Genomic DNA, 57,671 nt, shown 5'->3' on the forward strand with positions numbered 1-57,671 from the left:
ACCGAAGTACGGATGAACGGCAGGCCCAATGTAATATTCACTGCTCTGCCAAAACCTTGGTATTTTAACACGGGTAATCCCTGGTCGTGATACATTGAGAGCACGGCGTCCGCATGTTGAAGATATTTAGGTTGAAACAGGGTATCTGCTGGTAAAGGGCCTTCCAGCACGATACCTTCTGCTCTCAGACTGGCTAACGCAGGAATAATGACATCGATCTCTTCCCGTCCCATATGGCCGCCTTCTCCTGCATGGGGATTCAGACCGCAAACATAAATACGGGGTTTTGCCAGGCCAAACTTTGTTTTTAAATCATGGTTAAGAATAGTAATCACTTCCCGCAGACTATCGAAAGTGATGGACTTTGGTACATCAACAATGGGTAGATGCGTCGTTGCTAGGGCAACCCGAAGTTCTTCTGTCGCAAGCATCATGACGACTCGCTGGCATCCACTGCGATCGGCAAAGAATTCGGTATGGCCGATAAAAGGCACGCCGGCATCATTGATATTCCCTTTATGAACTGGCCCTGTGACTAATGCTGAAAATTCCCCGTTTAAACAACCGTCACAAGCTTGTGCCAGTGTTTCGGTGACATATCTACCGTTTTCTTGATTCAATTCGCCAGCGATTGCGGGCACATGAAGAGGAACTGGCAGTATTGTCAATGTCCCGGCAGCCTGTGGCTCGGGGGTTTTGTCAGCAGAATATTCTTGTAGTTGCAAAGGTAAATTAAGTTGTCTGGCTCTGTCGAGAAGCAGGTTGGGGTCTGCGCAAGCGACCAATTGCATTGGCCAACTTTGTTGAGCAAGAGCCACTGTTAAATCAGGCCCAACCCCGGCAGGCTCGCCGGGGGTAATAACAATTGGTTTATTGATAATAATCGGTTTATTGTTGTGCATCGTTGCCATCTAAAATTTTCACATAAGCTGAGGCGCGTTGTTCCTGCATCCAGCTTTGTGCTTCTTCGGTGAATTTACGGTTGAACAACATACGGTAAGCACGATCTTTCTGAGCGACATCTGTTTTATCAACTTTGCGAGTGTCCAGTAGTTGGATCAGATGCCAACCAAAAGATGAGTGAACTGGCTGACTGATTTCACCTTTGTTCAGTCGCATTAATGCGTCACGGAAAGCAGGATCGTAGATATCAGGAGCCGTCCAGCCGAGATCACCACCACGCAGGGCGGAGCCTGGATCGTCTGAAAACTCTTTGGCGGCATCGGCAAAATCAGTTTTTCCACTGCGAATGTCACTGGCGATTTGCTGCAACTTGGTGCGCGCTTGATCATCGGTCATGACAGGAGAAGTTCTCAATAGAATATGGCGGGCATGAACTTCAGTGACGGCGATGGTTGGATTACCGCCACGGATATCATTAACTTTGAGAATATGGAAACCAACACCAGAACGGATTGGGCCAACAACGGCACCTTTCTGAGCTAATTGCAGTTGTTCAGCAAACAGAGTTGGTAACTCCTGAAGCCTACTCCAACCCATATTACCGCCTTTCAGCGCTTGTGGATCGGCAGAATAGGCGATAGCCAATTTACCGAAATCAACACCATGTTTAAGTTCAGACATAATTTTCTGCACTACCGTCATGGCTTTTTCCATCTGCGCCTGATCAGGATTTTCTGGCAATGGGATCAGAATGTGGCTGATATTCAGTTCAGTATCGTTAGTATTCTGGTTGCTAATTTGTTTAACTAAGGCGTCGATCTCTTGAGGCAAAATGGTGACACGACGGCGGACTTCATTATTGCGCACTTCTGCTATCAGCATCTCTTTACGGATTTGATCACGGTAAGTATCGAAATTCATTCCGTCAGCAGCAATGCGATGTTTCATTTGATCCACAGTGATGTGGTTCTGGGCTGCAATATTGGCAATTGTAGAATCCAATGCTTGATCAGGAATGGTGATCCCCATCTGTTTTGCCATTTGTAGCAGGATATTATCTATAATCAGACGCTCAAGGATCTGATGACGTAGCGTTTGCTCATCCGGTATTTGCTGGCCGGCATGTTGCGCATCCCGTTTGACAGATTGTAAGCGGTTATTGATGTCGCTCTCCAGTACCACCCCGTTATTAACAACCGCAGCAATTTTATCCATTTGCTGAGGTGCAGCGAAGGCAGTACTCACTGAAAACATCAATCCAAAAATGAGAGTTCTCCAGTTCTTCATACTTTTCCCATCATATGTAGGTTCCGCAATAGCGGGTTTATCGTGTTTAATATCAAACCTTTATTGGCATCAGAATGCACGTTGGTATGGCATGATGCCAGACTGCAACATTTTTCTGCTACCCAGACTATGATTGTTACTTAAGCCACGAAGTTCAAAGTTAAATGACCATTTGTTGTCATATTCGCTATTGTTGTCTTTCCAACCAACAATCTTACGTTCATAGCCAACATTAATTGCCCAGCAACAAGTGTTGTACTGTAGCCCTACTAACTGACTTGCCGGTTGCTGTTCTTTGGTATCGTAATAGTAAGCACCTACTAAACCCCAGCGCTCACTTAACGGCCAACTTGCAACCAGACCGACTTGAGAGATCCCTTGCTGGAAAGCCGGAGCACTCTTAGCTGTAGCTTGGATATAATCTCTGTCAACAAAACGATAGTTCAACTGCACCAGTCGGTCTTCATCACGGCGATATTCTAGTACTGCATTCCCCATCGTTACGTTGCCCAGGCGAGTATCGTACTGCATACCACCTTTCAAGCCCCAAGAATCATTAATTTTCCAGTAAGTATCACCTGCCCAGGTCATCATGCCGGTACTATCTTTACTGTTGATGATGGTTTCTTTACCAGTGCGTGGACGTTCAAAGTAATAGATTTGACCTAATGACAGGTTAAAACGTTCAACCAAACTTTCATCATAAATACGGGTAGTGAGACCGGTAGTCACTTGATTGGCCGATGAAATACGGTCCAGGCCACCATAAAAGCGGTCACGGAACAGGCCGTTGTAATCAGTTTGCAGTAAAGATGAGTCGAAATTATTGATATTATCTTGGTCTTTGTATGGCACATACAGATACTGAACCTGCGGTTCTAGCGTTTGGGTGTAATTGTTGTTCAGGTACGTTGAACGCTCAAATACCATTTTGGCTTCGCTTTTGAACTGTGGCAGAACCCGGTTAACAGATTCTTTATATTCAGCATTCTCGGTAGCTTTGGGAATATCCTGCTGATAGTGAGTCGCCATCAGCTTAACTTCATTATTCATACTGGCCCAACCATTGGAGAGTGGCAGGTTAATGGAGGGCTCCAGATGCCAGCGGGTTGCTTCCGGGTTATTTTTACCTACACTGGTAAATTTTGCCGCCTGACCATAAACTTTAAGGTCAAATGGACCCAGATCGTTTTTGTAATAATTCAAATCTAACTGTGGTTCTGCTCTGTAAGCTTTTCTACTGGTATCTTTAGAAAAAATCTGGAACTGTTTAGTTGATAGCGTGGCATTCCAGTTTTGTTGAGCATAGCCCAGACTAAATTTTTGTGTGGCATAGCCATCGGTGGTGGAACCATATTGAGAGCTGAAATCAGAAAAATATTCGGGATCACTGACTTTGGTATAGTCGATATTAAAACGCCATACCCTATCCATCACACCACTGTGTCTCCAATAAAATAACCAGCGATTATCACTTTCTCTGGCGGTACGTGTGTTTGTCTTTTTGTCTTTGACATACTGTTCGTCGTTATTCAGCCAGTCGAGAGCAAGGGTACCTGTGCCTGCTTTGGTTAAGTAACGGAATTCATTATCCAGTTTTAAACCACGTTTACTGATATAGTGCGGTGTAATTGTGGCATCATAATTTGGTGCAATATTCCAATAATAAGGCAGCAGAAATTCAAAGCCGTCATTTTTGGAATAGCTGGCGTTAGGAATAAGAAAACCGGAACGGCGTTTATTACCGATCGGTAATTGAAGATACGGACTGTAAAATATGGGAACGTTAGCCACCCTGAAACGGGCATTCCATATTTCAGCCACTTCTTCTTCGCGATCGAGAATGACTTCGGAGCCGACAACGCTCCAGCTATCATTACCCGGCAGGCAGGAAGTAAAAGTACCGTTATCCAGAATGGCATAACGGTTTTCACCACGCAGTTTCATTTTGTCTGCGGTGCCGCGTCCTTGACGCCCGACCATCTGATAATCACTTTGATACATATCGGTATCTTTATTATTTAAATTAGACCAAGCGCGTGGACCTTTCAGAATAATCAGGGGATCATCATAATGGACATTGCCCGTTGCAGTTACGGTTCTTAACGGAACTTTATCTTCTGTTTGATCAAGTTGTACCTGATCGGCAGTCAGGGTTTTATTACCCTGTTTAATATTAACATTACCGATAAATTTAGCGGAACGCGGATAATCTGCGCGTGAATCATCTGCCAGAATATTGATAGGAAGTTGATTTAAATCGCCATTAATGATTGGCTGATCATAAACAGGTATACCCAGCATACACTGCGCTGCGAGATCAGCATGTGCATACTGACCATAAAGTGCGGCCCATACCGTTGTGGCCAGCAAAGTTGGATAACATTTCTTCATAGATATTTATGCGGTTCCGTCATCAGTGGCATTATGCCGGGCAAACCTCAAGAGACTAGCGTACTCAATGAATATACGCCAGTGTAAAGTCATACCTTTACTTATACCCGTCATCTTTCAAGTTGCTTCTTTGTTGGCTGTACTCACTCACCCCGGTCACATAGTTAGCTATGCTCCCGGGGATTCGCTCCTTTGCCGTCGCGATGCAGCTTGAAATCCATAGGGTATATCTTGTCGTTAGGCACAGAGCTGAATGAATAGTATGATAATGCAAAACTACACTCAGAGCATTGGTGAATTGAGGAGTATATGCATTATTGGGGAAAATTGCTTGGGCTGATCTTTGGTGTTGTGTCTGGAGCAGGCTTCTGGGGTATTGTCATTGGTCTATTTATTGGCCATATGCTTGATAGGGCTAGTGTACGGGGAAACCAAGGTTTTTTTGCAAATAATCAGTCTCGCCAACTGCTATTTTTCAGCAGTACTTTTCAGGTGATGGGCCATATTACTAAATCAAAAGGGCGGGTGACTGAAACGGATATCCGGCTTGCGAGCCAGTTAATGGAACGAATGCAACTTCACGGGCAAGCTAGGATTGCGGCACAGCAGGCTTTTCGTGAAGGTAAAGAGCCCAATTTTCCTTTGCGTGAGACACTAAGACAATTGCGTCGAGCCTGTTTTGGCCGGTCTGACTTAATTCGCATGTTTTTGGAGATCCAGTTACAGGCGGCATTTTCTGATGGTCAATTGCATCCGAACGAGAGGACGGTGTTGTTTATTATTGCTGATGAACTTGGGATCTCTCGTAACCAATTCGAACAATTCCTTGCCATGATGGAAGGTGGCCGCAATTTCGGTGATGGAGGCGAGTGGCAGCAACGGCAGTATGGCGGTTATCAGAAGGCTGCGCAGGGGCCAACACTCGCGGACGCCTGTAAGGTGTTGGGGGTGCGTGAAAAGGATGATGCGACGACAATTAAGCGTGCCTATCGTAGATTGATGAGTGAACATCATCCAGATAAGCTGGTAGCAAAAGGTTTACCACCGGAAATGATGGAGATTGCTAAACAAAAGGCCCAGTCAATTCAGGCTGCCTATGATCTCATTAAAAAAGAGAAGGGTTTTAAATAGCCCATTTTTTATTTTTAAAAACATGCCACTAAATGTATAGGGGAATAACATCCCCTACGGCTGTTGAGTTTATTTTTTATTCCTCTAAAATATTAGAATATTTTATGTTTTATTTTGTTTTAACTTAGGAGGAATGCAAAAAATGGCAAATATCCGTGTTCTTTTGGCTTGTTGTGGCTTGGCCTTGTGTCTGATATTGGCTTCATTGGATTCGGTTACTGTATTTGTCTATTAATTAAAAATCGGCTTTACACTGAAAATGCATTGGCGTTCCATAGACCGGATGTGTGATATATAACTCTTGTGCATGTAATTGCAGGCGAGGTGCCATTGCTCTTGCCTGCTGATGAGCGTAAAACTGGTCTCCCAAAATTGGGTGCTCAAGTGCTAGCATATGTACTCTGAGCTGATGTGAACGACCAGTGATCGGTGAGAGTTTTATTCGAGTTGCCTCATCTTCGTAAGCGAGTACTTCGTACTCAGTCTGGGCTGATTTCCCGGTTTCAAAACACACTTTCTGCTTTGGCCGATTCGGCCAGTCACAAATCAGCGGTAAATCGACAAGACCCGTTTCTGGTTCCAGACGTCCCCAAACCCGAGCAATATAGGTTTTTTCCGGCTCTCGTTCACGGAACTGACGTTTCAATTCACGCTCTGCATCTTTGGTCAGTGCAACTACCATTACGCCGCTGGTTGCCATATCCAGCCGGTGAACAGATTCTGCGGCTGGAAACTGTTGTTGTATCCGCGTCATAATGCTGTCTTTATGCTCTGCTGCCCGACCGGGAACAGAAAGTAGCCCACTGGGTTTATTGACCACAATGATATATTGATCCTGATAGAGCACATGTAACCAAGGATCGGTAGGAGGATTATAAGCTTCCATTGAGGCTCCGGTAGCTGAATATTAGGGGAGGCGCGGGAATAGGGTTCTTAGTAAAGGTTACCCTATCCCGGTCCAGCCTCCGGGTATTACTAATATTTACTGATGTGTAACGACAACAAGGCGAATAGCATCCAGACGCCAACTTGCCTGATTTAAGTTAAGCAGTAACTGTTGGCGATTGGCTTCAATGGCTTCCAATTCATCATCACGAATATTTGGATTGACCGTCTTCAATGCTTCCAAACGGGAAAGTTCAGCAGCAAGATTTTCATCTGCTTCCTGTTCTGCTTGTTCAATCAATGATTTTGCCTGAGTTTCGACTAAACCTTCGGCTTGTTGCAAAATAGCGTGAACTTCCTTTTGTACCGCATTGACCAGTTTACTTGCAGTATGACGATTCACTGCATTAAGCTGGCGGTTAAAGCTTTCAAACTCCACTTGATCAGCTAGATTATTGCCTTTCAGGTCCATCAGTATCCGCAATGGCGTTGGTGGAAGGAAGCGGGTCAATTGCAGGCGTTTAGGGGCTTGTGCTTCAACGACATAGATCAGCTCTACCAGCAGGGTTCCAACAGGTAATGCTTTATTTTTCAAAAGGGATACTGCACAGCTACCCGTATCACCGGAAAGGATCAGATCTAACCCATTACGGATAATTGGGTGCTCCCAACTGATAAACTGGGCATCTTCACGGGACAGTGACTGTTCACGATCAAAAGTGATAGTACAACCATCTTTTGGTAATCCAGGGAAATCTGGGACCAGCATATGATCGGATGGTGTCAGCACTATCATATTGTCATTGCGATCTTCCTGATTGATACCAACGATATCAAATAAGTTGAGAGAGAAGTTCACCAATTCAGTATCATTATCATACTCTGAAATTTTTTCTGCCAGTCGCAAACCATGCTCGCCGCCATTGGAGTTCATTTCCAGCAGCCGGTCACGGCCTTGCTCCAGTTGCTGTTTGAGTTGCTCATGTTGCTGACGGCACTGATCAATAAATTCACCAAATTTTTCTTGGTCCTGATTATTGGGTTTGGCAAGATAGTTCAGCAGAGCTTCATAATAGTGATCGTAAATAGTACGACCGGTTGGGCAGGTATGCTCGAATGCATCCAAACCTTCGTGATACCAACGAATCAGGACTGCTTGGGCGGTATTCTCCAGATAAGGCACACTAATTTGGATATCACGGCTTTGGCCGATACGATCCAGACGTCCGATACGCTGTTCCAGTAAATCTGGATTGAATGGTAAATCGAACATCACTAATTGGTTGGCGAACTGGAAGTTGCGGCCTTCTGAGCCAATTTCGGAGCATAGTAATACCTGAGCTCCTTCTTCTTCGGAAGCAAAATAGGCTGCGGCGCGATCACGTTCAATCAGTGATAGACCTTCATGGAAAACAGCACCACGAATCCCTTCTCGCTCACGTAGTACCTGTTCCAATTGCAGAGCGGTGGTTGCTTTCGCACAAATTACCAGCACTTTTTCATGGCGATTTGCCATCAGAAAACCGAGTAGCCATTCTACGCGAGGATCAAAGTTCCACCAGGTAGCGTTTTCGCCTTCAAACTCTTGATAAATTTGTTCTGGATAGAGCATATCCCATGCGCGTGCTTCCAGCGATTTTTTAGCGCCCATAATATCGGAGACTTTAATGGCGGTCTGATATTGGGATGGCAGAGGCAACTTTATCTGGTGCAATTCCCGATGGGGGAAGCCTTTCACACCATTACGGGTATTACGGAACAGAATACGACTGGTGCCGTGGCGATCCATCAGCATGGAAATCAGTTCACGCCGTGCAGTTTCACTTTCACCACTATTACTATTGGCAGCTTTCAGCAGAGGCTCAATATTCTGCTCACTAATCAACTCACCCATTAGGTTTAATTGATTATTATTAAGTTGTTCACCTGATAACAGCAGTGTGACAGCATCGGCAACTGGACGATATTTTTGTTGTTCGTCAATAAAAGTCTGATAATCGTGGAAACGGTTTGGGTCAAGTAGGCGTAGACGGGCAAAATGACTTTCCTGTCCTAGCTGCTCTGGTGTTGCAGTCAATAGCAGCACACTTGGGATCTGTTCAGCTAATTGTTCGACAACCTGATATTCACGGCTAGGTGCATCCTCGCTCCAGACCAGATGGTGAGCTTCGTCCACCACCATCAAATCCCAGCTGGCTTCAAGCATATGCTCAAAACGCTGTTTATTACGGCGGGCAAAATCCAGTGAACAGAGTACCAATTGTTCTGTTTCAAATGGATTATCGCTATCGTGCCGTGCTTCGATATAGCGGCTATCGTCAAACAGGGCAAAGCGCAAATTGAAACGGCGCAGCATTTCTACCAACCATTGATGTTGAAGACTATCCGGCACAATCACCAGAACACGTTCAGCACGACCGGCCAGCAATTGCTGGTGGATGATCATCCCGGCTTCGATGGTTTTACCCAAACCGACTTCATCGGCTAACAGAACTCTTGGTGCGTAGCGCTTGCCGACTTCATTTGCGATGTGAAGTTGATGAGGGATCAAGCTTGCGCGGATACCCCGCAAACCACTTTCAGCCAGTTTAAATTGTTCGCTTTGGTATTTACGGGCGCGAAAACGTAAGGCAAAGCGGTCCATACGGTCAATCTGACCAGCAAACAGGCGATCCTGTGGTTTGTTGAAGGTAAGTTTACTGTCAAGGAACACTTCGCGCAGACTGATATTTTCTTCCAGAGTATCAAGTCGTGTGCCCGTATAAATCAGCAGGCCATTTTCTTGTTGGATTTCATCTACTTTGAGTTGCCAGCCTTCATGGCTGGTGACAACATCTCCCGAGTTAAACATAACACGGGTAATAGGAGAATCATTGCGTGCATAGAGGCGGTTTTCACCGCTGGCAGGAAAGAGCAAAGTGACCATTCGTGCGTCCAGTGCAACAACGGTTCCTAATCCAAGTTCGCTTTCTGTATCGCTGATCCAGCGTTGACCGAGGGTAAATGGCATAAATTTTAACTCAGTTTCTGTTAGATAATGTTATTCATGGGTGGAGGACGACAGCTTTTTATTTGATTTAACGGAGATAATGGGCAGACAGCAAGACACCCCGTTATTTCCCTTATCACTCGTCAAAGGGGCGATATGTTAATGGAAGCAAAGCCAGTCGTCACCTGCAAAAAATAGTCATCAGCCAAAAGGCGTTACTATCTGTCCGGTGAGCGAAATTGTAAAGTCATCCTGTAAAGCGGCAGGATAGCATCAGCGATAGGCTGAATTTGCTGGTTAATATCGTGATCATAGTCCGGTGATAAATGCAGATTTTCCAGTAGTTCTGGCTCGAAGAGTGTCATGACATAGCTTATCCTGCCACTATTTTGATACGGCAAAGACCGGTGATATTACAGATTTTACTTATCTGCCAGCGTTGCTGTTCTCTCATGTGGCGGTACATTGTGCTGATAGTCAGACAGTTTACGGCCTAATCTTTTACAGTAGGTTAGTTTATCATCAAATTTTCCTTCCAGGGTACTGATAATATGGTGAAAATAAATTTATGGTAAGGATTTCGGTTAAAAACCAGTGAATACAGTTGTTTCTGGAAAATTAGCGTTAGACTGGCACAGCCAGTACGTACTGCTTCCAGATTTTTAGTATTAACCATGCCTATATAGCATCGGTTTTCATGCCTAGAATAGCTGCTTCAGGAACAGTGCCGGCAACCAGCGTATTTGTTAAGCCGTCATAATGGATATTGCCATCAACGATTAATAAAGCGCGATCAGCTATACGAGCGGCATCATCCAGATTATGGGAAACCATCAGTAATGTAAGTTGGCGTTCATGGCAAACTTGTTCCAGCAATACCAGCATTTCATTACGCAGTGCCGGATCTAGGGCAGAAAAGGGCTCGTCAAGTAATAAAATTGGCTGTTGGCGTACTAGACAACGGGCTAATGCTGCCCGCTGCCGTTGTCCACCAGAAAGTTGAGCTGGCAGACGGGGCAGACAATCTTCCAATGAAACTTGTGAGACTATTTGCTGTAATGTCTGTTTCTGCGTGCTATTGAGACGTAATCCGGGATGTAAACCTAGCCCGATATTCTGCTCAATTGTCAAATGAGAGAAGAGATTATTTTCTTGAAACAACATGGAAACCGGGCGTTGAGCAGGTGATGTGCTGGTATGATTTTCTCCGTTCAGCCATAGGGAGCCTTTTTCTGCTGTTTGAAAGCCGGCGATTAAGTTCAGGAGTGTACTTTTACCCGCCCCACTAGGGCCTAGGATTGCGATACGTTCTCCGGCCTGAATGTGTAAGTCAAAGCGCATCATCAGATGTTCATAGCGGTAAGTCAGATTTTCAAGTTTGAGCATTACGTGGTCTCGGTAAGCGTTCAAGTAAACTAAACAGCGTAAAACATAACAATAACAGCAATAAAGCAGTGATCGCGCCATCCTGACTACGATAAGCCCCGATTTGCTGATAGAGGTAGAAGGGCAGGGTACGGAAATCTTCATTACCAAACAGCGCGACAACGCCAAAATCTCCAATGGAAAGGACACAAGCAAAGGCCAGTGCTTGTGCCAGCGGAACTTTTAGTGCTTTTAGTTCAATCCAGCGCAGTCGGTTAATACCTTGGATATTCAGGGAGCGACACAGTGGATTATAGCGAGCCGCCAGATCTTTCATTGGATTATCCAGAACTTTCAGTGCATAAGGAATTGCCATCAGTGCGTTGGTTAAAATCACCAGACCGTAGGGTGAACGGGGCAAGCCGACGGTATCATTGAGCAACAGAAAGAATCCTGTTGCCAATACAATGCCTGGCATAGAGAGGATTAACAAACCACTCATCTCCATTACTTGTCCCCAATGGGGGGAATGACGCAGGTACAGCTCACGGCTGCTCCACAGCAGCATCATAGTGAATAAAACGCATAATAACCCCGCGCCTAAAGCAATCACCGCTGAGGTGATAAAGGCTCGCCACAATGCAGGTTGGCGTAATACATTAAGCAACCCGCTGTTAAGGCCATCCACGACAACGGCCAGCAATGGTGGCACGAGTAGTAATAATGCGGCGATAATTAACAAGCTGTCGCAGATTTTTCTCAACAGAGTATCTTGTGGATTACGCCATTGCTGTTGGTTGCTGTAGCCGACAGATAGAGCACTGTTAAGTTTCTGACTGAGGAGCACAAGGCCAAGGCAGCAGGTAATCTGAATCAACGCCAGTAACGCGGCACGGTTGAGATCGTAGTCATAGCTTAACGCCTGATAGATTGCCAGTTCGACAGTTGTTGCAGCAGGTCCGCCACCTAACGCCAGCACAGTCGCAAAACTGGCGAAACAGAGCATAAAAATCAGTGCACCAGTGGGCAGGATCTGGCGGCGTAGATAAGGCCATTCAACAAAACGGAAATGTTGCCATTCATTCATACCTAGCTGCGCCGCTAATTGCCGTTGTTCCACCGCAATATTTTCCAGCGATTGCAGTAAAAGCCGTGTTGCCAGTGGCATATTAAAGAAAATATGTGCCAGCAAAATGCCTGATAAACCGTAAGGGGTGAAAGGGTAATCGATGCCGATCCATTTGCAGAACTGAGCCAGCCAGCCGGTTCTACCATAAACCGCCAGAATGCCGAATAGAGCGACTAGCACGGGCAAAACCAGCGTCATAGCACACAGGCGCAGAAAGAGGGTCCGGCCTGGAAAATGACGGCGATAGAGTGCTCTGGAAAGAAAAATAGCCGGAATGACAGAAAATAGTGCTGATAAAAAGGCTTGCCAGAATGTGAAACGTACCACGTGCCACAAATAGCGATCTTCTATCAATAAATACCAATCACTTGCAGGTGAATTAAACCAGAGCGTTCCGAATGCCAGTAAGGCGACCAACAGTAAAAAACCGGCGGCAATCGCCCCCGGTAACAGCCATCCGGCTATCAGCGGCTGACAGCGCTTTGCCATGTACGAATCCATTGGTTACGGTATTTTGCGACTTCTTCCGCGCGATATTGTAGCGATTTTTCGGGTATGGAAAGCTGCAAATATACTTCCGGGAGTGGGATATCAATGACCGGATACATCCAGTTAGTGGTTGGAATTTCCTGTTGGAAAGTTGGCGTCAGCATAAACTGCATAAATTTCTGGGCAAGTTCCGGTTGCTTGCTGGAGGCCAGTTGTGCGGCCACTTCGATTTGAAGGTAATGACCTTCACTGAATGTAGCCGCAGTGTAATCGTCATTCTTCTCAGATAACAGGTGGTAACCCGGTGAAGTGGTGTAACTCAGCACCAGATCGCCTTCTCCTTTGAGGAACAGACCATAAGCTTCGCTCCAGCCCTTGGTAACGGTGAGTGTTTTCTTTGCCAGCTTTTGCCAGGCTTGTGGGGCATCATCACCGTAAATTTTCTGCATCCATAACAGCAAACCTTGCCCCGGTGTGCTGGTGCGAGGATCTTGATAGATCACTTTCCAGTTATTGTGGCTGTTGATGAGCTCATCCATGCTTTTTGGTGGGTTTGGTAAAGTCTTTTTGTTGTAAATGAAAGCAAAATAGCCATAGTCATAAGGAATGAATACCTTGTTATTCCATGACACTGGCAGTGTCAGTTTGCTGGTATCCACTTGACTTTCAGTAAACAGCCCTGTTTGTTGGGCTGCTTGAATCAAGTTGTTATCCAACCCAAGAATAATATCGGCAGCAGTACGCTTGCCCTCCATTCTTAGGCGATTGAGCAAGGAAACACCGTCTTCCAGAGCAACCAGTTTCAGTTCACAGTGACATTCAGCTTCAAATGCTTTTTTAATTGCGGGCCCGGGTCCCCATTCAGTGGCAAAAGAATCATAGGTATAGACCGTTAATACTGGCTTGGCCTGTACAACTTGACTTAATAGCAACGCAGGAGCTGATAGGGCTGCCAGTACGATTAATTTGGAAAATAACGTCTTAAACACTTTGCTCTCCTTAAATTAAGAGGATTGGCAAAGGATTTGAGGAAGCGCTAAACGGCAAGATAACGTCTGTGAAATAGTTAGCAGCTCAAATCCCTACGCCGGTATTAGCCGGATCAGGTTCGGCGGGTTTACTCTCAGCAAGGCTGTTTTAAACAGCCAGCACCCCGTTGAGATGGCGCTATTGTAGAGATTTAGCTAGCGACTGCAAAGTCCAATGATAGAGGTTTACCACTTGAGGGTAGTGTGAAACAATTAGTCATCTTTCAAATTTAGTTTATCGAGGTAGTCTGGTGATCGATGATGATGGCTACCGCCCGAATGTAGGAATTGTAATTTGTAATCGGCAAGGCCAGGTTTTGTGGGCCCGGCGTTATGGGCAGCATTCCTGGCAATTTCCTCAAGGGGGAATTAATCCGGGGGAATCACCAGAACAGGCTATGTACCGGGAACTGTATGAAGAAGTGGGGTTAGGTCGGAAAGATGTACGCATTCTGGCCTCTACTCGTAATTGGTTACGTTACAAATTACCCAAGCGTTTGGTGCGTTGGGATACACGACCTGTCTGTATTGGTCAAAAGCAGCGATGGTTTTTATTACAACTGCTCTGTAATGAAGAAGATATTAATGTGCAACACAGTAATACCCCGGAGTTCGATGGTTGGCGTTGGGTCAGCTATTGGTATCCTGTTCGGCAGGTAGTCTCTTTTAAGCGTGATGTTTATCGGCGCGTGATGAAAGAGTTTGCTTCGGTTGTAATGCCAATGCAGGAAAGCGTATCTCTGCCACGTTCTTCGTATTCTTACCGTCGTAAAAGAAGTTAGGTGAGTTCCATGCTCATGCGTTTACGGGAAATTGTTGAAAAAGTTGCTATGGCAACCAATCTGGCCGAAGCGCTTGAGCTATTGGTGAACGAGACTTGTCTGGCAATGAACACGGATGTCTGTTCTATCTATCTTGCTGATCATCAACGGCGGTGTTATTACCTGATGGCAACTAGAGGGTTGAGGAAACCCCGAGGAAGGGCTATCAGTTTGGCTTTTGGTGAGGGCGTTGTCGGGCAAGTTGGTCAATTGTCTGAACTGATTAATCTGGCGGATGTCCGCAGCCATCCAAGTTTCAAATACTTGCCTCAAGTTAAAGAGGATAGTTTTCGCGCTTTTTTGGGCGTTCCCGTGGTTTACCGCCGTCAATTGCAAGGTGTTTTGGTCGTTCAGCAGCAGGAACAACGCTTGTTTAATGAAACCGAAGAGTCCTTTATGGTGACGCTTGCGACACAACTCGCGGTGATCCTTGCTCAAGCTCAGACTAAAGGCTTGTTTGGTCGATATCGGCAGACCAGAATTAAAGCCTTGGCAATTTCCAATGGCATCGTGATGGCTCAGGGATGGCAAGATTGCTCCCAGCCCTCACTTGACCAAATTTTTGAAGCCTCAACTCTTGATCATGCAGCAGAACGTTCTCGTTTAATTCAGGCACTGGAAGATGCAATAGCAGAATGTCGTCGGCTCAGTAAACGTTTTACTGTGGGTTCTCAAAAAGAGAGCGCCGCGATTTTTGATCTTTATTCCTACCTTTTGAATGATCCCCAGTTGAAACAAGATCTGTTCTCCTGTGTTGAACAGGGCTCTGTTGCGCAATGGGCCGTTAAACAAGTTATTGAGAAATACGCAGAACAATTTTCCAGCTTGCAGGATGCTTATATGCGGGAAAGAGCATCAGATTTACGGGCACTTGGACAGCGATTATTATTTCATCTGGATGATTCACTTACTGCCAGTCATCAATGGCCTGAATGGTTCATTCTGGTTGCAGATGAACTGAGTGCTAACCTATTGGCAGAAATGCCGCAGGAAAGATTAGCAGGGGTTATTGTTCGTGATGGCGCAACTCATTCACACTCTGCCATATTGGTTCGAGCAATGGGTATTCCGGCCATTATGGGGGCGGATATCCAGCCGGAACTCCTGAACAATCGTATGCTAATTCTTGATGGTTTCCGTGGGGAAGTCTTCATTGAACCTGAGCCACTGATTTCGCAGGAATATAAACAGATTATCGAAGAAGAAAAGGCACTTAGCAGATTGGCTGAGGGAGATGTGGAGCAGGAAGCACGGTTAAAAAGTGGCGAGCGCATTTTGGTTCAGCTTAATGCGGGTTTGAGCCTGAAATATGAGTTGCAGATCAGTAATAGTATTGATGGTGTTGGACTCTATCGCACCGAAATACCCTTTATGCTGCACTGTGGTTTCCCATCAGAAGATGAACAAAAAGCGCGTTATCAGGAGATGTTACAATTATTTCCCGATAAACCGGTGGTACTGCGTACACTTGATATTGGTGCGGATAAACAACTGCCTTATATGCCGATCAGCGAAGAGAACCCTTGTTTGGGATGGCGTGGTATACGAGTGACGCTGGATCAACCGGAAATTTTTCTTATCCAACTGCGGGCAATGCTCAGAGCTAACGCTGATATGGGTAACCTGAAAATCCTGCTGCCAATGGTGACGAGTGTAGAAGAAATTGATGAAGCTAAGCGATTGGTAGACAGAGCGAAAGAGGAAGTTGAGCAAATGCTGGCGCGCCAAATATCTATGCCTCAGCTCGGTGTCATGATTGAAGTTCCTTCGATGATTTTTCTGTTGCCACAACTCAAAAACAGAGTCGATTTTGTGTCTATTGGCACCAATGACCTAACACAATATCTATTGGCAGTGGATCGGAATAACACTCACGTCGCTTCTCTTTATGATTGCCTACATCCGGCGGTGATTCGGGCATTAAAACTAGTATTTGAAAATAGCCAGCGGGCAGGTCTTACGATCAGCATTTGTGGTGAAATGGCAAGTTTCCCTATGGGAGCGCTGTTATTGATTGGTCTTGGCTATCGCAGTTTGAGTATGAGTGGTTGTAGTGTGCCAAGAATTAAATATTTATTACGTCATCTGGAGTTGGCTCAGGTTGAAAAATTAATGGCCGAAATCCTACAAGCTGAAACCAGCCTAAGAGTGAAGGAGCTGTCAGCAACATTTATGGAGCAGCATGGGGTGGGCGGTTTGGTCAGAGGTGGCATTTAATCCGTTTAACGGCCTGTGCTATGATTCTCAATCACTTGCCTTAGGGCATTAACGCTAAATATTAAGTGGGGAAAGATGAGTAACAGCTACCTGGCATTTCCTAATATTGACCCGGTCATTTTTTCAATAGGTCCAATAGCCCTCCATTGGTATGGTTTCATGTACTTGGTTGGGTTTGTATTCGCCATGTGGCTAGCGACACGCAGGGCAGCGAAACCCAATAGTGGTTGGACAAAAAACGAAGTAGAGAACTTGCTTTATGCAGGTTTTGCTGGCGTATTTGTTGGTGGCCGTCTGGGCTACGTCCTGTTTTATAATTTCCCTGCCTTTCTCGACAACCCCCTTTATTTGTTTAAAGTTTGGGATGGTGGGATGTCTTTCCACGGTGGTTTAGTGGGGGTTATCTGCGCAATGTGGTGGTTTGGCCGCAGAACGAAACGCCATTTCTTACAAGTTGCTGACTTCATTGCCCCGTTAGTCCCTTTTGGTTTAGGCATGGGGAGAATCGGTAATTTTATTAACGGCGAGTTGTGGGGACGTGTCACATTGGATACGCCGTGGGCGATGTTATTCCCAAGCTCCCGTGGTGAAGATATTGCATTGGCTGCAACCGATCCCTCACTGTTATCAGTACTTGAGCAATATGGTGTTCTGCCACGTCACCCTTCACAGCTTTATGAAATGGCGTTGGAAGGGATCGTTCTGTTCATTATTTTGAATTTATATATCCGTAAACCTCGCCCAATGGGCAGTGTTTCCGGTTTATTCTTAATTGGCTACGGTATTTTCCGAGTGATAGTCGAGTTCTTCCGCCAACCAGATGCACAACTGGGCTTATTCGACGGGATCAGTATGGGGCAAATTCTTTCTATACCAATGATCCTGGCGGGAATATTAATGATGATATGGGCATATAAACACCAAGGTAATAAGGTACAAGAGGTAAAATGAAACAGTATCTGGACTTAATGACAAGAGTGCTTGCAGAGGGCACTCCGAAAGCAGACCGCACCGGGACGGGGACACTCTCGATTTTCGGGCATCAGATGCGTTTCAATTTACAGGATGGTTTTCCACTGGTCACAACTAAACGTTGCCATATCCGCTCAATTATTCATGAACTTCTCTGGTTCTTGAATGGTGATACCAATATTAAATATCTGCATGAAAATGGGGTGACTATTTGGGATGAATGGGCGGATGAAAACGGTGATTTAGGGCCGGTATATGGTAAGCAATGGCGCGCATGGGGTACCGCAGATGGCCGCCAGATTGACCAATTGAAAACTGTACTGGAACAGCTTAAAAGCGATCCAGATTCACGTAGAATTATTGTTTCGGCTTGGAACGTTGGTGAATTGGATAAGATGGCATTAGCGCCATGCCACGCTTTCTTCCAGTTTTATGTTGCGGATGGCAAACTTTCCTGTCAGCTTTACCAGCGCTCCTGTGACGTATTCCTTGGCTTACCGTTCAATATTGCCAGCTATGCATTGCTAGTTCACATGATGGCGCAACAGTGTGATTTGGAAGTAGGCGATTTTGTCTGGACCGGTGGTGATACGCACCTTTATAGCAACCATATGGAGCAGACAAAATTACAACTCAGCCGTGAACCGCGTTCACTACCAAAACTGGTGATAAAGCGTAAACCGGCATCACTTTTTGATTATAAATTTGATGACTTTGAAATAGTTGATTATGACCCACATCCAGGAATAAAGGCCCCGGTTGCTATTTAGCGGTTGCGGTTAAAATAGCGCTTCTATGTTCGTCGACAATCTGGAGGAACAATTTATAATAAATTGTTCCTCTTTTCATTTTGATGATATAATATACAGATACGTAGAAATTAAGAGGAAAAAGACCATGAATACTATTTCCCAAAAAAAAGCTAGGGATCTGCTTAGTAATCCAAAGCATTTCGAGGGTGGTGTGTTTATTACCAAAAACGGGATATCTGAATTGTTTATTCAACCAATGGCAGAACGTGAGAGAGAGTTGGCCGAAAGAGGCGTAGAACGACAGGCGATAGCATTGCTTAAAATCGCGATGTTGTCTAAGAAAGATACTATAGAAGGTAGAAAAATGACACTTGAAGAAGCACTTCGTAGGCGCAAGGAACGTCGGGTGTGATATATAAAGTTCAAATTACCGAAACAGCCTACCAGACACTTTCTATTATTGAAGACTACAAGGCTAATACTATAGGGTTGGAAGCAGCTCAGAATTTGGTGGATGATTTATTAATTGAATCATCGGAACGGATAGGGGAGAACCCGTTAGCATACGGCTATTGTTCAATGTTGCTGGATAAAGGAATGCAATTTCACCAATGGCTTTCCAAAGATCGGCAATTTCGTGTTATTTATGATGTAGTTGGGGATGAAATTCAAATATTGGCATACGCAAGCACAAACCAAGATTTAATTGCCCTCTTGTACCAACTACTGATCATACACTGATATACCCGTTATCTTTCAAGTTGCCTCTTTGTTGGCGGCACTCGCTCACCCCGGTTACATAGTTCGCTATGCTCCCGGGGATTCGCTCCCTTGCCGTCGTGATGCATCTTGAAATCCATAGGGTATATTTAAAATATTGAACGCTATACTTAATACAATCTTCTCAATTAATTATTTTCTGGTCTGATATTATTTATATTTAGAATAAGTTAATAAAAATGACATTATCATATAAAAGCGTTTGATCTTATATTCATGAAGCTTCTTCCTCATAGCCATATAATCTTACAATGTATGAAAATAATAAGAAACAAAAATAACTATTCTCGTTGATTTTTGCGAAGCTCTACGCAATTTAAATGTAACAATGATAAACTATTATTTTTTTATTGATGCACTCTCGCATAAAATTTAATTGTGTATTTATTTTGTGTTTAAAATGAATAAAATGTTTTACGAAAGGAAATAAGGAATTATCAATGGTAAATAATGTGAATATAATCGGCCATTATAATATTGATAATCAATCAGGTTTTTCTTTATTGGAATTAATGGTCGTTATTGTTTTGGTGTCAATATTTTCCTTATGGGGCGTACAGGAATGGGGCTATCACCAGGAAAGAGTCAGGTTACAGGAATCAGCACAGAAGATATTGACATTTATATCCAGGCAACAATCTTTGGCAAATTATTTGAACAAAAGGGTGATATTGTGGTTGAAAACTGGCAAGGATTGGTGCATAGCGTTCTCTAATTCGGTATTAGCTAATTGTAATTTAGAAAATGTTGAGGGAATAAACTCACCCTATCAGGATGTTATTATCAGTTCAGCAACCAAGGATCAGATAGAGTTTCATGGAATAAGAAACACCATGATACCTGCGAGTTTTACTTTGGCGAATTCCGCAGGTGAAATATCCATTATTTTTTCTTCACGAGGTAGGATAAGATCATGTAGTAATAATAAGTTTAATCAAATTCCAGCTTGTGATTAGTTAAATTTTTCCCACTATACCCTATGGATTTCAAGATGGATCGCGACGGCAAGGGAGCGAATCCCCGGGAGCATAGCGAACTATGTGACCGGGGTGAGTGAGTGCAGCCAACAAAGAGGCAACTTGAAAGATGACGGGTATAAATAAGAGATACTTTAATTGGAATAATGAAACATAAAAACCAATCTGGAATGACATTATTAGAGGTTATTGTAGCAATGGCTATTGGTAGTATTATCTTACTGGCGATTGCTAAAAGTTACCCTATTTTAACTAAACAAATAATGGAGTTATATCAGAGATATCGGTTAGGCTATTTTGTTAAACAAACGTTACATATTATAGAAAAGGATATTCGCCGTGCTGGATATTGTCAGCATTATTGTGATGGAAAGCCAATATTCATCGATAATAAAAGTGATGAGAGTGAGGATTCATGTCTGATTATTGCATACGATCTTAATATAAATAACCAATGGGAGCCGCCAGAACACAGTGAATCGGAATTCTTTGGCTATCGTCTTAGCAATAAGTCAGTAGAGTGGAAAAGGGGGGCGGGTAACTGTCAGGAAAATGGCTGGGAAAGGCTGTTTGATCCAAATGAGATAGTGGTAGATTCCTTTAAAGCTGAAAAATTACCGGCAAAAGATGGCTTAGTTTTTATCAAATTGGTACTTATTGCACATTGGTTTAAACATCCATCGATAAACTACCAATATCAGTCAGTAATACGTTTGCGCAATATCAGGGGATAAGTACCGTGGCTGAGCATTCTCCACATGTCTGTTTTCAATATCAGCAAGGTAATGTATTGCTCATTTCAGTGCTGATATTATTGACCGTTAGCCTGATGATGTTAAAGGCTTTGCATCATCATCTGGATAACGCTTTAATCATGATGGTCGATGAACGCAGATATCTAAAAGCTTTTCAGCAAGCAGAATCTTCATTGGCATGGGGAATCGCTCAGTCATGGCCACTTCATAGTAGTCAAATAGAAGATAGTAATAAAACAGAAGAGTGGTATTGCCAGCAACAACAAGAATTTCATTTGACCAGTTGTTTAAAAAGGCAATCGAGTCATTTTTTTCTACTAAAAGGTATGGCTGATGTGGCACCCGGGCAATCTGTTGGATTATATCAATGGATGAAATTACACTCATCTGGTGGAGATGATTCTCTTATTCCGGTAGAGAGTGGTTGGCTGGATTTTTGTCCTGAGGTAGATGTGGGATTTTGTTCATGAAGTCAGAGCTTTTTTATGAGCATCAAGCAGGCATGAGTTTGCCCGAAGTAATGATTGCTGTTATGGTTTTTTCGGTCTCTTTATTGGGATTAATGCGTTATCATCAGGCGTTATTATTTGGGTTTCAGCAACATTGGCAGCAATCAAAGGCAGATAAATTATCTTATGGATATCTGGAACAATATGAATTAATTGCAGGTCAAAATGCTTTACCAGAAATAACATTGCCACCGGGATGGCATGCTGAATTTCAGACGGCCTATCCGTTGTCTAGCTGCTATCAGCTTACAGTTATAGTGATGACGCCTTATAATCAGCAAAGTAAAGCAAGCCGATTGATTTGTTCAAATGGGAGTTCCGATGTTTAAGGTTTATCATTCTAATCAATTAGATCTTCTTAAGGAATTGATAGCAATATTGATCGGGGGTAACCCACTGACTGATCCATTTGCGCAGGAAGTCATTTTGGTACAAAGCCCAGGTATGTCACAGTGGCTGCAAATCCAACTGGCCGAAAGAATAGGCATATCAGCTAATATTTCATTTCCGCTTCCCGCTACGTTTATTTGGGATATGTTTACCAAAGTATTGCCTGATATTCCTAAAGAAAGTGCTTTTAGTAAAGATGCTATGACATGGAAATTGATGGCGTTATTGCCTCAATTGCTGCCTGAAGCAGAGTTTGTTGGACTCAGGCACTACCTTGATCAAGATTTTGATAAACGGAAGATTCATCAATTAGCTGGACGGGTTGCTGATCTGTTTGACCAATATCTCGTTTATCGCCCGCAATGGTTGGAAAGTTGGCAGCAAGGTCAGCTTATTGATGGTTTGAGTGATAATCAGTTGTGGCAGAAAAGATTATGGCTGGAACTGACGAAATATACTCACCAGTTACAACAACCTCAATGGCATCGTGCTAATTTGTATCAGCGTTTTATTTCGATACTGGAAAATAATACTGAACAGGAAAATAGTACTGATTTTTCAGCTTGTTTACCGAAACGGGTATTTATCTGTGGCATTTCTGCCTTACCACCGGTCTATTTACAAGCTTTACAGGCATTGGCACGGCACATTGATATTCACCTGATGTTTACCAATCCATGTAAATATTATTGGGGAGATATTCAGAATTATGCTTTTTTGGCAAAACTGAGTAGCCGTAAACCACGTCATTATAAGAGCGAACAGGAGCTGGAATATTTTAAAGATCCTGATAATGCTCAATCATTGTTTAACGGTGACGGTGAACAAGATGTCAGTAATCCCTTGTTGGCATCGTGGGGACGGTTGGGCCGTGATAATCTCTATTTATTGTCGCAGCTTGAGCAGAGTTCGGATATTCACGCTTTTGTTGAATTAGAACAGGATAATCTATTACATCAATTGCAAAGGGATATTCTCTATCTGGAAGATCATGCCCAAATTGGTTCAACAAAAGAAACATTTGAAAACAGTTTGAAAAAAAGAGTACTTGATCCGTTGGATCGTTCTTTATCTTTCCATGTTTGCCATAGCCCTCAACGTGAAGTGGAAGTTTTACAGGATCAGCTATTGAGATTATTGGAAGATAATCCATCGCTGACGCCAAGGGATATTATTGTGATGGTCGCGGATATTGACAGTTATACTCCCTATGTTCAGGCAGTATTTGGTAATGTCTCTGTTGAACGCTATATTCCATTTGCTATTTCTGATCGTAAAGCTCGTCAGGCACATTCGATTTTACAGGCATTTATTACACTGCTTGATTTACCTCAAAGCCGTTTTACAACAGAGCAGGTTTTAGCATTGTTGGAAGTACCCGCGCTGGCGAATAAATTTGACATACATGAAGATGGTTTGCGTTTGTTAAGACGTTGGGTTGAAGAATCAGGTGTTCGTTGGGGGCTGAATGACGATAATGTCGAAGAGCTATCTTTACCGGTGACAGGTCAGCATACCTGGCGTTTTGGACTGACCCGAATGTTATTGGGTTATGCAATGGATAGCCGATCGGGCCCTTGGAAAGAGGTATTGCCTTATGATGAATCTAGTGGTTTAGCTGCGGAGCTTGCCGGCCAATTGGCTGAATTTTTAATGCAATTAAGCTATTGGCGCAAAATTCTTGCTGAGAGCCGGGCATTAACGGGTTGGTTACCTGTCTGCCAGCAGTTGCTGGAAACATTTTTTGTCTCAGATAATGAGACTGAATTAGTACTAGCAATGATAGAACAGCAATGGCAGAAAGTCATAGTCAATGGCTTGAATGCCCGTTATCAGGAAAGTGTGCCATTGGTTTTATTGCGAGATGAATTGGCACTTCAGTTTGATAATGAAAAAATCAGTCAGCGTTTTCTCGCCGGATCTGTCAATTTTTGCACTCTAATGCCGATGCGTTCTATTCCCTTTAAGGTCGTCTGTTTATTGGGAATGAATGATGGTATTTACCCCCGTTCAATTCCACCGCTTGGATTTGATCTGATGGCGGAAAAAGGTCAGAGGGGAGACAGAAAACGACGGGATGATGACCGTTATCTATTCCTTGAAGCTTTGATATCTGCCGAACGGTTTCTTTATATCAGCTATATTGGTAAGTCTATTCGTGATGATACGGAATGTAATCCTTCCGTGCTGGTGAATGAATTACTGGATTATGTTTGCCAAAGTTTTTGTTTACCGGGAAATGAAAAACTGAATGTTGATGAAAGTGCTACCCATGTTAGAAAACATCTGTTGTATCTTCATGCCCGCGTTCCATTTGCACCGGAAAATTTTATACCGGGCAGTTATCAGCAAAGCTATGCCGGGGAGTGGTTACCGGCGGCAACTGAACAAGGTGCAGCATACGCTGAATTTTGCCAATCTATTGAAATGGCGCAAATTCAAGAAATTACACTTGATAATTTGAGCAGTTTTTACCGCCATCCCGTTCGGTTTTTTTTCCAACGTTGCTTGAAAGTAAATTTCGTTATTGAAGAAACGGAATTACCGGAGGAAGAACCTTTCGTTTTAGATAATCTTCAACGTTATCAGTTTAATCAGCTATTGTTAAGTGCACTAATTGAACAGCAATCGCCTGAACCACTTTTCAATCGGCTGCGTGCTGCTGGAGGATTACCTTTTGGTGCTTTTGGTGAGGTTTATTGGTTAAGACAGCAAAAAGAGATGCAGCCTTTGGCGGATAAAATTCGTGAACAACAAATGGAAACTTTATCTGTCGATTTACATCATAATTTAGGCCCGGTGATTCTGACAGGGCGTATTAATAAGGTGCAACCGGATGGCTTGCTACGTTGGCGGCCTGCCAGTTTGACAGCCAATGATGGCATGCAATTGTGGATTGAGCATCTGGCTTATTGTCTGACAGGTGGTGAGGGTGAAAGTCGCAGCTATGGGCGTGATGGCAACGAATGGCGTTTCGCTCCTGTACCTTCAGAGTACGCTAAAGATTATCTGAATCAATTGATTGAAGGCTATCAGCGAGGAATATCAGCACCTTTACCGCTGTTTTGTAAAAGTGGTTGGGCGTGGCTTTCAGCATGTATGAATAAAGAGACTGGTGAGATTGATGATAGTGATGAAATTCAATCAAAGGCTGAAAGTCAGTTATTGAAAGCATGGCTTGGCGATCAGGGACGCAGAGGCGAAGGGGATGATCCTTATATCCAACGAGCTTTCAGGCAAGTGGATAAATCATTTTTGGCAAAATTTAAACAGGAAGCGCTCAGTTATTTGTTACCGATAGCGCGATATCAGAATACATAGAGAGAATATCAGATAATGCATAAACATTTTGTTCGCATGATTACTGTGATGTTCCTGCTTTTTTGGGGAACGACGAGTTATGCGCAAACACCACAATCATCACAACTACTGCAAGAGACAATTTATAAAAGCGAGAGTGATCATCGTCAGTATCAGGGAATCAAACTGGCAAACAATATGACGGTCTTGCTGGTATCTGATGAGAAGGCAACCAAATCTCTGGCAGCGGTAGCAATTCCGGTTGGTAGTATGGAAAACCCTGACAGCCAGCTCGGGCTTGCACATTATCTGGAACATATGGTTCTGATGGGATCTGAACGTTACCCACAGTCAGGTGATTTATCTGAATTTTTGCAAAAACATGGTGGTAGCTATAATGCCAGCACCGCTTCTTACCGCACAGCTTTCTACCTTGAAGTAGAAAATGAAGCGTTAGCTCAAGCCACAGATCGTCTGGCTGATGCACTGGCTGAGCCGTTACTTAATCCAGTGAATGCAGATCGGGAGCGAAATGCGGTTAATGCAGAGCTGACAATGGCGCGTTCGCGTGATGGGATGCGGGTTGCTCAAATACGGGCAGAAACCTTGAATCCTAAGCATCCCAATGCCCGTTTTTCTGGTGGTAATCTAGAAACATTAAAAGATAAACCGGGGAGTAAATTACAGACAGAACTGGTGGATTTTTATCAACGCTATTATTCAGCCAACCTGATGAAAGGTGTCATTTACGGTAATCAGCCTATCGATAAACTGACTCAAATTGCCGTTGATACTTTTGGTCGGATACCGGATAGAAAAGCGAGTGTGCCGGTGATTACTGTGCCAGCAGTAACGGAAAAAGAGAAAGGGATTATCATCCATTATGTTCCTGCCCAACCGCAAAAGGCATTGCAATTGGAATTCAGTATTGACAATAACAGTGCTGATTTCCGCAGTAAAACCGATGAATATCTCGGTTATATAATAGGCAATCGTAGCCTGAATACATTATCAGATTGGCTACAAACTCAAGGACTAGCAGAAAGTATCAGTGCCGGTGCGGAGCCTATGGTTGATCGCAACAAAGGTATCTTTTTTATTTATGTGACGTTGACAGATAAAGGGCTTGCACAACGGGATCAGATTGTTGCGGCTATTTTTGCTTATATTAATTTATTGAAACAAAAAGGCATTCAGAAAAGTTATTTTGATGAAATCGCGAAGGTTTTGAACCTATCTTTCCGATATGGTTCCGTTGTTCGTGATATGCATTATATCGAATGGTTATCGGATGCTATGTTGCGAGTTCCTGTTTCCAATGTACTGAATGCCGGTTATTTAGCTGATAACTATGACCCGAAAGCAATCGCCAATCGGCTTGCTGAGTTAACACCTGAAAATGCAAGAATCTGGTATATCAGTCCAAAAGAGCCACACAATAAACAGGCTTATTTTGTTCAGGCACCTTATCAGGTTGATCGAATTACATTGCAGCAACGAGTTAAATGGCAGCAATTAGAGGAGCAGATGAGCTTTTCTCTGCCCGCACCAAATCCTTATATTCCTGACGATTTGAAGCTGATAAAAGCAGATAAGAGTAAAAAACATCCAGAAATGATCGTTGAACAGCAGAATGTCCGCTTGCTTTATATGCCGAGCCAATATTTTGCTGATGAACCTAAAGCCAGCATTACGCTTGATTTGCGCAACGCAGAAGGTTTGAATAGCGCTCGTGAGCAGGTCACTTCCTCTTTGCTTGATTATTTGGCAGGGCTTTCCCTTGACCAGCTTAGTTATCAGGCTTCTGTTGCAGGAATGAATATTTCTACGGGCTCATCTCAGGGGCTGCAATTAGGAGTAAGTGGTTACACTCAGAGTCTGCCAGCGCTTTTAACCTCTTTAATCAGTAATTACATGGCATTCACACCAACTGAGGAGCAATTGGCACAGGCTAAGTCCTGGTATCGTGAGCAGATAGCGGTTTCTAATAACGCTAAAGCTTATGACATGGCTATGCAGCCGTTGAAGCGCCTTTCTGTGGTGCCTTACATTGAACAATCCACCCGTCTGGAAGCGCTGGAGACTATCACGGTTCAGGATATTGTTACGTATCGTCATGAGATGATAAAAAATGCTGCTTTGCAAATGATGATCATTGGGAATTTGACCGAACAGCAGAGCAAAGTGATTGCTGAATCTGCCCATAACCAACTGGCAAATCAAGGAAATGATTGGTGGAGTGGGGATAAGGTGGTGATTGATAAAAATTACCCGGTTAATTTCCAGCGTGTTGGCAGCAGCACAGATGGTGCTTTAGCAGAGGTTTATATTCCGACGGGTTATAACCGTATAGAAGGTTATGTTTATTCCAGTTTGTTGAGCAACATGCTCCAGCCGTGGTTCTATGAGCAGTTAAGAACAGTAGAGCAACTGGGGTATGCAGTGTTTGCTTTCAATACCAGTGTGGGGGAACAGTGGGGGTTGGGTTTCCTACTGCAAAGTAATAGCAAGCAACCAAAATATTTGAATCAGCGTTATCAAGATTTCTATCAGAACGTGGGTAATAAATTGAAAGCCATGCCTCAAGCTGATTTTGAGCAGTACAAGAGTGCGCTGATTAATGAAAAGCAGCAACCGCCACAAACTTTCTATGCCGAAGTTGCCCGTTTCTCCGGTGATTTCAGTCGTAATAACTTTAGTTTTGACAGTAGAGATAAAATGCTTGAGATCCTAAAGAAAACTACACAGCAACAATTGATTAGTTTCTATCGGAATGCGGTCATCAAACATATAGGGTTGTCATTCATTTCGCAAGTGATTGGTAAATCAGGAAACTTGGATGGATATGCGAAATTGAAAGGTTGGAAAACCTATCAAAATGTGACTGAATTTCAGAAACGGTTACCTGTTGAGGTAAGAGCTCAGTGATCACAGAGATATCTGTCCACAGGCTTAATGTATTAACTCTGCCGCTGACTGGTCAGCGGCTGATCGAAGCATCGGCCGGGACGGGTAAAACCTACACCATTGGCATTTTATATCTGCGTCTTCTACTTGGACTGGGGAAAGATGCCGCTTTTTCACGGCCTTTAAGCGTGGAAGAAATTCTGGTGGTGACTTTTACTGAGGCAGCAACAAATGAGTTACGTGGTCGTATCCGTGAAAATATTCATAAACTTCGCCTTGCCTGTATTCGAAATGCAATAGAAGAGACAGAACCTGCCTATCAACAGCTATTGAATGAAATCCCGGATAAAGGGCAGGCGGCTATTTGGTTACTCGCCGCAGAGCGGCAAATGGATGAAGCGGCGATTTATACCATTCATGGTTTTTGTCAGAGAATGTTGGCACATAATGCCTTTGAATCTGGGATTTTGTTTGAACAGACATTAATTCAGGATCAACATCCGTTAGAACGGCAAGGGTGTGCCGATTTCTGGCGGCGACACTGTTATCCATTGCCGTTATCAATGGCGCAGGTGATCAGCCAGGAGTGGAGTGGGCCGGAAGCCCTGTTGGCTGAATTATACCCTTATTTACAAGGGGATATGCCATATATGGTTGATGCGCCAGCCAGCGATGAAACGCTGTTAAGTCGTCATGAAAAAATTACCCAGTTGATCAACGATGTTAAATACCAATGGAATGAAGCTGCGGGAGAGTTGCACGATTTAATTGCGGGTTCTGGTGTCGATAAAAGAAGTTACAGTAGTAAGCACTTACCAAATTGGCTGAATAGTGTCATGGATTGGGCTCAGACGCCTACAGAGGATTATCAGTTGCCAAAAGCGCTGGAGAAATTCCGGCAGTCAGTATTGGCAGAAAAGACAAAAAAAGGTGAGGTACCTGAACATTCACTTTTTGTTGTGATAGATGATTTATATCAGAAACCACTTACTTTACGTGATTTGATTATCTCCAGAGCTATTATTGAGGTTCGCCAATCAATCCGTCAGGAAAAATTAACACGTGGTCAAATGGGGTTTGATGATTTACTAACCCGTCTTGATGATGCTCTGAAAGGTCCCGGCAGTGATTTGCTTGCTGAGACAATCCGCCGACGCTATCCGGTTGCGTTGATCGACGAATTTCAGGATACCGACCCACAGCAATACCGAATTTTTCATACCATTTATGGCACTCAGCCTGAAAATGGATTGCTATTTATTGGTGATCCCAAACAAGCTATTTATGCATTTCGCGGCGCAGATATTTTCACTTATATTCGTGCCCGCTCTCAGGTAAGTGCTCACTATACTCTGGAAACAAACTGGCGCTCTGCCTACTCGATGGTACAGGCAGTAAACAAACTGTTTATGCGTTCAGAAAATCCATTTTTGTTTGAGCAGATTCCTTTTATTGAAGTTTCTGCGGCAGAGAAAAACCGAGAGCTCTCTTTTAGCTATGACGGTGAAGAACAGGCCGCACTGAATTTCTGGTTACAACCAGGAGAAGGTGTTTCTATCGGAGATTATGAGCAAACGATGTCACGGCTCTGTTCTGCGCAAATTCGTGATTGGTTGCAGGCAGGTAGTGAAGGGCGGGCTTTGTTACATAAAAGTGAAGGTTCTCGGCCTGTGACGGCGGCTGATATTACGGTTTTGGTGCGTAGTAGAAAGGAAGCGACACTGATCCGTAATGCACTTAATCTGTTATCTATCCCTTCCGTATTTCTTTCTAACCGAGAAAGTGTATTTGATACCGTAGAAGCCAAGGATATTCTCTGGTTGCTGCAAGCGGTGTTATCACCAGAGAAAGAGCGGGTGTTGAGAAGTGCGCTTGCCAGTGGTTTGTTTGGTTTGACCGCTCGACAGATAGACAAACTAAATCATGATGAGAAGACGTGGGACCAGTTAGTTGATGAGTTTGATGGCTACTTTCGTCTGTGGCAACGCCGTGGCGTGTTACCTATGCTACGAGCGGTAATCGCCAACCATCATATTGCTGAGAATTTGCTTGCCAGTTATGACGGTGAACGGCGCTTGACAGATGTGATGCATATTGGTGAGTTGTTGCAGGAGATATCTTTACAACTTGACAGTGAACATGCGGTCACTCGCTGGTTGGCTCAGCAAATCTCTCATCCTGATCCACAATCTGAAAATCAGCAGATACGGCTAGAAAGCGATCGTCACTTGGTACAAATTTGTACTATCCATAAATCTAAGGGGCTGGAATATCCGCTGGTATGGTTGCCATTTATCTGTAATTTCAGGGAGCAGAAGCGGGCGATATATCATGATCGTACAAGCTTTAATGCTTGCCTCGATATCTTTCCTGACGACGAGACGATTGAACTGGCGGAACAAGAGCGATTGGCAGAGGATTTGCGTTTACTCTATGTCGCATTGACGCGTTCTGTTTACCATTGCAGTGTCGGCGTGGCTCCGCTGATAAAAGGCAATAAGAAAAAGGCCGGGGATACTGATCTGCATCAATGTGCTCTGGGCTACCTGTTGCAAAAGGGGGTGAAAGGGGATGCTGATTTTCTGGCAACATCGCTTAAAGAATTAAGCGGAGATGGCATTGTTATATCATCAATTAATGAGACTGATGATCACCCTTGGCAATCGCAAAGTAAAAATGATTTAGTCCTGTCGGCCAGGCAATTTAAACGTAGAGTTCAGGATGATTGGCGTATTACCAGTTATTCTGGTTTACGAAACTCTGTAGTTCATCGTGGTAATGCTTCCGCTTATTTTGCTGGAGAAGAATCTATTGACGTGATTGTTCAGTCTATTGCGCCAAAACTTGATGTTGATGCTAGTGGTGAAAGACAGTTAGTAGAACAACCTGAAATGACACCACATACATTCCCACGGGGAGCTTCCGCGGGGACTTTTTTACACGCTATTTTGGAAGAACTTAGTTTCAGCCAATTACCTGATGAGAAATGGTTGGCAGAACAACTGCAATCAGCCGGATTTGATGAACGCTGGAGTGGGACATTACAGCAATGGATGGTCGATATTTTTACTATTCCATTGAATGATGAAGGAGTGCAATTGGCAAAAATTCCGCTACATCATCAACAGGATGAAATGCAATTTTATCTGCCGGTTGAACAACTTTTGCGATCTCAGATGTTGGATACACTGATACGTCGTTATGATCCAATTTCTGCTCGCTGCCCCCAACTGGAATTTCAGCAGGTGAAAGGAGTGTTGAAAGGGTTTATTGATTTGGTCTTCTGTTGGCAAGGTAAATTCTACCTGCTGGATTACAAATCAAACTGGTTGGGAGAGGAGAGTCAGTTTTATACTCGCCAGGCAATGGAAATAGCCATGATTGAGCATCGTTATGATCTGCAATATCAACTTTATACACTGGCATTGCATCGTTACTTGCGTCACAGGCTGGCTAATTATGATTACCAACAACATTTCGGCGGCGTGATTTATCTGTTTCTGAGGGGAATAGATAAACAACAGCCGGGGAATGGTATTTTCAATTGTCGGCCATCGGCTGAATTTGTTGATGCTTTGGATCTGCTTTTCAGTGGTAGTGAACAGCTTGAGAAAGAGAAAAATTGATGATTTCGTTATTACAACAAGCAGTAAACCTCAGGCTTTTGCGTTCATTGGACTTACAGTTTGCTCATGTATTGATTGAGGATAAAGATCCTGTTTTGTTGTTGGTGATGGCGCTGTTAAGCGCTGAAACCGGTACCGGCCATGTTTGCCTGCCGGTTAATCGGATAACGCCTGAATATTTTTTTGATGGGCGACATCGTGAATTTGCCGAACAGTTATGGCAGGTTGCGGGAAAACCTGATGAGCAGAGTTTGCGGATAGCACTGGAAAATTGTGCTGCGGTTAGTGATGGATTTCAACCCACGCCTGTTGTGCTTTCCCATGATCGGCTTTATTTGCAGAGAATGTGGCAAAGTGAATGTCAGGTGGCGGCTTTTTTTTCCGGCAATCAACCAATCGATAATATTCAGGAACAGCAACTGAAAGTTGTTTTAGATGAATTATTCATGCTATCTGAGGAAATGGTGGACTGGCAAAAAATGGCTGCGGCTGTCGCGGTGACTAGCAGAATTTCGGTTATCTCTGGCGGACCAGGAACCGGGAAAACTACCACCGTTGCTAAGCTGTTGGCTACCTTAATTAAACTTGAACCTGATAAAAAGCGGGTTATCCAACTGGCGGCTCCGACCGGAAAGGCGGCCGCCAGATTGACCGAATCTCTTAATAGTGCGGTCAGAAAATTGCCTCTGACGGAGGAACAATTTGCATGTATGCCGGATCAGGCGCAGACGATTCATCGCTTGCTAGGAGCGCAGCCTGATAGCCAGCGCTTGCGCTATGATCGAGATAATCCATTGAACCTTGATGTGCTGGTGGTGGATGAAGCTTCAATGGTGGATTTACCCATGATGGCTAGGTTGATTGATGCATTGCCACCGAAAGCGAAAATTGTTCTGCTTGGTGACCGAGATCAATTGGCATCAGTGGAAGCAGGCGCGGTGTTGGGTGATATTTGCCGTTTTGCCGAACTCGGATATAGCGTAACGAGGGCGCAACAGCTAAGCAGATTGACGGGATGCCGGTTAGTTGCGGGTGATCAGCAAAATATCCCAGAGGTTCGTGATCGTTTGTGTCTTTTACGTAAAAGTTATCGTTTTAATGTGGATTCGGGGATTGGTCAATTGGCGACGGCCGTTAATCAGGGAAAGAGTCGACAAGCTCTCGCTATTTTGCAGCAACCGTTGAAGGATATCTGTTTTTACCCATTGTCTGACGATGAAGATTATCAGCGGTTGTTGGCAGAAACGGTATCGGGTTATTACCTTTACTTGCATCTGGTGGCAAAACAGGCACCAGTCAAAGAGATTTTAGATGAATTTAACCGCTATCGTTTGTTGTGTGCACTTAGAGAAGGGCTGTTTGGTGTCAGTGGGCTTAATGAGCGTATAGAACAGCTATTACATCGTCAGGGGCTTATTCGTCGTCCAGTCGGGACTTTCAGCCGTGGTTATGCAGGGCGGCCCATCATGATATCGCGTAACGACAGCACATTGGGCCTATTTAATGGTGATATTGGTATTATGCTCAGAGACGAAAATCATGAACTGCGTGCTTATTTTCAACTGCCTGACGGGCAGATTAAGGGAGTCCAGCCAAGTCGTTTACCACAACATGAAACTGCGTATGTGATGACCGTACATAAATCGCAGGGCTCAGAATTTGAACATACCGCTTTGGTATTGCCAACGCAATTTGTGCCGGTTGTCAGCCGTGAACTGGTTTATACAGCGATAACCCGTGCCAGAGAAAAACTGACTCTTTATGCACATGAAGCGGTATTGCGTCAGGCAATCCAGACACCAACTCAAAGGCGAAGCGGGTTAGCAGAGCGGCTTAGCTTACAGGTGGATTAGTACTTATTCTGATAGACTAACTTGTGCAAAAAAATTTATATATTAACGATGTTGCCATATCTTCTCTGACATTTTTTTGATCGTTATTTGTTCTGTTGTTGGATGGGATTTTAAGCCCGACAATCAGATCATTAATCCCTTTAATGAGATTTCTGATTTGCCGTGCTGACTTCGGTAAATATCCCTTTTCAGTTTTGTAAAAAGTTCTCGATTGGGTGATTGAAAAATTCTCGTGCAGTGAATTAGAGATTACATTGACCTATGCAAGATAAAGGTATCTTAAACCTACCTATATGCCAAATTTTGGTTAATTTCTAACTGAAATATCTTTTCTTAGTCCTTCATGTTGATTGATTGTGAGTCGTAATCGTTCAGTCAGCAATACCGAGTAGTTTCATCGTGATGGCTATATACCCGTCATCTTTCAAGTTGTTTCTTTGTTGGCCGCACTCACTCACCCCGGTCACATAGTTATCTATGCTCCCGGGGATTCGCTCCCTTGCCGCCGCGATGCATCTTGAAATCCATAGGCTATATACTGATCGATATCTTAATTTCACCGATTCAAAAGATTCAAAAATAGTTGCAATGACTGAATCAAATTGCTGATGTTTATGTTTTGTTATCAATGTAAACAATAAAATTATAAATTTAATAAATTTTAATATTATTGTGTGGTTAATGTCACAGTTTGTGAATATATTAAATGAAATTTATTATTATTTGATGATATAAACGCCTAATTATATGAATTGTGATTTGTTTACTAAACGGATTGCGGATATGTCTGGATAGCTTGCTAGGGGTGAGATGAATATCCAGATTTTTGATTTAAGGATTAAGTTGTCTGATGCAAGATAATGAAATGAGTACTGAGTCACCCCACTCTTCCCCGGGGCTGGACACCGGCCTGATTTGCCTGGCAATGTTGGCCAGGTTTCACAACATCGCTATATCGACTGAACAACTTTCACACGAATTTTCCACTGCCAGCCAAGGTTTTACCCTGAAAGAGCTGCTGCTGGCTGCTCGTCATTCAGGGCTGAAAGCCAGGGCTGTACACACAACACTGGCCAGACTTGAACATACTCCCTTGCCCGCCATTGCCATTGACCGAGATGGGCAATTTTTTATTTTGGCTAAACTGGATAAAGAACAGGCTCTGATTCAGGACCCACGTTCGGCGCGCCCCGAAGTTATCAGCTTCGAGCAGCTTGAGCAGCGTTGGACAGGGCAATTGGTGCTTGTGCGTTCCAGTAACGGTCTGCCCGGAGAGACTTCTCGTTTTGACTTCACTTGGTTTATCCCGGCTATCGTCAAATACCGCAAGTTGTTGGGTGAAGTTTTGCTGGGGTCTTTTGCCTTGCAGTTGTTTGCCCTGGTGACTCCGTTGTTCTTTCAGGTGGTCATGGACAAAGTACTGGTGCACCACGGCCTAACCACACTGGATGTGGTCGCGGCGGGATTGCTGGGCATCATGCTGTTCGAGTCGGCCCTGAGCGGTCTGCGTAGCTACGTGTTTGCCCACACGACCAGCCGTATTGATGTGCAGTTGGGATCGAATCTGTTTCGGCACTTGATTAATCTGCCGCTGGCTTACTTCCAGGCCCGGAGAGTCGGTGATTCTGTGGCTCGTGTACGTGAACTGGAAAATATCCGTAGCTTCCTTACCGGCAACGCCATTACCCTGATGCTCGACGTGCTTTTTTCTCTGGTGTTCATCCTTGTGATGTTCTATTACAGCGGCTGGTTGACTCTCATTGTGGTGTTATCATTGCCGCTTTATGCACTCGTCTCGGGGTTGGTTACACCTCTCTTGCGTAAGCGATTACAGGATAGCTTCACCCGCAACGCTGAGAATCAGGCATTCCTTGTCGAAACGGTCAATGGCATTGATACCCTAAAGTCAATGGCGGTTGAACCGCAGGCCATCCGCAAGTGGGACAACCAACTGGCGGCTTATGTTGCCGCCGGTTTCAAAACACAGACCTTATCCACTATCGCCAATGAAAGTGTTTCGCTTATCGGCAAGTTAGTGACGGTTGCCACACTCTGGCTAGGTGCCCGCCTCGTGATAGACGGGCAGCTATCGGTGGGGGAACTGATCGCATTCAATATGCTGGCCGGCCGTGTCAGCGGCCCTATCATGCGTTTGGCGCAACTGTGGACCAGCTTCCAGCAGACCGGAGTCTCAGTGCAGCGCCTGGGAGATATCCTCAATTCCCGTACGGAATTGTCTCAGGCTACACGTAGCACAGTACCGCCGCTCAAGGGGCAGGTAGAGTTCGAACAGGTGCATTTTCGTTATCGGGCTGATGGTTCTGAGGTGCTGCGCGGCGTCAATCTGGTCATTGGCGCGGGAGAAATCATTGGTGTGGTGGGCCGCTCCGGTTCCGGCAAAAGCACTCTGACCCGCTTGTTGCAGCGGCTCTATGTTCCGGAGCGCGGACGGGTCATGGTCGATGGCATGGACTTGGCATTGGCTGATGTGTCCTCGCTGCGCCGGCAGATCGGCGTGGTGTTGCAGGACAATATGCTATTCAACCGCAGCATTCGCGAAAACATTGCCTTGAGCGATCCGGGTGCGCCGCTCGAAGTGGTCATGCACGCCGCCCGCATGGCTGGAGCTCATGAATTCATCCTTGAACTGCCCGAAGGTTACGACACCATTGTGGGAGAACACGGCGCGTCACTTTCAGGCGGTCAACGGCAACGGGTAGCCATTGCCCGCGCCTTGATCGGCAATCCTCGCATTTTGATTTTCGACGAAGCGACCAGTGCGCTGGACTACGAGTCTGAGCGGGTGGTTCAGCAGAACATGCAAAGCATTTGCAAGGGGCGCACGGTCATCATTATCGCTCATCGGTTGTCCGCTGTACGCGACGCGCACCGTATCCTTGTAATGGATCGCGGGCAGATCGTTGAACAGGGCGCCCACGCCGAGTTACTGGCACGTCAGGACGGCCACTATTCACGACTGCATCGAATGCAGCAGGGATGACAGGCCTCCATTTCTGGAAAGTACGATCAAAACGGCTAATCACGCAATCAATGGTTAATAACATAATCAATGGTTAATAACACCATCAGAGGCAGATGTGACCAAGATAAACATACTCCGATTCAAGGAAAATAATTTCAAATGAGCGCTACCCTTTCCTTATTGCAGCGTTATCGTCACGCGTGGCGTGAGTCTTGGCACCAACGTAAAAACATGGACGTGTCGCCGCGACTGGCTCATGAATTACAGTTTTTACCGACGGCTTTGGAGTTGCAGGAAACACCGGTTCACCCAGCACCGAGAATTTTCACCTGGACCATTCTGGGTTTTGCTGTATTGGCGTTGCTCTGGGCCTACATCGGCAAAATCGAGGTAGTGGCTATCGCCCCGGGAAAGGTCGTTCCCAATGGCAAGACCAAGTTGATTCAATCCAGTGAAACGGCGGTGGTCAGAGCGATCCACGTCAATGACGGCCAGTCGGTGAAAGTTGGCGAGTTGTTGGTTGAGCTCGACCCGACGGCGGCGAGCGCCGATGTCAGCCGGATCCAGAGCGAGCTGCTGGCTGCTCGTATCGACAGTGCGCGGAGTGCCGCCATGCTCGACGCGATCAATCAACAAAAGTCGCCGGCGTCGCTGGTAGGAACGATTGACAACGCCAACCCTGAGCAGGTACTCAGTGCCCAACGCTGGCTTCAAGGACAATATCAGGAATACCGCAGCAACCTGGAGTTGGTGGATGCAGAAATCCTCCAACGCAGCGCCGAAATCCAGTCAGCCCAGGCCCAGGTGGCTAGTCTGCGAAAAACGCTGCCGATTGCGACACGATTGGCCGAGGATTACCAACGGTTATTGAAGAAACAGTATGTGTCGCGGCATGAATATCTGGAAAAAGAGCAGACGCGACTGGATCTGCAACGTCAGTTAAGCGTACAGCAGGCCAGTGTCTTGCAGCACGCCGCCGCTCAGGACGAGGCGCGACGTCGGCGTGAGGCTGTTGTTGCGCAAAATCGCCGCGCCATGCTCGACCTGCAACAGGAAGCCAACAAAAAGGTAGCGACCCTGGTTCAGGAGCTGGCGAAGGCCCGTTATCAGGAAACTTTGACCAGCCTCAAAGCCCCGGTGGCCGGCACAGTTCAACAACTCGCTATCCATACTGTCGGTGGTGTGGTGACACCTGCTCAGCCGCTGATGGTCATCGTCCCCGCAGACCAATCGGTAGAAGTGGAGGCTAGGCTGGAAAACAAGGATGTGGGTTTTGTCCATGTTGGTCAACCGGTCACCGTCAAAGTGGAAACTTTTACTTTTACCAAGTACGGCACCGTTGACGGCGAAGTGCTCAACGTGTCGAACGACGCCATCGAGGACGAAAAGCATGGGCTCATCTATAGCAGCCGCATTCGTTTGAAGTCTGATCACGTGATGGTCAATGGTCAGCGAGTCCCACTGTCTCCGGGCATGTCGATCACGGCAGAAATAAAAACTGATCAACGTCGCGTGATCGATTACTTCTTGAGCCCATTGCAGCAACATATAGATGAAAGTCTGAGAGAACGGTAGGTTGTGAGGGCAGCTCTGTGAACTCGGCTCGCCATACTCACCGTTTTCCGGGTTTGAGATAAATGACCGTTAATGTTTTTCGCCGCCTTACTTTATTTGGAGTGATGAAATGAAAGTATTACGTATACATGAAAGGTTTAAAAACTGGCGCAATATGATTATTTTCATGAGCTGTACATTATTAATGGCCTGCTCTAAGTTCATTGATATATACAAACCGATTGACGTATCGAAGTCTGGTCAATCAGTCAAAATTGATTTTGAAATTAGCAAGGAAGGCAATTATCAGTTTGTCCTGCTGTTTGAAACTGGGGAGGGTCATGATGAAATGGCAAGGCGGTTTAAGTTGTTTGGGAGAGCTGATAAAGATGGAGTAATAATCCCTGTTTCACTCTATATCGTTAAAGATGGCAAGATTTTTTTTGATAAGAAAATAAACGCTTCAGGGTCCGAAGGAGGGCGTGTCTTCAATTACGAAGAGAGAAGTATAAATACGGCTGTGAGAGAAATTAAAACATTTTCATTACCTCCCGGACGCTACTCTGCGGTAATTACCACCCTGGAGGATGTCCCTGCTTTTAATGGTATTGAGAGTTTTGTTGAATTCAACCATTACGATCCGAAGATTTGAAATGGTATCAGTATAAACAAAGAAGATATAAAAATTTGGAGTGACGTGATGAAAATATTACAGGTAAACGAGAGATTCAAAAACTGGCGCAACATTATTATTTTTATGAGCTGCGCCTTATTAATGGCCTGCTCTAAGTTCATTGATATATACAGACCAATTGACGTATCGAAGTCTGGTCAATCAGTCAAAATTGATTTTGAAATCAGCAAGGAAGGCAATTATCAGTTTGTCCTGCTGTTTGCTACTACGGATGATTACGATGAAATGGCAAGGAGGTTTGAGTTGTTTGGGAGAGTTTATAAAAACGGAGTAATAACCCCCGTTTCACTCCATATCGTTAAAGATGGCAAGATTTTTTTTGACAAGAAAATAAACGCTGCGGGATCCGAAGGAGGGCGTGCCGTCAATTACGAAGAGAGAAGGATAAATACGGCTGTGCGAGAAATTAAAACATTTTCATTACCTCCCGGACGCTACTCTGCGGTAATTACCACCCTGGAGGATGTCCCTGTTTTTAATAGTATTGAGAGTTTTGTTGAATTCAATCATTACGATCCGAAGATTTAAGAAGATTTAAAATGGTATCAGTATAAACAAAGGAAATATCAAAATTTGGAGTGATGAAATGAAAATATTACGTATATATGAAAGGTTTAAAAATTGGCGAAATATTATTATTTTTATGAGCTGTACATTATTAATGGCCTGCTCTAAGCCCATTGATATATACAAACCGATTGACGTATCGAAGTCTGGTCAATCAGTCAAAATTGATTTTGAAATCAGCAAGACTGGAAATTATCAGTTTGTCCTGCTGTTTGCTACAGGGGATGATCATGATGAAATGGAAAGGCGATTTAAGTTGTTCGGGAGTATTTATGATGACGGAGTAACAATCCCTGTTTCACTTTATCTGGTTAGAAATGATAAGGTTTTTTTTGATGAAAAAATAAACTCAGGGGGATACGACGGGGGGCAGTCTTTCTATTACGAAGAGAGAAGGGTAAATACGGCTGTGCGAGAAATTAAGACATTTTCGTTATCCCCCGGACGTTACTCTGCGGTCATTACCACTCTGGAGGATGTCCCTGCTTTTAATGGCATTGAGAGTTTTGTCGAGTTCGCCTATTACAATCCGAAAATTTAAGAAGATTTAAAATGGTATCAGTATAAACAAAGGAAATATAAAAATTTGGAGTGAAGAAATGAAATTGTTACGTATATATGAAAGGTTTAAAAATTGGCGAAATATTATTATTTTTATGAGTTGTATCTGGTTAGTAGCATGCTCTAATTACATTGATGCTATACGCAAGCCGATTGATGTGTCGCATTCGGGACAATCGGTTGAGATTAATTTTGAACTCAGCAAGCGCAAGGCTGGAAATTATCAATTTGCTCTGCTGTTTGCTACTGGGGGTGATTATAATGAAATAGACAGGCGATCTAAGATATTTGGGAGTGTTGATAAGGATGGGATTGCTATTCCCGTTTCTCTTCGTCTGGTTAAAGACGGAAAGGTTTTTTTTGACAAGAAGGTAAATGCGGTAAGGCTCGATGGGTGGCAAGCCTTCTATTACGAAAAGAGATTAATAAATACGACTGTGCGCGATATTAAAACACTTGAATTGCTCCCCGGACGTTACTCTGCGGTCATTACCACTCTGGAGGATGTTCCTGCCTTTAATGACATCGAGAGTTTTGTCGAGTTCGCCTATTACAATCCGAAAATTTAAGAAGATTTAAAATGGTATCAGTATAAACAAAGGAAATATCAAAATTTGGAGTGACGAAATGAAAGTATTACAGGTATACGAAAGGTTTAAAAATTGGCAAAACATTATTATTTTTATGAGTTGCACTTTATTAATAGCATGTTCTGAGCCCATTAATATATACAGACCGATTGAGGTGTCGCATTCTGATCAGTCAGTCAAGATTGATTTTGAAATCAGCAAGAAGGGAGATTATCAGTTTGCCCTGCTGTTTGCTACTGGGCGTGGTTTTGGTGAAATGCAAAGGAGGGATAAGTTGTTCGGAAGTATTGATAAGGACGGGGTTGCCATCCCCGTTTCACTTCGTGTGGTTAAAGACGGTAAGGTTTTTTTTGACGAGAAAATAAACGCTGTGGGAAGTGGTTGGGGGCGTACCTTCTATTACGAAGAGAGAAGGGTAAATACGACTGTGCGAGAAATTAAAACACTTTCGTTACCCTCCGGGCATTACTCTGCGGTCATTACCACTCTGGAGGATGTCCCAGCCTTTAATGACATTCAGAGTTTTGTACAACTCATATATTTTAATCCGAAGATTTGAAATGATATCAGTATAAACAAAGGAAATATAAAAATTTGGAGTGAAGAAATGAAATTATTACGTATATATAAAAGGTTTAAAAATTGGCGAAATATTATTGTTTTTATGAGTTGCACCTTATTAATGGCATGCTCTAAGTTCATTGATATATACAGACCAATTGACGTATCGAAGTCTGGTCAATCAGTCAAAATTGATTTTGAACTCAGCAAGGAAGGTAATTATCAGTTTGCCTTACTGTTTGAAACTGGGGAGGGTTATGATGAAATGGAAAGGCGGTTTAAGTTGTTTGGGAGAGCTGATAAAGATGGAGTAATAATCCCTGTTTCACTCTATATCGTTAAAGATGGCAAGATTTTTTTTGATAAGAAAATAAACGCTTCAGGGTCCGAAGGAGGGCGTGTCTTCAATTACGAAGAGAGAAGTATAAATACGGCTGTGAGAGAAATTAAAACATTTTTATTACCTCCCGGACGCTACTCTGCGGTAATTACCACCCTGGAGGATGTCCCTGTTTTTAATGATATTGAGAGTTTTGTTGAATTCACCTATTACGATCCAAAGATTTGAAATGGTATCAGTATAAACAAAGGAAATATCAAAATTTGGAGTGAAGAAATGAAAGTATTACAGGTACACGAAAGATTCAAAAACTGGCGCAACATTATTATTTTTATGAGCTGTGCCTTATTAATGGCCTGCTCTAAGCCCATTGATATATACAAACCGATTGACGTATCGAAGTCTGGTCAGTCAGTCAAAATTGATTTTGAAATCAGCAAGAAAGGAAATTATCAGTTTGCCTTGCTGTTTGATAAAGGGGATGACTATGAGGAAATGAAAAAGCGACTTGAATTGTTCGGGAATGTTGATAAGGACGGGGTAATAATCCCCGTTTCGCTTCATTTAGTTAAAGATAGCAAGATTTTTTTTGACAAGAAAATAAATGCAGGAGGACGTGGTTGGGGACAGTCTCTTGATTACGAAGGAAGAAGAATAAATATGGCTGTGCGAAACATTAAAATACTTGAGTTACCCCCTGGACGTTACTCTGCGGTAATTACCATCCTGGAGGATGTCCCTGTTTTTAATGACATCGAGAGTTTTGTCGAATTCTCCTATTTTAATCCAAAAATTTGACTTATTCAGAAAAAAACAAAGAGAAATAATCAGTAGAGGAAATAATAAGTATGGAAAAGAAATATACTGTAACCTATAAAGTTGCTCCGATGGGGGCTAAGTATGTTTATCAGGAAGATAAGAACGAACATAAAGCGGGAGACGTACACTCTTCAGCCGGCGGTCATATGTGGTATGTTTTGAATGACGGGAGCGGAAGTGAAATAAGTTACGGTTTTGAGTCAAGGTATGATGAACCGTGGGGAGAGGGGCGAGTAACGAATAATGATAATGCCGCCTATCAACAGACCTCTTACGAAACCACCGTAGAATTGACTGAATTTCAGTACAACAGGTTAAAAGCTTTTTCAGAAGGCCCATCGTTAGTTGGATTTGATGCTAAGCATTACAACGTGGCTAAAAACAGTTGCGTGGATTTCGTATTTGCATCATTAAAAGCCGTTGGCTATAACGAAAAAGGTTTCGAGGGAGAACTGTTCCCTAATCATAATCCTATGCATTTGCGTGATATGTTGCAAAATAATGGAAGTCGAATTATCCGTGACAACTTGAGTCGTTATATTCGTTATAGTGACTTTTATTATCTGGACGATGAAAGTGGTCGAGCGTGTTTATGGCTTAGGCCAGAGGATACGAAAATCACTCTACCGATGAAGCCATTGATTAACATCGATATCGTGTCCACGCCAAAACCTCTGCGGCATATTCAGGGCGAAAACAAAGCTCAGCAGGATGTTGCTAACGGGTTTATACAAAATTCTGCAACACATAAAATATCTGCCGTCGGGGATATGCTCAATAAAACAGACTTTGCCTCCACCCAGATGGCAGGTCTTGCCACCGGTGGCATTCGTCCCGGTGAAATGCAGCTCGACCCCAATGTCAAGCCCAACAGCTATCTGTCGGAGTTCTACAAGCCTTTCTACCAACCCGGAGACACTAGCAAGCTGGACTTCGGCCTGCGCAACGCTGTGACGTTGAACGGTTTATCGGCGATGACAACGTTTAACACTTATGTTGACCCGCTGTTATTGGATCTGAGCGGCAATGGTGTGCACATGACTGACATTCGTGACGGCGTGTTGTTCGACATGGATAACAGTGGCACGCTTAAGCGCAGCGGCTGGGCGGATCGCAATACCGGGATATTGGTGATCGACGATGGTAGCGGTCAGATAAAAAATGCCGGCCAGATGTTCTCCGAATACTACGGTGGTAAGGCCGGAATAAACGGTGCCGCGGGCGAAAAAAAATTCAAGGAGGGTTTCGGTGCCTTAGCCAGTGAAGATGCCAACAAAGACGGCGTGATTGATGAACGTGATCCGATCTGGAGTAAATTACGGGTCTGGGTTGATGGCACCCACGATGCAAAAGTCGATGCGGGCGAACTCAAAACACTGGCGGAATGGGGTATTACTCAGATAAACGTCCGGGCTTCGAACAAAACAGACGTCCGTGATGGGAATAAGGTCGTTGCCAGTGGGTCGTTTACTATCAATGGTAAAACTCAGGAAGTGCTGGCCGTCGACTTTCTTGGTGACCCCGTCAGTAATACCTTGAGTACTCAGGGAGCTGGCACACGAGTGACCTCCACTCACAACGATATCATAACCACGGCTTACGCCAGCCAGAGTGAAACAGATGAAACCTTAAATGCGGAGCAACTGGGAGTCAGCAATCTGTATGGTGGCAGCGGCAATGATACGTTGATTGCGGCAAAAACCGGCAGCTGGCTGGTTGGAGGCGCAGGGAGCAATACCTATGTCGGTGGTGCCGGCGATGACGTGTTTGTCATCAGCGCTTCTGACGATACGAAAAACATTCACGGCAATGGCGGGCACGATACGGCGATCATTGTCGGTAACCAAGGCGTGGAGCTGAACATGGGTCAAGCCAGTTTAACCATCGCCGAAGGCGGAAGCGGCAACGATACTATCATAAGCGGTAGTGTCAACGGTGTCTTTATCAAGGGCGGTTCCGGCAATTCGACTCTGATAGGTGGCATGGGTAACGACGTCCTGGTCGGCGGCAGTGGGCACAACACCATCGTTGGTGGCACGGGTAAGTCGGTTATCTATGCCGGTCCTCAGGGCGACACAATTTACGCCTCCAAAGACGGCAGCATCATTCACGCTGGCGGCGGCGATGATAAGATTTTCGGTGGTGTGGGTGACGATGTGATCGAAGTGGGTCACGGCAATGCTACGATTGATGGGGACGGAGGGGTCAACATCGTCAGCCTGCACGGTAACCACGGCGATTATCAAATTACCCGTACCGACAGTGGGTATGTGGTGGCCGATAAGGTCGCCGGGCGTGACGGCACGGTTACGCTGAAAAATATCCAAAAACTCAATTTTTCAGATATTTCGGCGGTTGATTTACAAACACCCAATGCGATGCCTGTCGAGGATGTCCTCACTCACGACAAGGACGGCAAGGTTTTTGATCGTACTCAGCCTCATCTGATTGCCGCAGAAAGTCTGCTGGCTAACGATCAACACCTTAACAGTCAGGGTACCCTGCGCATTGCCAATGTTGGGGATGCGATAGGCGGTACGGTCAGCCTCACAGCTCAGGGCGATGTCTTGTTTACGCCGGATGCAGATTACACCGGTGTCATTAGCTTTAAATATGGGGTAACTGACGCAGCCGGGAATCCGTCAGCATCGGTAGTCGATCTCAGCAGTGGGGAAACCGCGCCGATGCGCGCCGTTGCGACATTATTGACCCCGGAAGTCCCGCTCGATCCATTAGCTGCTCAACAATGGTATTTGAGCGATGCCAACATTCTGCCGGTCTGGAAGGACTACACCGGCAAGGGCGTACGCATTGGTCAGTTCGAGCCGGGCGGTAAGTTTGCCACCGCGCCTGAAATATTTGATATCAATCACCCCGACCTTGCGGCGAATGTCGACAAAGCTTGGTTGCAGACTCAACAAACCAATGGCACCTTGCCGAACGTGGTCTCCAACCACGCGACAATGGTGGCGGGTGTGATGGTCGCGGCGAAGAATAATACGGGTGGCGTCGGGGTTGCCCATGATGCGACGTTGGGCGGCTATTATCTGGCCAATGACGGTGCCGATCTTGCGGGACTGGGGCATATGGTCAGTTTTGATATTGCCAACAATAGCTGGGGATTTGCCAACGATTTCGCGCTCAGCAGCTTTCAGGGCGGCTCCATCAATACTGCCGCGTCGCTGAGCCTGAATGCGCAGTATGCGGCGGCTAATGGTCGTGGCGGATTGGGTACCGTCATCGTGGCGGCGGGCGGCAACCATCGTGCAGAAGGCGGCAATGCTCAGGGGTCGCTGACCAATAACAACCGCTTTTCGGTGGAAGTCGGTGCAATCAACGCACAGGGCGATTTGTCGACGTTGCAGATTGGCTCCTCACCCTTCTCCAATCCGGGAGCCAGCCTGTTGGTTTCGGCACCGGGCAGCAATGTCGTGTCTACCAGCTATATGCTGAAAACCGAACGTGGCTCAACTTTCGGCAATGACTACACCAGCATGCAAGGCACCAGCTTTGCCGCTCCGATAGTCTCCGGTGTTGTTGCGTTGATGCTTGAGGCCAACCCGAACTTAGGCTATCGGGATGTGCAGCAGATCCTTGCTCTGTCCGCTCGCAAGATCAATGACCCCTCTACCGCATGGAGCGATAATAGTAGCCATAGCTGGAATGGCGGTGGCATGCATGCCAGCAACGATTACGGTTTTGGTCAAATCGATGCGCGAGCCGCTGTTCGCCTGGCTGAGTCTTGGATGACTCAAAGCACCGCTGCCAACGAGTTCGTCTATAGCGCATCCAGCGGCCCTCTGGGGAAAACCTTGGCAGCAGGTGAAACGCTGACGTCGTCCATCGCCATGAATGCCGGTCTGAATGTCGAGCATGTCGAGATCGATTTTGACGCCCAGGCAGGCCGTCTTGGTGATCTGACGCTCAAACTGATCTCTCCCGATGGCACTCAGAGCATCTTGCTCAATCGTCAGGGTAAGGTTCCAGACGGCATGCCGGGCGCGAGTGCGACCGATCTGGGTAGTAGCCAGTCGGGGACGTTCAAATACAGCTTTATGTCGACTCATGATTTGGGTGAACGCTCGGCTGGCAACTGGACCCTACAGGTGAGCGATGCGCATTCCGGCCTGCCGGTCACATTAAATGCCTGGTCGCTACGTTTGTACGGCAGCAAGAGCACCTCGGATGACACTTACTTTTACACCGACGAATATATCCAATCGGTGGTCGGGCAGGCCAACCGCGCAGTGTTGGATGATGCGGTCAATGGCGTGGCGGGAGGGCGTAATACCCTCAATGCGGCGGCTGTTTCGCGGGATACCTCGGTCAACTTGCTGACCGGTGTTGCCAGCATTGGCGGCACAGCGTTGACAATAAAGAATCCGTCGGGCATTCAGAACATCGTCACCGGTGATGGCAACGATACGCTGGTCGCGGGTAATGCCGATGCATTGCTTGATGGCGGGCGTGGAAACAACACACTGGCAGGTGGTGCGGGCAAGGACTTCTTTGTGGTCCACCACCGTGAGGCAGGCAGCGATGTTATCAGCAACTTCGAGGCGGCTCGTGGCGAAATCATCGATCTGGTCGGATTTCGTGGAAAAACGTTTGCCGATCTGTTGCTGACGCAGCAGGGGGCGGATGTTAAGGTCGATCTGGGTAAGGGGCAGAGCATTGTCCTGAAAAATCAGCCACTCGCCGGGATCGGTGCGGCGAACTTCAAGTTCCAGGATACTTTTATCGCCCCGGTGGCTTACACGAATAGCGACGCCGCAACGCTCCAGCCACAAGAAGGCTTGGGAACCGTGATCCTTAAGGGCGGCGGCAAGGGCGTCATGCTCACCAGCGATGCTCAGGGGCAGATGAAATTTAGCTTGAATGGGACGATCTATAGTCATGACAGTGCGGCGTCAGACGTTTTTGTGGTGGCCGCCCAACCGGGTGCCAGGGACTACAAGAATGCATTACGTGGGTTCCGTCACGGCATTGATAAAATTGATTTGCGTCAAGCCGGCGTCACTGATTTCAGCCAACTCACAATTGCTAAGAGTCATCGTGGCACGATCAACGGTCTGTCACAAATTCATGGCGTTGAGGTGGTCTTTAATGGGGTCAGCGGTACTGATTCAAACGTGAAGTTGCTGTATCTCGATACTCTGGATACTTCGCAGGTCGATGCGGCCGACTTCCTTTTTGCGGAGCTTACACCAGATTTGGTCCCAACGGTCAAGCCAGTGGTGACGCAATCTCTTGATAAACCGACGGTGACTGTACCGGGTTCATTGACACCAATTGTCGACCCCCTTGGCGTTGATAAGCCTTTACCACTTTCCCCTATCGACTTGAAGCCGATTAGTATTCCCCCAAGGAAGCCGGTTAGCATTCCCCTTATTGACTGGAGTCTGACTAAAATTTCTTCTATTGATATTGACCGGGATATGATTAAAGTTACCCCTGTTGAGCTGAATCCGACCAGAATTAACACTGGCCTTGTCGACCTGAGGTCGCGTTTTGACCAGAATGTTGACCGGATGTCACTGATTGACCGGAAGCCGATTAGCACTCCTCCTGTTGAGCCGCGCACAACACTTAACGTTCCGAAAATTGAGCCAGCAGTGGAATCTACACCGGTGACCACTGACCCTGATTCCATTACGGTCAAAAATCCCTTTTCCGAGGTTACGTTGGGGGACGAGAGCAAGACTATCAATGTGAAAGCTATGGATAGCAAAATAGTTGCCGGTAACGGTGACAATAAGGTTAATGTGATGGACCGCTTTGCCGATATCACGTTAGGTAATGGTAAAAACGTCATTGTTGGCAATATCGACAAACTAACAGTTGGACATGGCAACAACACCATTAAAGCGTCGGGAACCTTCACGAAAGTAAACGTCGGGGATGGCAATAACCATATCGTGACCCGCGGTGAGATGTCGACGGTAGAAGTCGGGAATGGTGATAACCATATCATGACCAGCGGTATTATGTCGAAAGTAAAAGTCGGGGAGGGTAATAACCATATTGTGACCAGTGGTACTATGTCGACGGTAGAAGTCGGGCATGGGGACAACGATTTGGAATTTAGTGGTGATATGGGGAACTTGGTGTTTGGAAAGGACATCAGCCCTGAGCGTCTGTGGTTCCAGCATGAAGGGCAGGATCTGCAAATTTCGGTCATTGGCAGCAAGCAGGAGGTAACGCTGCATAATTGGTATGCCAATTCCACCGAACGACCACGTAACATCATGGCCGGTGATGGTCATCGGTTGATGGAAAGTGATGTCGAAAATCTTGTCCAGGCGATGGCTGCCTTCGCGCCGCCGACACCTGCGACCACAATGCTCGGCGATGTCGAGCAACAGCGGCTGCAACCTGTGCTGGCAGCCAACTGGCACTGATCGGTAACAAGGCCCGCGATGGTTATCGCGGGCCTTATAAATAGGTGAATTGCGCCGTTTAAATGTAAGCGCCCCATATGGGGACTTCTGCCTTTCGACAGGCAAAATGTCTAACTGTTGGGGCGCGTTTCACAATTTAATATGAATGGAAAATACAAAATAACCATTTATTTAATCGCCAAGTATGTCAGTCAGTGTGGAATTAAAAACAGATTAACGGTGTTGCGCTTATTATGTGAATCCAGGCTGTGGTTCCAAATTCAGCATAAGAATTTTAGAACGGCGCTGATAGTTATATAACACTTGTTTCTGAATCGGTAGCATTGAGAGTTCTGCGGGCTCAAAACCTCGCTCTTGGAACCAATGAATGCTGCGGGTAGTCAGAACAAACAGTTTTTCCAGTCCGAGCTGTTTGGCGTGTTCCGCAATGCGATTCAGTAATACTTCACCTCTTAAAGAGCTGCGGTATTTAGGATTCACCGCTAAACAAGCCATTTCGCCAATTTTCTCTTCAGGATAAGGGTAGAGCGCGGCACAGGCGATAGTTAGGTTATCGCGTTCGATAATGATGAATTTATCAATTTCTCTCTCAAGTTGTTCTCTTGAACGGCGAACCAGAATACCCTGTTGTTCCAGTGGGCGAATAAGTTCGAGAATACCACCAATATCATTGATATTAGCTCGGCGTATTTGTTCCGCACTTTCCATCACTATTTGAGTGCCAATACCATCTCGGGAGAATAATTCTTGAAGTAGAGAACCATCTGCCTGATAACTTAATAAATGGCTGCGACGAACGCCACGACGGCAAGCTTTTATTGCACTCCGCAAAAAACAGACTGTGCCTGAATAGTAGTCACCTTTAACTTCTAGCTCTTTAATCAGTTCCGGTGCTTGATTAAGAAAAACTTCCGATAGAATTTTTCCGTCTTTGTCTTGTACACCTTGAGTAGAACAGAATCCAATCAGTTTTTCAGCCTGTAGTTTGATAGCTAATTGAGTAGCAACATCTTCAAATGCCAGATTAAAACTCTCTCCGGTGACAGAAACTGCGACAGGGCCAATTAGCACGATTGCGCCATTGTCTAATTGACGATTTATGGCATGCTCATCGATACGGCGAATTTTTCCGCTGTGGCAATAATCCACACCATCATCAACGCCAAGAGGTTGAGCAATAATGAAGTTACCACTGACAACATTAATGTTGGCACCTTGTAACGGGGTATTATTCAAATTCATAGAAAGGCGTGCAGTGATATCCAGTTGCAGCAAGCCAGCAGATTGTTTGACTAATTCTAATGTTTTATTATCGGTAACACGGGTGTGTTTGTGGTAAACCGGTTCGTAATGATGGTCTGCAAGGTTTTGCTCAATTTGAGGTCTGGCACCATAAACGACGACCAGGCGGATGCCTAAACTATGCAGTAATCCTATATCGTTGATAATATTGGTAAAATTTTCGTGAGCAATAGCCTCTCCACCAAGCATGATAACAAAAGTTTTACCACGGTGTGCATTGATGTACGGAACAGAATGACGAAATCCTTCAACTAACTCGGTGCTTCGTTCTTTCATAATAGGCTCTCGATTGAATTTTTATTCGTAATTTATGCTTTTTTATTCCTTTTGAGAGAAAATGGCAAGAGGCAATTCAGGTAAAAACATTTTGATATACCTGTAGACGTTAATAATTTGCAAAATATAAAATGCTTTTCATTGACGACAGCATAATGCTGATTGGTTAGCGTTTTTCACTTGATCGTTTCGTTTGGTGAATATCACCCTGAATGTTTATATTTTATGAATGGAATATTAGTAGATGAGTCATTCAGATCATAATCTGTCACGACGTCGTTTGTTGCAGGGAGCCGCAGCGATGTGGTTGCTTAGCGTTAGCCAGGTGGGTTACGCAGCGTCAGCAAAAATTATCGCAGTACGTATTTGGCCGGCCTCTAGTTATACCCGTGTGACGCTTGAGTCCAATATTCCACTCAAATATCGCCAGTTTGTGCTAAAAAATCCAAATAGAATTGTGGTTGATCTTGAAGGTATACAACTGAATCATACTCTAAGTGGGATGGGGGAGCAGATTCAATCTCGTGATCCTTATCTTAAACTGGTGAGGGTAGGGCAGTTTAATCCTAAAACGGTTCGTTTGGTGTTTGAAGTTAAGCAATCGGTCAGCCCACATATGTTTACTTTGAAACCGGTGGCGAAATTTAAACATCGTCTGGTGTTGGATATTTATCCGGCAGAGAGGGTTAATACGGATGATGATCCATTGCTTGCCCTACTTGAAGAGTATAATAAAGGTCATTTAGCAGAAGATCTGCCAGTAGAAAAACCAAAGTCGGGCAAAGCAGGTAAAGACAGGCCAATTGTTATCATGCTCGATCCTGGACATGGTGGTGAAGATCCTGGTGCTATTGGCAAATATAAAACTCGTGAAAAAGATATTGTTTTGCAAATTGCTCGTCGATTGAAAACGCTCATTCAGCGTGAACCGGGTATGAAAGTCTATATGACCCGTAATGAAGATGTGTTTATCCCGCTCAAAGTCCGGGTGGCAAAAGCGCGTAAGATGCGGGCTGATCTCTTCGTTTCTATTCATGCTGATGCTGTTACTAACCGAGTTGCCCGTGGCTCTTCGGTTTTTGCACTCTCGACTAAAGGTGCAACCAGTAATACCGCACGTTTTCTAGCCCAGACGCAAAACGAAGCTGACCAAATTGGCGGAGTGAGTAAAAGCGGTGATAAGTATCTGGATCATACGATGTTTGATTTGTTACAAACTGCGACAATCAATGACAGCCTTAAATTTGGTAGCGAAGTGCTTAAGCGTATGGGCAAAGTGAATAAATTACATAAAAATCGGGTGGATCAAGCTGGATTTGCGGTACTGAAAGCACCAGATATCCCTTCGATTCTGGTAGAGACTGCGTTTATTAGCAATTTGGAAGAGGAGCGGAAACTGAAAACCGCACGTTTCCAGCAGCAAATCGCAGAGTCAATTTTTGCGGGTATCAAAGCTTATTTCAAGAATGGGGGTAATTTGGCAATTTGAGCTTGCCGCTATGGGTAATTTTTGCTGTTAAACAGGGAAGGAGGCTATTTTCCTTTAGCCTATACTCCCTGCCCTATTTAGTGGGTAGTGATAGGTTGAACTGCCAGGCGCAAGCCCATGACACGCAGAATCGTGCTTAGACTTCTAACTTCCGGGTTGCCCTCGGCTGACAAGGTGCGATAGAGCTGGTTCGGATTCAACTCAGCTTCCTTGGTCACGTTACGAACTCCACCGAAAGTGTTCTCCTATCTGTTTCTACTCTTCCATTCACGCCAGTATTCACACGCTCTGGGTTTTGCTTACGTTTGTCGCCGCCGCAGAGCAGAAGAACTACAGTTAAGCCAGATTTGGCGTAATAGACCCGATACCCTGGCCCTATGTCAATGCGCAGTTCCCAGACACCCTCGGACAAGGGTTTGTGATCAGTTCCATGCGCATAATGCGTCGGTCAATGGCAATTTGAGCCTTGGTGTCACGTACTATGTTCTCGCCATTCTTCAAAGACATCACGTCCGTTGTTGTCGATATAGTGTCGTATCTCATTCATGGCTTTGTTATCGTTTATAAACGATAACAAAGCCAGAAATGACTATATGTGGATATTTATCATTAAACCGAGAGCAGATACGATGACGAAAAAATTATCTAAAAGTCATTATGAAGTTGCTTTTGGAGTTTGTATGCTGAAATGCATAGAGAATTGGTTGCGGGGGCCGGATTTGAACCGACGACCTTCGGGTTATGAGCCCGACGAGCTACCAAGCTGCTCCACCCCGCGTCCGTTTTGATATTTTGATTAGCGAAAATTGGTTGCGGGAGCCGGATTTGAACCGACGACCTTCGGGTTATGAGCCCGACGAGCTACCAAGCTGCTCCATCCCGCGTCCGTTTAGAACCTACTTTGTATTTTCCTGCATCACTAACGCCTGCTGGAATCGGTTCCATTCGCAAATATTGAACTACTTTATAGTGTTGGTTGCGGGAGCCGGATTTGAACCGACGACCTTCGGGTTATGAGCCCGACGAGCTACCAGGCTGCTCCATCCCGCGTCCGATGCGGGCACTATACTCAGGATAAGATCTGTTGCAAGTTTTTTTATTAATTATTGTTTGTTTCGTTACGTTTTTGATTAGTTACTCTGCGTATCGATGTTTTTCTATTCGTTTGTGTCGTTGTTTTGTTAAGTTATTTTTTTTATGGTAAGTTTCATCGTTTCTATTGGTTTAGTATTTTGTTCGCCACAGAGTTATGTTGGTAAGAGAGAAAACAACAATGAAATACTGGGGTAAGTATCTGTTGTGTGGAACCGTGATTTCACTGTTGGTTGGATGTCATTCTCGCCCAACAGCACAGGGCCAACAATATAGAGATGGTCATATTGCTCAGGATTTACGGTTGGTTAATCAACCTAATGCGCAGGGTAAGCCAGTTAATGCAAAGGATTTTTCAGAGCAGGTTGCGCTGATTAGTCAGTCTGCTCCTCGTCTGTATAATCGTAATAGTTTAACTTTTGACGCTGTTCAAAACTGGATGCTAGCGGGTGGTGAAACCAGTAAGTTGCATCTGTTTAATTTACGCGCTTACCAGATGGAAGGTGTGGATAATTACGGTAATGTCCAATTTACCGGCTACTATACGCCAGTGTTACAAGCTCGTCGTGTTAAACAGGGAGAATTTAAATATCCTCTGTACCGGATGCCGCCTAAGAGTAAATACCGTTTACCAAGCCGAACTGAAATAGACAATGGCGCCCTTAGCCCCAGTCTGATTATTGGTTATAGTCGTTCACTGATTGATAATTATATTATGGAGGTACAAGGGAGTGGCTATGTCGATTTTGGTGATGGTGGGCCACTGACTCTTTTGGGTTATGCCGGTAAGAATGGCCATATTTACCGGAGCATTGGCAAGTTGCTGATTGAGCGCGGAGAAATTGCGCAGGAAGATATCTCCATACTGGCGATTCGTAAATGGACAGAATCTCACAGTGAGGCAGAAGTCCGTGAACTGTTGGAGCAGAACCCATCATTTGTTTTCTTTAAACCTGAAAACTATGCACCGGTACGTGGTGCGAGTAGTGTTCCTTTAATTGCAAAAGCTTCTGTGGCTGCTGATAAAATGCTTATTCCACCAGGAACAACCCTGTTAGCAGAGATACCTCTGTTGGATAGAGAGGGTAAGTTTACCGGTCAGTACCAGATGCGGCTGGTGGTTGCATTGGATGTTGGTGGGGCGATAAAGGGACATCATTTCGATATCTATCATGGTATTGGTGGGGAGGCAGGTATAGCGGCAGGTTTCTATAACCACTACGGTCGGGTTTGGGTGTTAAAAAAAGCGCAGCCTACCATGTTGATGGTAAGTCAGTGATTGCTCTTCATAAATTTTATAACAGGTTTTCAGGATTGATATTCAGTAATGCAAACTTCTCTTTCTGATGCATATATGCAGCGCTTTGCCGGGACTGCCCGTTTATATGGACAAAAAGCGCTTTCTTTGTTTTGCCATTCTCATGTTTGTGTTGTGGGTATCGGTGGTGTTGGCTCTTGGGCGGCTGAGGCTCTGGCTCGTACAGGAATCGGTGCGATCACTCTGATTGATATGGATGATGTTTGTATCACCAATACTAATCGCCAATTACATGCTTTAAAACAGCATATTGGGCAACCAAAAACTGAAGTGATTGCCGAGCGTATTCTGGCAATTAATCCAGAGTGCAAAGTGACTTGTGTTGATGATTTTCTCACACCCGATAATGTTGAAGAGATGATGGCGGCTGGATTCAGTTATGTGATTGATGCTATCGATAGTGTCAGGCCGAAAGCTGCGCTGTTGGCTTATTGCCGTCGCCATAAAATTCCGCTGGTGACAACCGGTGGAGCAGGAGGGCAACTTGATCCTACACAGATTCAGGTTGTTGATTTGGCAAAAACGGTTCAGGACCCTTTAGCGGCTAAACTGCGCGAAAGGCTGAAATCTGATTATCGTGTTGTGAAGAATGGCAAAGGTAAATTAGGCATTGATTGTGTGTTTTCAACCGAGCAATTAGTTTATCCGCAGAGTGATGGTTCTGTTTGCGCCGCGAAAAGTACCGCAGAGGGAACTAAGCGTATGGATTGCGCTTCTGGTTTTGGTGCCGCAACGATGGTCACGGCGACATTTGGATTTGTTGCGGTTTCCCATGCTCTGAAAAAAATGATAGCTAAAGCGCAACGTCAGGGTGATCTTTAATCTTACATATAAGATCTTGCGGCGTTTTGCACGGTATTAATCAGCGACTTGACGCCGTTTAGCCGTGAGCCGCTTATCTGTTGTTCCAGCCCAAGTTGTTGGAACAGCGCCAATAGATTGGTTGTTAAAACTTGTTCCGGTGTCTTGCCTTCTACGGCCGTTAAGATCACTGCCAGCAGGCCTTTTACAATGCGGCCTTCGCTGTCACCATAAAAATGTAAATAGCCATCTGGCAGTAATTGATGCCCTAACCAAACCCGGTTTTCACAGCCGGACATTTCAGTGTCTTGCTGTTTCAAGTTCTCTGGTAATGCGGGCAGTTTCTTTGCCAGTAAGATTAACTGGCGATAACGATCTTCCCATTGGCGGCATTGGTCAAAGGTTGCAATGAGCTGTTGTTGGCTGATTTCCCGGCCAAATGGGTGTGGTGCAATCCGGTTTTCAGTGGCTTGAGTCATAATGTCATTCGTCCTGTAATTCATTCATCCTGTAATAGAGAAAGGCCAAATTTTACTGCCTGAATTAAAGCATCGGCATCTTGTTGGTTGTTGTAAGGCATAAAGGAGGCGCGCAAACAGCCGCTGATACCTAACGCTTCGATCAAGGGTTGAGCGCAATGCTGACCGGAACGTAACGCAATATTTTGTTCTGCCAGAATGGCGGCCAAATCACTGTGATGAATGTCGGTAAAATTAAAAGCCAATAAGCTGGAACCGGCAATGCGATAGCTGATAAATCCGGGTAAAGCGGAGAGTTGTTCTTCGGTATAATCAGCCAGTGTGACTGCATGGGTTTCGGCTTTGGTAATATCAATATCTTTTAACCATTCCAGCGTGGCAGAAAAACCAATAATACCTGCAACATTCGGTGTGCCCGCTTCAAATCGGAAAGGTACCGCTTCGGGTATAAAACCGCTGAATGACGTGTGGGAGAGCATTTTTCCGCCCCCTTGCCAGGGAGGCATAGCATTAAGAAGCTCACTTTTGCCGTAAAGTATACCAACGCCGTTCGAACTATAGAGTTTATGAGCAGAGAATGCGTAGAAATCGATATCTGATTGTTGGACATCAATGGGATTGTGAACAACGCCTTGTGCGCCGTCTACAACGACCAGACAGCCATGTTGGTGTGCTATTGCAGTTATTGCAGCAAGATCAACTGCTCCGCCAGTCACATTGGACATTTGGCTGATGGCTATCAAGCGGGTGTGTTTGTTTAGCAGTTCAGGCAACATGTGGATATCAGGCAATTTGCCATTGCCTAAAGGCCATTTAATAACCTTGGCACCGATTTGCTCTGCCAACATTAACCACGGTATCAGATTGGAATGGTGTTCCTGCTCACTAACGATAATTTCATCATCGGGCTGGAGATGAGGGCGGAAATAACTTTGAACCACTAGATTGAGGGATTCTGTTGTTCCTTTTGTCCAGATAATATTTTCAGCTTGTGGAGCGTTGATGAATTCAGCAACTTGTTGCCGGGCTTGTTCATAGCGGGAGGTGATTTCCAGCGCTGCGTGGTGTTGGCTACGATGTACGGTAGCGCTACTGTTTCGATAATAATCTTGAGTTGCCTTTATCATGGCTTGTGGTTTGAGAGCAGTGGCTGCACTATCCAGAAATACCGTCTGTTGTTGTGATGGTAATTGCTGTGATGGAAATTGTTGTGATGGAAATTGCTGTAGCGCTGGAAATTGCTGGCGGAACTGTTCTGGTTCGAACTTTTTCATAGAAGTATTAATTTTGTTTTAGTGGTGATGGTGCTTAACCATTTGTTTCTGGCTGAAAATGGATGTATCTGTCATCTTTCAAGTTGCCTCTTTGTTGGCTGCGCTCACTCACCCCGGTCACATCGTTATCTATGCTCCCGGGGATTCGCTCCCTTGCCGCTGCGATGCATCTTGAAATCCATAGGGTATAGGTTATTACATGGAATAATATTGCCATGTTCCACGCCTTATGCCAAAAAAAAGCACCGCAACTGCGGTGCATTAAAAAATCACTATGGACAGACAGGGTAAATGTACAGGAAGTGAAAAAACAGTAGCTTGAGCTACAGGGTCCGGTTTCCCAGACAACTTGCAAACACAACATCACAACCACAAAGCCAAAAGTTTCATAGCGTTAAGCTGATTCACTTTTCGTTCCGGCTTAGGAAGTGGCGCCACTATAGGGATTTACTGGTGTATCCTCAATGGACAATTTATAATGATTCGGATTACAAAAACTAATAACTAAATATAAAGAGTTACCGGTATCTCCAACATTACATAAGGGCTCACATGTCCAAACGTTTACCTCCACTTAATGCGTTGCGGGTTTTTGATGCCGCAGCGCGCCATTTAAGTTTTACTAAGGCGGCAGAAGAATTATTTGTGACGCAGGCCGCAGTTAGCCATCAGATGAAAAGTCTGGAGGATTTTCTTGGGTTGAAGTTATTTCGTCGCCGCAATCGATCACTATTGTTGACTGAAGAAGGTCAAAGCTACTATCTGGACATTAAAGAGATATTCACGGCGATAAATGAAGCAACACGTAAACTTCAAGCTAGAAGTGCTAAAGGTGCTTTGACGGTTAGCCTTTCACCTAGCTTTGCTATCCAGTGGTTGGTTCCAAGGCTGTCCAGCTTTAATTTAGCTTATCCCGGCATTGATGTCAGGATACAGGCGGTAGATAGAGAAGAAGATAAGCTTGCTGATGATGTTGATGTTGCCATATTTTATGGTCGTGGAAATTGGCCGGGGTTACGCACTGATCGTCTTTACGCAGAATATTTGCTTCCCGTTTGTTCTCCTTCGTTACTGACTGGAGAAAATTCTTTGAAGACCCCCGCAGATTTGG

44 protein-coding genes, 3 tRNA genes and 1 riboswitch (2 of these 48 cut by a window edge) are annotated in these 57,671 nt (G+C 44.9%); of the genes, 29 read left to right on the forward strand and 18 right to left on the reverse strand.

Annotated features, from left to right (window positions below; all coding sequences use genetic code 11):
• The 3 genes from pdxA to lptD form a co-directional block, all read right to left on the reverse strand.
• On the reverse strand, positions 1-911 hold the 5' portion of the coding sequence (gene pdxA, locus PluTT01m_RS03120; RefSeq protein ID WP_011144987.1) for a 4-hydroxythreonine-4-phosphate dehydrogenase PdxA. Its footprint begins 109 nt before the window's first position; only the first 911 of its 1,020 coding nucleotides appear in the window; the start codon lies at positions 909-911; the stop codon falls past the left edge of the window.
• Complete coding sequence (gene surA / locus PluTT01m_RS03125; RefSeq protein ID WP_011144988.1) at positions 889-2,190, reverse strand: peptidylprolyl isomerase SurA; 1,302 nt, start codon at positions 2,188-2,190, stop codon at positions 889-891. Before surA ends, pdxA begins: the two co-directional genes overlap by 23 nt.
• 69 nt (positions 2,191-2,259) lie before the next feature.
• Positions 2,260-4,584 (reverse strand): LPS assembly protein LptD, encoded by a 2,325-nt coding sequence (lptD, locus tag PluTT01m_RS03130; RefSeq protein ID WP_011144989.1) that lies wholly within the window; start codon positions 4,582-4,584, stop codon positions 2,260-2,262.
• Positions 4,585-4,893: 309 nt separating this feature from the next.
• Here lptD and djlA point away from each other — a divergent pair, with 309 nt between their 5' ends.
• Positions 4,894-5,715 (forward strand): co-chaperone DjlA, encoded by an 822-nt coding sequence (djlA, locus tag PluTT01m_RS03135; protein WP_011144990.1) that lies wholly within the window; start codon positions 4,894-4,896, stop codon positions 5,713-5,715.
• A gap of 235 nt (positions 5,716-5,950) precedes the next feature.
• Here djlA and rluA read toward each other — a convergent pair whose 3' ends face one another.
• The 6 genes from rluA to thiB form a co-directional block, all read right to left on the reverse strand.
• The gene (gene rluA, locus PluTT01m_RS03140; protein WP_011144991.1) at positions 5,951-6,601 is read right to left on the reverse strand and encodes a bifunctional tRNA pseudouridine(32) synthase/23S rRNA pseudouridine(746) synthase RluA; all 651 of its coding nucleotides are present in this window, start codon (positions 6,599-6,601) and stop codon (positions 5,951-5,953) included.
• Between the two features lie 96 nt (positions 6,602-6,697).
• Complete coding sequence (gene rapA / locus PluTT01m_RS03145; protein WP_011144992.1) at positions 6,698-9,610, reverse strand: RNA polymerase-associated protein RapA; 2,913 nt, start codon at positions 9,608-9,610, stop codon at positions 6,698-6,700.
• A gap of 197 nt (positions 9,611-9,807) precedes the next feature.
• Positions 9,808-9,954 (reverse strand): hypothetical protein, encoded by a 147-nt coding sequence (locus PluTT01m_RS26795; RefSeq protein WP_157852058.1) that lies wholly within the window; start codon positions 9,952-9,954, stop codon positions 9,808-9,810.
• Positions 9,955-10,267: 313 nt separating this feature from the next.
• Complete coding sequence (thiQ, locus tag PluTT01m_RS03150) at positions 10,268-10,975, reverse strand: thiamine ABC transporter ATP-binding protein ThiQ (RefSeq protein WP_011144993.1); 708 nt, start codon at positions 10,973-10,975, stop codon at positions 10,268-10,270.
• Positions 10,962-12,572, reverse strand: a complete 1,611-nt coding sequence (gene thiP, locus PluTT01m_RS03155; protein ID WP_011144994.1) for a thiamine/thiamine pyrophosphate ABC transporter permease ThiP — start codon at positions 12,570-12,572, stop codon at positions 10,962-10,964. Before thiP ends, thiQ begins: the two co-directional genes overlap by 14 nt.
• The gene (gene thiB / locus PluTT01m_RS03160; RefSeq protein ID WP_011144995.1) at positions 12,548-13,561 is read right to left on the reverse strand and encodes a thiamine ABC transporter substrate binding subunit; all 1,014 of its coding nucleotides are present in this window, start codon (positions 13,559-13,561) and stop codon (positions 12,548-12,550) included. The genes thiP and thiB overlap by 25 nt, the downstream gene beginning before the upstream one ends.
• 72 nt (positions 13,562-13,633) lie before the next feature.
• Positions 13,634-13,738, reverse strand: a riboswitch (TPP riboswitch).
• Between the two features lie 113 nt (positions 13,739-13,851).
• Between thiB and rppH the strand changes: the two genes are divergently transcribed.
• The 24 genes from rppH (at position 13,852) to PluTT01m_RS03285 (ending at position 48,529) form a co-directional block, all read left to right on the forward strand.
• Positions 13,852-14,382 carry an RNA pyrophosphohydrolase gene (gene rppH, locus PluTT01m_RS03165; protein ID WP_011144996.1) on the forward strand — a complete coding sequence of 177 codons (531 nt, stop codon included), beginning with the start codon at positions 13,852-13,854 and terminating at the stop codon, positions 14,380-14,382.
• Positions 14,383-14,391: 9 nt separating this feature from the next.
• Complete coding sequence (ptsP, locus tag PluTT01m_RS03170; protein WP_011144997.1) at positions 14,392-16,638, forward strand: phosphoenolpyruvate--protein phosphotransferase; 2,247 nt, start codon at positions 14,392-14,394, stop codon at positions 16,636-16,638.
• A 75-nt stretch (positions 16,639-16,713) separates the two neighbouring features.
• Positions 16,714-17,589: a prolipoprotein diacylglyceryl transferase gene (gene lgt, locus PluTT01m_RS03175; protein ID WP_011144998.1), complete on the forward strand. Its 876-nt coding sequence runs from the start codon at positions 16,714-16,716 to the stop codon at positions 17,587-17,589.
• Positions 17,586-18,380 carry a thymidylate synthase gene (gene thyA, locus PluTT01m_RS03180; protein WP_011144999.1) on the forward strand — a complete coding sequence of 265 codons (795 nt, stop codon included), beginning with the start codon at positions 17,586-17,588 and terminating at the stop codon, positions 18,378-18,380. Before lgt ends, thyA begins: the two co-directional genes overlap by 4 nt.
• 127 nt (positions 18,381-18,507) lie before the next feature.
• Positions 18,508-18,774: a hypothetical protein gene (locus tag PluTT01m_RS27085; RefSeq protein WP_011145000.1), complete on the forward strand. Its 267-nt coding sequence runs from the start codon at positions 18,508-18,510 to the stop codon at positions 18,772-18,774.
• Positions 18,771-19,103: a type II toxin-antitoxin system RelE/ParE family toxin gene (locus tag PluTT01m_RS03195; RefSeq protein ID WP_011145001.1), complete on the forward strand. Its 333-nt coding sequence runs from the start codon at positions 18,771-18,773 to the stop codon at positions 19,101-19,103. Before PluTT01m_RS27085 ends, PluTT01m_RS03195 begins: the two co-directional genes overlap by 4 nt.
• A 479-nt stretch (positions 19,104-19,582) precedes the next feature.
• Positions 19,583-20,098 carry a prepilin peptidase-dependent protein gene (locus PluTT01m_RS03200; RefSeq protein WP_011145002.1) on the forward strand — a complete coding sequence of 172 codons (516 nt, stop codon included), beginning with the start codon at positions 19,583-19,585 and terminating at the stop codon, positions 20,096-20,098.
• A gap of 167 nt (positions 20,099-20,265) precedes the next feature.
• Entirely contained in the window at positions 20,266-20,853 is a 588-nt protein-coding gene (locus tag PluTT01m_RS03205) for a prepilin peptidase-dependent protein (protein WP_011145003.1), read from the forward strand.
• A gap of 5 nt (positions 20,854-20,858) precedes the next feature.
• Positions 20,859-21,344 (forward strand): YgdB family protein, encoded by a 486-nt coding sequence (locus PluTT01m_RS03210; protein WP_011145004.1) that lies wholly within the window; start codon positions 20,859-20,861, stop codon positions 21,342-21,344.
• On the forward strand, positions 21,341-21,712 hold the full coding sequence (locus tag PluTT01m_RS03215; RefSeq protein ID WP_041379906.1) for a prepilin-type N-terminal cleavage/methylation domain-containing protein: 372 nt from the start codon (positions 21,341-21,343) through the stop codon (positions 21,710-21,712). Before PluTT01m_RS03210 ends, PluTT01m_RS03215 begins: the two co-directional genes overlap by 4 nt.
• Positions 21,705-25,094: an exodeoxyribonuclease V subunit gamma gene (gene recC / locus PluTT01m_RS03220; RefSeq protein WP_011145006.1), complete on the forward strand. Its 3,390-nt coding sequence runs from the start codon at positions 21,705-21,707 to the stop codon at positions 25,092-25,094. The genes PluTT01m_RS03215 and recC overlap by 8 nt, the downstream gene beginning before the upstream one ends.
• A gap of 15 nt (positions 25,095-25,109) precedes the next feature.
• Positions 25,110-28,001 carry a pitrilysin gene (gene ptrA, locus PluTT01m_RS03225; protein ID WP_011145007.1) on the forward strand — a complete coding sequence of 964 codons (2,892 nt, stop codon included), beginning with the start codon at positions 25,110-25,112 and terminating at the stop codon, positions 27,999-28,001.
• Positions 28,001-31,606: an exodeoxyribonuclease V subunit beta gene (gene recB / locus PluTT01m_RS03230; protein ID WP_041380575.1), complete on the forward strand. Its 3,606-nt coding sequence runs from the start codon at positions 28,001-28,003 to the stop codon at positions 31,604-31,606. The genes ptrA and recB overlap by 1 nt, the downstream gene beginning before the upstream one ends.
• Positions 31,606-33,459 carry an exodeoxyribonuclease V subunit alpha gene (gene recD / locus PluTT01m_RS03235; RefSeq protein ID WP_041379907.1) on the forward strand — a complete coding sequence of 618 codons (1,854 nt, stop codon included), beginning with the start codon at positions 31,606-31,608 and terminating at the stop codon, positions 33,457-33,459. The genes recB and recD overlap by 1 nt, the downstream gene beginning before the upstream one ends.
• 865 nt (positions 33,460-34,324) lie before the next feature.
• Complete coding sequence (locus PluTT01m_RS03240; protein ID WP_011145010.1) at positions 34,325-36,460, forward strand: type I secretion system permease/ATPase; 2,136 nt, start codon at positions 34,325-34,327, stop codon at positions 36,458-36,460.
• A gap of 141 nt (positions 36,461-36,601) precedes the next feature.
• Positions 36,602-38,017 carry an HlyD family type I secretion periplasmic adaptor subunit gene (locus tag PluTT01m_RS03245; protein WP_011145011.1) on the forward strand — a complete coding sequence of 472 codons (1,416 nt, stop codon included), beginning with the start codon at positions 36,602-36,604 and terminating at the stop codon, positions 38,015-38,017.
• Positions 38,018-38,126: 109 nt separating this feature from the next.
• The gene (locus PluTT01m_RS03250) at positions 38,127-38,648 is read left to right on the forward strand and encodes a DUF5625 family protein (protein ID WP_011145012.1); all 522 of its coding nucleotides are present in this window, start codon (positions 38,127-38,129) and stop codon (positions 38,646-38,648) included.
• Between the two features lie 48 nt (positions 38,649-38,696).
• Positions 38,697-39,218: a DUF5625 family protein gene (locus PluTT01m_RS03255; RefSeq protein ID WP_011145013.1), complete on the forward strand. Its 522-nt coding sequence runs from the start codon at positions 38,697-38,699 to the stop codon at positions 39,216-39,218.
• Between the two features lie 58 nt (positions 39,219-39,276).
• Entirely contained in the window at positions 39,277-39,798 is a 522-nt protein-coding gene (locus PluTT01m_RS03260; RefSeq protein WP_011145014.1) for a DUF5625 family protein, read from the forward strand.
• Between the two features lie 58 nt (positions 39,799-39,856).
• Complete coding sequence (locus PluTT01m_RS03265; protein WP_011145015.1) at positions 39,857-40,387, forward strand: DUF5625 family protein; 531 nt, start codon at positions 39,857-39,859, stop codon at positions 40,385-40,387.
• A 58-nt stretch (positions 40,388-40,445) separates the two neighbouring features.
• Positions 40,446-40,967: a DUF5625 family protein gene (locus PluTT01m_RS03270; protein ID WP_011145016.1), complete on the forward strand. Its 522-nt coding sequence runs from the start codon at positions 40,446-40,448 to the stop codon at positions 40,965-40,967.
• A 48-nt stretch (positions 40,968-41,015) separates the two neighbouring features.
• Positions 41,016-41,537, forward strand: coding sequence for a DUF5625 family protein (locus tag PluTT01m_RS03275; RefSeq protein ID WP_011145017.1), 522 nt, complete (start codon positions 41,016-41,018; stop codon positions 41,535-41,537).
• 48 nt (positions 41,538-41,585) lie between these two features.
• Positions 41,586-42,107 (forward strand): DUF5625 family protein, encoded by a 522-nt coding sequence (locus tag PluTT01m_RS03280; RefSeq protein WP_011145018.1) that lies wholly within the window; start codon positions 41,586-41,588, stop codon positions 42,105-42,107.
• 50 nt (positions 42,108-42,157) lie between these two features.
• Positions 42,158-48,529, forward strand: a complete 6,372-nt coding sequence (locus tag PluTT01m_RS03285; RefSeq protein ID WP_011145019.1) for an SPM autocatalytic domain-containing protein — start codon at positions 42,158-42,160, stop codon at positions 48,527-48,529.
• Positions 48,530-48,760: 231 nt separating this feature from the next.
• Here the strand turns inward: PluTT01m_RS03285 and argA are convergent, their stop codons facing one another.
• Positions 48,761-50,107, reverse strand: a complete 1,347-nt coding sequence (gene argA / locus PluTT01m_RS03290) for an amino-acid N-acetyltransferase (protein ID WP_011145020.1) — start codon at positions 50,105-50,107, stop codon at positions 48,761-48,763.
• A 244-nt stretch (positions 50,108-50,351) separates the two neighbouring features.
• Here argA and amiC point away from each other — a divergent pair, with 244 nt between their 5' ends.
• Positions 50,352-51,596 (forward strand): N-acetylmuramoyl-L-alanine amidase AmiC, encoded by a 1,245-nt coding sequence (amiC, locus tag PluTT01m_RS03295; protein WP_011145021.1) that lies wholly within the window; start codon positions 50,352-50,354, stop codon positions 51,594-51,596.
• Positions 51,597-51,673: 77 nt separating this feature from the next.
• Here amiC and PluTT01m_RS03300 read toward each other — a convergent pair whose 3' ends face one another.
• The 5 genes from PluTT01m_RS03300 to PluTT01m_RS03320 all read right to left on the reverse strand — a co-directional run bounded on the left by PluTT01m_RS03300 (position 51,674) and on the right by PluTT01m_RS03320 (position 52,646).
• A complete protein-coding gene (locus PluTT01m_RS03300) occupies positions 51,674-51,814 on the reverse strand; it encodes a helix-turn-helix domain-containing transcriptional regulator (protein WP_011145022.1) in 141 nt (46 codons plus the stop codon).
• Positions 51,811-52,008, reverse strand: a complete 198-nt coding sequence (locus PluTT01m_RS27360) for a type II toxin-antitoxin system RelE/ParE family toxin (protein WP_011145023.1) — start codon at positions 52,006-52,008, stop codon at positions 51,811-51,813. Before PluTT01m_RS27360 ends, PluTT01m_RS03300 begins: the two co-directional genes overlap by 4 nt.
• A 289-nt stretch (positions 52,009-52,297) precedes the next feature.
• A tRNA-Met gene (locus PluTT01m_RS03310) sits at positions 52,298-52,374 on the reverse strand.
• 29 nt (positions 52,375-52,403) lie between these two features.
• Positions 52,404-52,480: transfer RNA gene (locus PluTT01m_RS03315), tRNA-Met, on the reverse strand.
• Between the two features lie 89 nt (positions 52,481-52,569).
• A tRNA-Met gene (locus tag PluTT01m_RS03320) sits at positions 52,570-52,646 on the reverse strand.
• A gap of 223 nt (positions 52,647-52,869) precedes the next feature.
• Here PluTT01m_RS03320 and mltA point away from each other — a divergent pair.
• Positions 52,870-53,967: a murein transglycosylase A gene (gene mltA / locus PluTT01m_RS03325; RefSeq protein WP_011145024.1), complete on the forward strand. Its 1,098-nt coding sequence runs from the start codon at positions 52,870-52,872 to the stop codon at positions 53,965-53,967.
• 48 nt (positions 53,968-54,015) lie between these two features.
• Entirely contained in the window at positions 54,016-54,828 is an 813-nt protein-coding gene (gene tcdA / locus PluTT01m_RS03330) for a tRNA cyclic N6-threonylcarbamoyladenosine(37) synthase TcdA (protein ID WP_011145025.1), read from the forward strand.
• Between the two features lie 2 nt (positions 54,829-54,830).
• On the opposite strand, the gene csdE is transcribed toward tcdA, so the two are convergent.
• From csdE to PluTT01m_RS26800, 3 genes are read right to left on the reverse strand one after another with little or no spacing between them, the layout of a single operon-like run.
• Entirely contained in the window at positions 54,831-55,286 is a 456-nt protein-coding gene (csdE, locus tag PluTT01m_RS03335) for a cysteine desulfurase sulfur acceptor subunit CsdE (RefSeq protein ID WP_011145026.1), read from the reverse strand.
• A gap of 20 nt (positions 55,287-55,306) precedes the next feature.
• Positions 55,307-56,560, reverse strand: a complete 1,254-nt coding sequence (gene csdA / locus PluTT01m_RS03340) for a cysteine desulfurase CsdA (protein WP_011145027.1) — start codon at positions 56,558-56,560, stop codon at positions 55,307-55,309.
• Between the two features lie 34 nt (positions 56,561-56,594).
• On the reverse strand, positions 56,595-56,777 hold the full coding sequence (locus PluTT01m_RS26800) for a hypothetical protein (RefSeq protein ID WP_041379909.1): 183 nt from the start codon (positions 56,775-56,777) through the stop codon (positions 56,595-56,597).
• Between the two features lie 335 nt (positions 56,778-57,112).
• On the opposite strand from PluTT01m_RS26800, the gene PluTT01m_RS03345 reads away from it, so the two are divergent.
• Positions 57,113-57,671 carry the 5' portion of a transcriptional regulator GcvA gene (locus tag PluTT01m_RS03345; protein ID WP_011145028.1) on the forward strand. The gene runs 362 nt beyond the window's last position, so only the first 559 of its 921 coding nucleotides appear in the window; it begins with the start codon at positions 57,113-57,115; its stop codon lies off the right edge, out of view.

The organism is Photorhabdus laumondii subsp. laumondii (assembly GCF_003343245.1).
Classification (GTDB): Bacteria; Pseudomonadota; Gammaproteobacteria; order Enterobacterales; family Enterobacteriaceae; genus Photorhabdus; species Photorhabdus laumondii.

Bases quoted from the DNA above. Each gene is read 5' to 3' on its own strand.
- surA (WP_011144988.1), bottom strand. From the start codon at position 2,190: ATGAAGAACTGGAGAACTCTCATTTTTGGATTGATGTTTTCAGTGAGT.
- mltA (WP_011145024.1), top strand. From the start codon at position 52,870: ATGAAATACTGGGGTAAGTATCTGTTGTGTGGAACCGTGATTTCACTG.
- thiQ (WP_011144993.1), bottom strand. From the start codon at position 10,975: ATGCTCAAACTTGAAAATCTGACTTACCGCTATGAACATCTGATGATG.
- ptrA (WP_011145007.1), top strand. From the start codon at position 25,110: ATGCATAAACATTTTGTTCGCATGATTACTGTGATGTTCCTGCTTTTT.
- PluTT01m_RS03240 (WP_011145010.1), top strand. From the start codon at position 34,325: ATGAGTACTGAGTCACCCCACTCTTCCCCGGGGCTGGACACCGGCCTG.
- PluTT01m_RS03255 (WP_011145013.1), top strand. From the start codon at position 38,697: ATGAAAATATTACAGGTAAACGAGAGATTCAAAAACTGGCGCAACATT.
- csdE (WP_011145026.1), bottom strand. From the start codon at position 55,286: ATGACTCAAGCCACTGAAAACCGGATTGCACCACACCCATTTGGCCGG.
- PluTT01m_RS03275 (WP_011145017.1), top strand. From the start codon at position 41,016: ATGAAATTATTACGTATATATAAAAGGTTTAAAAATTGGCGAAATATT.
- csdA (WP_011145027.1), bottom strand. From the start codon at position 56,560: ATGAAAAAGTTCGAACCAGAACAGTTCCGCCAGCAATTTCCAGCGCTA.
- recD (WP_041379907.1), top strand. From the start codon at position 31,606: ATGATTTCGTTATTACAACAAGCAGTAAACCTCAGGCTTTTGCGTTCA.
- PluTT01m_RS03245 (WP_011145011.1), top strand. From the start codon at position 36,602: ATGAGCGCTACCCTTTCCTTATTGCAGCGTTATCGTCACGCGTGGCGT.
- lgt (WP_011144998.1), top strand. From the start codon at position 16,714: ATGAGTAACAGCTACCTGGCATTTCCTAATATTGACCCGGTCATTTTT.
- PluTT01m_RS26795 (WP_157852058.1), bottom strand. From the start codon at position 9,954: ATGACACTCTTCGAGCCAGAACTACTGGAAAATCTGCATTTATCACCG.
- PluTT01m_RS03250 (WP_011145012.1), top strand. From the start codon at position 38,127: ATGAAAGTATTACGTATACATGAAAGGTTTAAAAACTGGCGCAATATG.
- PluTT01m_RS03215 (WP_041379906.1), top strand. From the start codon at position 21,341: ATGAAGTCAGAGCTTTTTTATGAGCATCAAGCAGGCATGAGTTTGCCC.
- PluTT01m_RS27085 (WP_011145000.1), top strand. From the start codon at position 18,508: ATGAATACTATTTCCCAAAAAAAAGCTAGGGATCTGCTTAGTAATCCA.
- djlA (WP_011144990.1), top strand. From the start codon at position 4,894: ATGCATTATTGGGGAAAATTGCTTGGGCTGATCTTTGGTGTTGTGTCT.
- ptsP (WP_011144997.1), top strand. From the start codon at position 14,392: ATGCTCATGCGTTTACGGGAAATTGTTGAAAAAGTTGCTATGGCAACC.
- lptD (WP_011144989.1), bottom strand. From the start codon at position 4,584: ATGAAGAAATGTTATCCAACTTTGCTGGCCACAACGGTATGGGCCGCA.
- rluA (WP_011144991.1), bottom strand. From the start codon at position 6,601: ATGGAAGCTTATAATCCTCCTACCGATCCTTGGTTACATGTGCTCTAT.
- rapA (WP_011144992.1), bottom strand. From the start codon at position 9,610: ATGCCATTTACCCTCGGTCAACGCTGGATCAGCGATACAGAAAGCGAA.
- amiC (WP_011145021.1), top strand. From the start codon at position 50,352: ATGAGTCATTCAGATCATAATCTGTCACGACGTCGTTTGTTGCAGGGA.
- PluTT01m_RS03285 (WP_011145019.1), top strand. From the start codon at position 42,158: ATGGAAAAGAAATATACTGTAACCTATAAAGTTGCTCCGATGGGGGCT.
- thyA (WP_011144999.1), top strand. From the start codon at position 17,586: ATGAAACAGTATCTGGACTTAATGACAAGAGTGCTTGCAGAGGGCACT.
- argA (WP_011145020.1), bottom strand. From the start codon at position 50,107: ATGAAAGAACGAAGCACCGAGTTAGTTGAAGGATTTCGTCATTCTGTT.
- thiP (WP_011144994.1), bottom strand. From the start codon at position 12,572: ATGGCAAAGCGCTGTCAGCCGCTGATAGCCGGATGGCTGTTACCGGGG.
- PluTT01m_RS26800 (WP_041379909.1), bottom strand. From the start codon at position 56,777: ATGGCAATATTATTCCATGTAATAACCTATACCCTATGGATTTCAAGA.
- PluTT01m_RS03205 (WP_011145003.1), top strand. From the start codon at position 20,266: ATGAAACATAAAAACCAATCTGGAATGACATTATTAGAGGTTATTGTA.
- PluTT01m_RS03280 (WP_011145018.1), top strand. From the start codon at position 41,586: ATGAAAGTATTACAGGTACACGAAAGATTCAAAAACTGGCGCAACATT.
- PluTT01m_RS03265 (WP_011145015.1), top strand. From the start codon at position 39,857: ATGAAATTGTTACGTATATATGAAAGGTTTAAAAATTGGCGAAATATT.
- tcdA (WP_011145025.1), top strand. From the start codon at position 54,016: ATGCAAACTTCTCTTTCTGATGCATATATGCAGCGCTTTGCCGGGACT.
- PluTT01m_RS03260 (WP_011145014.1), top strand. From the start codon at position 39,277: ATGAAAATATTACGTATATATGAAAGGTTTAAAAATTGGCGAAATATT.
- recC (WP_011145006.1), top strand. From the start codon at position 21,705: ATGTTTAAGGTTTATCATTCTAATCAATTAGATCTTCTTAAGGAATTG.
- PluTT01m_RS03200 (WP_011145002.1), top strand. From the start codon at position 19,583: ATGGTAAATAATGTGAATATAATCGGCCATTATAATATTGATAATCAA.
- PluTT01m_RS03270 (WP_011145016.1), top strand. From the start codon at position 40,446: ATGAAAGTATTACAGGTATACGAAAGGTTTAAAAATTGGCAAAACATT.